Genomic DNA, 56,926 nt, shown 5'->3' on the forward strand with positions numbered 1-56,926 from the left:
CGCGGGGTGGAGCAGCCCGGTAGCTCGTCAGGCTCATAACCTGAAGGTCACAGGTTCAAATCCTGTCCCCGCAACCAAAACAGATCAAGAAAACCCTGCTATCTCAACAGGATAGTGGGGTTTTTATTTGCCTCCCTTACGACGTTGCTGGAACGGGCAGCGGAATGTCCCGTGAAAACAACGATTTGACTTTACAGGTTCAAATCGTGTCTGCAGACCACGCCAACCAATATCACTTGCAAATAATTCAGTCACTTACCCCGCATGGTATCGTTGGGCGCTGACCGCTTACTAAACAAAATATTGAAAGCGGCCGAGCGTTCATGGTGGTTCAAAGCAGTCGGTCCGCTTGCGGGCAAGCCACCGCGGTAAGCTGCCACTCGTTCAGGAGAGGACAGGGGCCTTCAACGTCGGTCGATAGTGAAACCTGCCCGTTCGCTTTGGAGTGACGATCGCGAAAAAGCGGTTGTTCGTTCAGGCGGCGGAGCCGCCTTCTTATGCGGAACGGGGATCGTGAGGTGTGTTGGTCGCCTGTCGTCAGCGGTTCCGCCTCGAACAGACGACGGAGCGGCCGTCGGTGGCGCGCATGTCAATCGATAGCCTCTGCTAGTGCCGCGGAGCCACGCCCATCGCGGGGTGACCGCTGCATACGTAATCAGCAACTCGACACATCACCACGGCTCGGCCGTCGTCGCAGCCGGTTCGTCCGGGTGCCTGAGGGGGGGATGCAGATCCTCGGGAAGTGACGGACGTGTATGCGTCAGACGAGGTGCTCGCTCGTCCTCTCCCGCCTCCCCTCACCACCGCCATCGGCGGCCGGCGTCAGTTCCCTCTCGTCTCGGCGGGTTGGGGCTCTGGCGGCCGGGTCCGCCCCATGATCTGCCGTATGGCCATACGTACGTCGGCCGGCATCTCCGCTGCGATCTCTAGGACCTCGTTTTCCGCGCTGACTAGCATTGCGCCCGCCCGTCGGGCCACCACCGAGTGTCCCGCGTACTCGCTGATAGCTCCATCCCACAGTCCGCCGACCACGATGGTCGCGGCCGCGAGGACCAGGTTGCGGGCGGAGAGGATGCCCCGCCGCGCCGCCTTGCCGCCGAGGAAGCCGCCGCGTTCCCCGGCGTCGAGCAGTGCTCGCAGCAGGTCGGCGTCGCGGCCGTCCAGCAGCTCCGTGGCGGCGGCAGCCGCGAAGGCAGCCCGCGAGGCCTGCGTGGACGACTGGACGACTAGGAATCTGCCCGCCTCGTCGTCGAGCTCGCGGACCGTGGGGAAGCGCCGCAGCCAGGGTGCCAAGCTGGACAGGACGTCCTGCAGCGGCCGGGCGGCCGACGGCTCCAGCGGGTCGACCGTCGACCGGGGGTCGCGCCGGGCGGCTGCATCCATTTCGGCGAAGGAACCGAGCTCGAGTGCGGCGCCGTACAGCGAGCCGAGTACGTCAGGCATCTCCGCTCCCGGACGGTCGAGGAGCTGCGCAAGCCTGCGGCATAGCGGGGCGAGATCCTGCCAGCCGGGCTGATTGCCGAGCCGCGCCGCGATCTGTGACAGCGTCTCGAGCTTGCGCGTCACGTCGTTCTGCAGCTGAATGGATAGGCTGCTCAATCCGACCTCCCGATCCGACTGATCGCCCGCCGCCGGGTCGATGGAGAGGCGCTCGCCATCGCCGCTGAACATCTCGCCGGACGGAGCTTGCGGAGTGCGTGCCAGAGTCACGGCGACGTCGCCGCCGGCGAGCGCGGCCTCGATGTCGTCGGGCGGCCAACCGGGTATCACGGCGCCCACGCTCAGCCCCAGTCCCTTCAGCGCGCCCTTGATCTCGTTCAGCCGCTTGCGACCCATCTCGGGGATCCTGAGGATCTCCGCTTCCGACATCTGGATCAGATCGCCGACGAACATGATGTTCTGCTGCCAGATGACCCGCTTAGTCGCCTTCGAAAGGTCGAGTTCGGCGATCCTGTGCAGCAGCTTCGGATTGAGCATGGTCGTGCCGTCGCCGACGTGCACCAGCGCTCCCCTACGGATCGCGTCGCTCTCGACGTCGTCCGTGCGCCATGCGGACGCTCCTACCGCGACGCGCCGGGCGATCGCGCGGAGGCGGGGGTCCGATCCGTCGCCATGCCATCCCGTAAGGTCGACATGCTGGAGGACGTGTCGCGGGACCTCGGGCGGATGGCCGTGAGACAGCAGCACGACGAACGTTTCCGGCGGGGCGGCGTCCACGACCCGGCGCCAGTCGGCGTGGCCGGGCGTAGGGTCGTCGCCGCCCGCCGCCACGATCAGCCAGTCGGGTGGCCCGAGATCTTCCATCGGGTATGGCCGGATTACATCGATGGCGATGAATGCCGGCGGGGGCCCCTCGCTCAACGAGGTGATGGCAGCCTTCACTGCGTCCATCGGCGATCGCTCGGCAGGCAATGCGTCGTGCATGGCGATGATCTGCTGCTTCCGGCTCATCGTCACGACGCTACTGCGCTGTCGCGCACGGTGGAAGAGGGCTGCTCCGCAGCTTTACCAACGTGGCGCCAGAAGCGCAGTGACATGCCGTGCTGGCGCGGTTCAAAGTCCTGGTCGGCTTGGGCGCGATGCTGACGCATATCGAAGGACGTGACCGAATGACGCCATTTCAGTGAGCGGCGTGCGCAACGCCCCATGGCTTCGGCCGCGGTCAGCCTGCCGGCTCGGTTCCGATGTTCGCTTCGAGGGCGAGCGGGACGTTGTCCAGCGCGATCGCGCCCGGCGCGGTGGCACTCCGTCGATACGCGTCCTGGAAGTGTTCCAGGGTTTCGGCGTCGCCTACGGGGAAGGCGAAGGCATCGAGCAGCACGGGGCCCCCGTATTCGATCGTCCAGGTCCTGCCCTCGCGATGCTGATGGATGATCGGGAAGCGCTGAACCGCCGCGAAGATCCAGCCTCCTACGGGAAGGATGCCGAAACCTACGCCGGTGGACGCGTCGGGGACGATCGCGTCATCGGGCATCTCGACGGTCATCCGCATCCCGGCCGACCGTACGAAGTCATGGAAGGGGATCAGATGCTCCGCCCCGTCGATCTGAGCGATGGTCACCATCGGCATCTTCGTCCTGAGGTGCCGTGACAAGCGCACGAGCGTCCCGGTGAGCACCGCAAGATCGGCGAATGCCTGTCGGTCCTTGATGGGGTTGATCTGCGCGGTCGCACCTAGGATCGGCTCGTCGCGCACGTCGATCCGCACGTCGATCGGTCCCTGGCCCGCCCAGCTCATCAGGAGAAGAGCCTTCTCGATCGCGTTCGGCGTATCCAGTTTCTGGAAGTCCAGATGCCCGTTGATCGTTGCCTCGCCGACGGACGACCAGACGATGTCGAGATTCGGAGCTCGGAAACGGTACCTGACGCTCTCCTCCGGCAGCCCGATATCCGGCGGCGCGATGACGTCTCCCACCATCTCCAGCACTATGCCGTCGGGGCCGCGCAGCCGGATGTCGCACCTGTCGGCGGGATGCGACTGCAGCGACGCGTACGCGATGTCGCCGGTCGGCATCGGTAGCGGGATATCGACGCCGAAACGGCGCTGCCCGATCGTGATGTCCGACATCGGGATGTGCTTCGTTAGGCCGAGCATGTGATCGACGAGCTCGCCGATCGAGCCGAGCGGGCCGATCTTGATTTCGCCGACGATGACGGGCGGCGGCGATAATGCGGTCTTGGCGATGGAGTAGTCGGGGCCGACCGCCCGGACGGTATGCTCGATCCACGGAAGCAGGTCGCGCTCGTCGCGCCTATCCTCGGCAGTCATGGTGAAGCTGAAGGTCCTCGTGTGGAACGCATCGTCCGGCAGGCCATCCCGGCTCTCCTCGCGTACCCGTTTCATGATACGCTCGAGCAGCGACCCCCAGACGTGTACCGCATGCCATGTCGGGGTGACGCTGTCTGGCGCGAGCGACATCAGCACGACGAAGCAGGGATCCGGGCTGCGGGCGAGGTTCACCGCGTTGCTCAGCTTCATCGATATGGAGAGGGCATCGGATTCGTGGCTCTTCGTCTGGACGAAGATCGGTGGCACGCGATACTGCATGTCCATCGACACACCTGGGACGGGCTCGTGCCGCAGCTCGACGATATGGTCCCATCCACGCTCATCCTCGACGGACTCGTTGCACGTGATGCCGAGATCCGAGCAGAGCGTGCTGAAGCGTTTCTCGGCTGATCGTCCGGTGAAGCGGGCCATGGCGGCACCCTAGCCTGAAGCCGCGAACGTGGCGACAGCCGTCACGGCCCTTGGCGATGTCACCCAACGAGAACGAGTGGTGATTCGGTTCTGAGATGCGATCAACGAGGTATCTGCCATCGGGCCGTCGGCCTTATCGGCCCCGCTCGGGTCGCCGGCGGATTGATTGACGAGCTCGCACCGGCGATTGCGCCTGCGCAGCAGTGGGTTTTCGCCGCCTCGTTCGCGGGACGACCGATCCTGGTCCGCACGCTGACGCTTGGTCAACCTCCCTCCGCGAGCGCCGCGGTGAGCGCATTTCGCGGGGGAGGGACGCGACTTCTAAGCTCCTGCATATGGCCGCGGGGCCGGCCGAGGACTGGCTAATCCCCAGGCACTGATATGCCCCAGTCCGCGGCGACTTGACCGGCTATGGCTTCGTCGACGACTGATCGGTGATGGAGGACCAGGAGATCGACGGCCTCATCGAGGACCTGCGGGCGATGATGGCCCGCAACGGCTTCGGCTGGGCCGCGGACGAGGCGGAGGCCGGGCTCTACGCGACGGCGGGGCGCAGGGCGCTGGCGCGCGCGCTCATCGACGCGGCCGAGGGCGTCACCGTCGATCTCGCCGAAGTTGAGATTCGCACGCTGGACCGGCTCGGGGCCGACGAGGTGCTGTTCAAGCCCGACCCGGACGCGGGCGACGGTGAGTGGCCATCAGGTCCCTTGGAAGAGGACGGCGACTTCGCGCTCGGCGACCGCGACCGGTTGCGCGGGCAGCGCAGGAGGGCGGCCCTCGCTCAGCTCGCGTCGCGGCGCGCGATGTTCGAGGAGCTGAGGAGGCGGCTCGATGGCGGCGAGTGACCTCCTGAAGGCGATCGAGGGAGCCCTCGGCGTGGCGCTCGACCTCGGCTACGCCGCCAAGGCCGAGCAGCACGACCTCTTCGAGGCTTACGTGCTCACCCTTCTGCTAGAGGCGGCAAAGGGCATGGGGTGGAGCCTATCTCTCCGAGACGGCACCGGTGCGACGGTGACCGCGCCCGTCTTCCGGCGTGGCCCCGGCCGCCTGCCGTCGCCCGGGTTTACGTTCGCGCGCATGACTAAGCCCGGCAAGCAGGACCCGGAGGCTCACCTGGGAGTGAAGGTCGCGGGCAGGACCGCGGTCGGCGTTTCGGCCGCCACCATGTCGGGCAGCCTAATTCACGAGTTCGATCTCCTGGTTCTGCCGGCGGTCGACGCGGCCGCGTGCCGCGCCGCGAACGCGGACCCGCATCATGGCGTGGTCGTCGTGCATGGTGAGATGAAGTATTTCAGCGGCAACCTGTCGCTGCCGATCCGCCGCGCCTCCGTCGGCATGGCCGCCGAATGCGTCCTCGGGGGAAAGTCGGTGCTGGTCACCAACCGGATGGGCCTGACGGTCCAGGATCTCGTCGAGCACCACGACGTGGCATTCCGCTACCGCGTCACGCCGAAGAGCCCGACAGCGGAGAGGCACGTCAGGTCGTGGTTCCAGTCGGTGCTCCGTTTGGCACCATAGTACGGCGCCGAGGCTCCCAACGTGATCCGCCTCGGGTTTCGTCGAGCGGCCTGGCCGGCACCCGGCACCTGGCTTCGAGAGGCTCACTGGTAGCGGGCGGTATTCTCGAACCCCGTGTTCGCCTTGGCCATCTTGATCAACTTGCGGATGTAGGATCGCACCTCCCGTTCGAATCGGCGGTCGTCGTGAACGCCGACTCGGCGATACTCTTCCTTGCCGAGCAGATCCTTCAGCAGCTCCCCGAAACGCAGCTGACTATTGGTGGCCTCGCTGCTCTTCGCGACGCGGCAGACCCATTCCTCGGCAGCGGCCCTGTCGTAGTCGTCCTCGTAGCCGAAGCCGTGCCGGTCCGCCCTGTCCTGATCGGCCATGGAGGCCGAGAAGCGGCTCTCCAGCCACTTGCGGACCAACTCGCCATCCCACGGTTTCACGTCACTGGTCATAGGGTCCTCTGCATTGAAAATTAGCGTCGGCTTCCGGGTGGTGACGTGAACAGGATTGCCCTCCGTGTCACCAACCGATCCATGCTGGAGCTGCCGCTCGGCGTATATTGCACGATGCAACAAGCGAGGGCGTTCAACGGATCGGCCGCCCTGTGAGTCTCACGTCGTGGCCGTCCCGGAAAAGTGTCGCGGAGATCGACCAGCCGGTTCGCGGCCGTCCGCCGAGGATGACCAATATGGGTGACGGGCAGCGGTAGGCTTCGTCGCTGGCGACCTTCTGCATCGCTCGGATGTCGGGGCCGCTCGGGACCGGCGCTCCACCTGGATGGAAGTGCCACTCGCCGAGGTAGTGGAAGCCCGCGGCCCAGCGGGCCTCCAGGAGCTCTGCGAGGCCGGAGCTGGACCGCTGGAACCAAAACCAGCCTGATCGCGAGCCCTTCGGCTTGGGCGTCGCCTCCACAATGTCCGCGCTCCAAGGCTCGGGCCCGTAGCGTCCGATGAGGATCCCGCCGGTCTCCCGGCGGCCGGCCTCCGTTGCAGCCTGCATCATGGCGGCGGCTGCGCGCGGCGAGAGCCAGATCGACGCTCCGGCTGCTCCACCCTCGGTGAACTCGATCGGATCAGGCGTCTGTCCGGTCAACGCATCCATCCTCCCGCTGCAGGTAGAGGGACGCGGTCTTGCCCCTCTCGACGATGGCGCGCCGCACTATCTTCGACCCTATCGCGGCCCACAGGTTCACGTCGTCGGCGGTCGCGGGGAACACCGGGTGCCAGCAGCCGATGCCCTCCATCTGACCGACGAGTTCCCCTTCCGGCGGTGGCGACGCGGCCGCGAACCGCTCCATTGCGTCGATCGCCGGAAAGCCGGTCTCCGATGCGGTGTAGGCGAACAGACCCTTCCCCCGCCAGGTCATCGCCAGGCTGACGAAGACCCGTTCCGTTCCCCAGGCGAAATCCGCCATGTCGCGCAGGACGGCATCCGACGCGGTGCAGTCCACCACCACCTCCCAGTCCTCCAGGCTGGCGACCTCGACGGGCTTCGTAGGCGGAAAGCTGAGGGGCAGGGCGACGACGTCCGCGTCGGGCGCCGCCATGTTCAGGCGGCGGGCGAGGCGTTCGGCCTTGCCGCGGCCGGCGTCCGCCATGGTGAGCACGTGCCGGCTCAGGTTCCCCACGTGGAAGACGTCGGCGTCGAGGAGCGCCATGTGGGTTACGCCCATGCGGAGCAGGTTCTCGGCCACGGCGGCTCCCAGCGTTCCGCATCCGATGACCAGGATGGACTTGGCACGGACCTCCTCCTCCGCCTCGCCGCGCTTGCGAAGCTGGTCCGGTGCCCAATTGGCGGTGCGTTGCCACTCCAACGGCCGGTTCGACCTTGCGAGCTCGACGTCCCAAGCGCGCCGGGCCGCCGCCGTGCCGGAGTGGCCGCGGGGAACGTCGTCGCGGGTGCACAGCCGCAGGTTGCGGACGGCGATCCAGTGGAACCGCTTAGGCTCGCCCCCGAATGTCTCTTCCAACGGGAAGCCGATGAGCAGGAGCACGAGCGACGCGTGCTTGGGACGCTGGATGTGGCGCAGTCTGGCGCCGGCGTCTGCCAGGATTGCGGGAAGGTCGATCGAGACGCCTGCGCACATGGCGGTGAGTTCGTGCCAGGTCGTCGCGGCCCGCCAGGGCTCGAACACCGCGAACGTGGGCAGGACGAGCCAGACCGCATCAACGCGTTTCTCGTCGACCGGGATGGCGGTGCTCCAGGGAATGCGCCGGATGCTGCGCCTATGGGGATCCATGAAGTCGGAGATGACGCCGGTGGCACGCGCGCCCGGTATCTCGGACACGGTGGCAAACCCCCAGTGCTGGTCGGGCGCGACCCACCAGTCGAGATCCTCGGCAGTCTCCCGGAAGCCCAGCACGCTGTTTACGTCGACAGCCGGGTAGATCGGCAATTCGAGATGGTCGCCTTCGACTAGCAGCCGGTTCTCCGCGGCGGCGTCAATCCAGGCTAGGAGGCGCCCGATCCGCCAGACGAGCCGTTCGGCCACGTCGTGCGGCTCGCCGGCCCAGCCCTCACGTTGGAAGACGGCGGCGGGTCGCTCCAAGCATGGCTTGCCGACCCGCCATGGCCGGTCACCTTCCGGCGGACCGTTGAAGTCCTGGTGCGGGAACGTCGCGACAATCCCGTCGGTCGCGTCTGGATAGATGCGGACGTCGCGGTCGGTGGCGTCGCCCGAGGCGACCAAGTGCCAACCGCTCCATTCCGGCATGTGCTCGCTCGGCTCGACAGAGAGACGGGCGCGGAACTGGAAGGAGTAGATCCCACCCGTCCAGTCCTTCCATCCCCCGACCAGCTCGAACCGTGGATCCTCCGGCAGCGGCGAGAGCGCCGCCACCAGATCTGCTGGAATCGCCATCGCCTAGGCGAAGCGATCCGACTGGCGAGGCGTCGCGGCCGCGGCCGGCGCCGCGAAGCCGCGGGCGCGGTCACCGCCGCCAGGGCCCGGAAGCGGGAAGCACTTGCCGAGGAGTTCCTGCCAAAGCGCGCCGCTCGCGTCCTTGTCCGCCTCGTCATAGGCCCTGCGTGCTAGGTCCGCCGCCTTGGCGACCTCGGCATGGAAGGCCGTGAAGTCGGCCGGCGTCAGCCGCTTCAGCACGTCGTGGGTGGGAACACCGTGATCGGGCAGCGTCGGGACGATCCCGGCGGCGGCATGGAGCTTGAACTTGTCGCGGATGCCCTCAAGCGCCTGCACCACGCCCTCCGCGATGCAGGTGGTGCCGTCCGGCAGGACATGGCCGATCAGGTGTTCGAGCGGATACCCCTTGGGATATTTCGGCAGCTCGTCGGCGTGCTCGTGACGCCACCACTTGATGGCCCGGACGACGTTCACGTAATGGCCGTTGCAGCGCCGGTTCTTGTCGGCCGCCCACTGGATCTGCGCCAGCGGGTGCGTGGGTCCCCACTGCTTGATCGGCCGGTCCGGGAGCATCAGGGGATCGTCGCGCCAGTTGGAGGCGGTGTCCTCCGTCAGCACGCTCGCCGTCTCGAGGTGGCGCTGCGGATCCCAGCTCTTGTTGACGACCCAGTCGCTCGCCTCCTCTATCGAGGCGTCGGTCTCGACGGCGCGGCTACGGTAGACCGCCGCGAGCGCCGCCCGGGCGTCCGGCTCGGTGGGGAGCGCCGTTACGACTAGGTCGAGGTCGACGTACGACATCTCGATGCCGAACGACCGGTCTTGCTGCACCCACTTGCCCGCGTAGTGCCGGTTGAGGAACGGTTCAAAGCGCTTCATCGCCGCCGCTGGCGTCTCGACGTTGTGGTCGATGGTGGTGACGATCACCACGTCCACGTCCGATCGCTTTCCGCCCGTGGGTCGCACGGCGGTTGAGCGGCGGACGCTTCCTTGGAGGAAGGTCGTGGTGGTGATCGGCGCCAGGTCCGGGTCGGCGAGCAGGCGGGCGCGCAGCGTGTTCGATCCGCGCTTCCACTCCTCCTTGTTCCGCTCGCTGGGACGGATGTCGCGCAGGAAGGTATCGAACTGGGGACTGAGCTCCATTGGATCCTCTAGATGCTGAAGGTGGGTCTGTAGCTGCCGTCGACGCGACCGCTGAAGTCGAACTCGTAGGGTATGCAGCGCCCCATCGATTCCGCCTGCTGCCCAAGCAGGAAGGAGAAGGCGTTCGGTCCGGAGACGAAGACGTGGACCGTCGCGCCGGGCTTGCGGATGCCGGCAATGACTGCGGCAATCGCCGAGGCGACGGTCACCGCGTGCGCTCCACCCCTGATCGCATCCTGGCCGACCCCGCCGTCGGGGACGAAGCGCAGGATCGAACCGACGCTCGGCAGTTCGGCGGCGACGTAATCCCGCACCTGCTGGATCGGATCGCGCGCAAGGCCGACCGACAGGGCGATGTCCTTGCCATCTCCCGCCGGTTCGATGTCGATCGAGGCAGCCGGGCCGTCCCCGCCGTCCTTGGCGTTCCATACCTGGCCGGGGTTGTTCATGCCCTTCTGTACGATCTCGACGTCAGCGCCGGTCTTGAAGCCGAGCGTAGCACCGGCGAGGAACGCGACGGAGGCGTGCGCATCCATGAAGAGGCGCATGTCTGCGCGCTCCGCAAGCATGCGCCGGAGGAAGTCGGCGACAGGGCGCTGGAGATCTGCCCAGGCCGTCCCCTCTCGCAACTGTCGCCCGTCGAAGTGCTCGGTTAGGTCGATCGTCCGTTCCGGTGGCGCCTCCAGCATGTGGGCTGGCGTCGCGCCGGGCGCGAAGGTGCGGATAGCCACGCTGCCCCGGCTCGCGGGGCGCTTCGGCAGGAACCACTTCTCCGTCCGGCACCACTCCTCGAAACCGGCCCGGTCGAAGCGGTTCAGCTTCTTTATCTTCAGCTGCCGCGCGGCCTCGTCGTAGTGGAAGGCGGTCGCATCCTCGTTGCCGACCAGTCCCACGAGCCTGAAGTTCAGGCTCACCTGCTTGCGGAGGTATTCGAGATCGTAGTGGCTGTCCTTGATGTGCAGCCCTTCCAGCACGGCGTAGAGCTGTTCGTCGTCGGCGAGTCCCAGGTGCTCGCGCCAGCACTTGCGGACCTTCCCCATCCGGCTCGCGTCGGTCTTGCCCTCCTTGAGCTTGTGGAGGCGCAGCGAGCCGTCGATGGGCGAGAGCAGCTCGCCCAGCTGGTCGCCATCGGTCAACTTGTCGGTGGTGATTAGGTGAAAGGCAGCATCGTCGGGGGCGTCCTGCTTCGCCTGCATCAGGCGCTCCAGAATCGAGACGCTCGTGGCACCGATGAAGGCGGGATCGGTCAGGTCCGCGAAGCCGAAGCGGCCGCTGCGGTCCACATGCCACTTGATCTGGTGATAGTCGACCGTGACGCGGCCAGGCCCTGAAGCGCTGGGGCGGCCCGGATCGTAGCGCACTACGACATCATCGAAGGCCTTGGGGCCGTCCGCCTCGAACGTGACCTCAACGATTTCGGGGCGCTCGGCGTCAAGCAGGGATGCCGCGTGAATCCAGAAGAAACGCGACTGGTAGTTGTCCCCGTGCCAACGCGGCTCGACGGCGTTCGACATTTCAGAATGGGCCCCTTCTCTCGCTCGCCCATGTCCTCGCCTGGGCATTACTTGTAATGTGGTTACTGCATCGTAACTTTTCAAAGAGCGGCGCGTTCTTTTTTCGTTCGTGTCGTCATCGCCCCCGGGGCGGGCGGTGCCTGCACCTGGCGGGAGGTCGGGCACACGGCACCGCGCCTGCAAGCGTTGCCGAGCAGAGTTCCGGATCCCCGTTCCCGCGGGTTGCGATATGAAAAATCAGCGCAGGCTTGCCGCTGAAGGACAAAGCGAGCAGATCCCAAGACGACTTGAACCTGCGGCTCAGCAAGCGGCACCCAATGCCGGCGCAGTCAGTGGTATCTCCGTGTCGGCCTCACGCGCTTACGTATCGAAGCGGACAGTCAACCGACGCCCAGTTTTAGGCGTCAAGTGGCACCTGAATTAACGACCGCTTCCGAGAAGCGCTTCGGCCGCCGTGAATGACCGGGATGGGTCCTGACGGCAGCAATAGGCATCGCAGCGCCCGCAGCTGCCTGAATATCGTCCGTCAAAGACACGCGCCTAAACCGGCTTCGTCCAGTCACCACTCTCGAGCGCCTTCCGAATTGGCCGGAACGCAAGCTCATCATAGTCCATGTATCGGTCTTCTCGCGGGCGCTTCCCGGCCAGGATGTTCGGGTTAAACGCCTTGACTGGTCTGGCCGGGAGCTTTGCATCCACGCCATTGATCACGATAGCATTCATCAGCGTCGTATGACGCTGCTTCGCTTCGTAAACGCGATGGATGCCGTCGATGAGCACTAGGCGCCCGTCCAGGTCCCGTTCGACGATCGGCGGAAAGAAGGCCCACGGCGTGCCGACGACGCTGAGCGGGGCAGTTGCACAGCGCTCCATCATGATCCGAACAGTCGAGGCCACGCGCCGCAGCTTCAGGATCTCTACGTCGCTTGTAAGGAAGTGAAGTGTGTCGATATCGACTTCATCAATCTCGATTGAGGCGGAGCGATACGCAGGAACCCCGTCGCGGAGAGCAGCCGCAACCTGTCCGAAGGGGATTTCGCGCAGTTCTGGGGACGCAGCTTGGCGCTTCGAACCGTTGGCCCATGCCTGGTCAAAGGCGCGCAGGAACGCACCGAGTACTGCTTTATCGTGAGGTGCGGAAAATAACTGCGCATGGCGTGCAGGCTCGGACTCAAGCACCAGAAGCTGCTTGGCCTCGTCACCGCGCATCGTCATTGTGGATCGCAATCCGAGATCGTCGGCCATGTCACAGACCTCGATGCCGATGGCTGCGAGGCAAGCATATTGTGCTGCATCGAGCGGCTTCTGAGCGACCATGCGTATGGGATGATTATGCAAGCGCGCCTCGAGCAGCCCAACGAATAGGTCGCTGAGCCAACTGGCGTCGCCGGAAAACATCCGGACCTCGCCCTTGGCCGACGCGATCATCTCGAGTGTTGTCGCGAGAATGCCGTCGCGCTGGCGCGCGGCGACCGCATCATCAAGATCCGGTACGATTGGATCGACAAGAAAGGCGTGCTGTCCTTGGAACGTGACGTTTAAGTCGCTGATCTCTTTGCGCAGATCGGCCGGGAAGTGCTCGACCCTGACGCCACTTTCGATCAGAAAGTTGACCCCTCTGCCGATGATTTGCGGGTTGGGGTCCAACGTGCCGATATAGACGGTGCCGATCTTGCTGCGCGCGACGCGCACCGCGCAAGGAAGCTTATCCGGCGATCTGCGTGAGCAGGGCTCGAGAGTCACAAAGAGCGTTTTGTCGGCTAGGGCGATCCCCGCCTCTTCGGCCTTTTGAAGCAGAGTATATTCCGCATGACCACCACCACCGCCCTGACCACGGCAGGCGGTAAGCAGTTCGGTTCCCTGCTCGTCGGCTAGCACGGCGCCGACCTTCGGATGGAGGCGATCATCCTCCGCCTCCGACTGCCTCGCGACCTCAATCGCGCGTTCCATCAATGCCCTAATTCTCGTCTGATCCATCTGCCGGTCCACGCTCTGCAGGGCGCCGGAGCGCGAAAGCGGTAGCCTTAGCTGCAGATCCGGCACGCATAAAGCGCCGTCCAATGCGGCTGATCCGGCTCGACGGACACCGCCGTAGTTAGACATGAACGAACGCCCGGATCTGGCGAGATAGGGAGATCGTCTAAGTGGCCGCTATCGGGCCGTTCGATGCGCTCCATTTCTCCCCTGGCTGAAGAGAGGAACGCTCAATTTCTTGCCCAACAGTCTTAGATGACGAAATCATATTTTGCTCATCCAGCGACGCCGAGAATGTCCGCGAGGCGATGAAAGCCTCGACCCACCGCCGCCTCTCTGTTGGCATGAGCGAAGTCATCCGAGTGTCGCCATAGGAGCGCAACGGCCGGATGCCGCGCCTTATTTTGTCCGAACCACTGCAGCGCGCAAGCAATCGGGCCACCAAGGAGGAAATTGGTAAGCCACGTAACGTGCGGACCGTATTGCGCATCCCGAGGGATGTTGGTTACCACAATTTCACAATGCTCCAGGATCGCGAGCAGCCTGATGGATGGCCGATAGATCCGAGCTTGAACTTCGACAATATAATTGGGGCGGTGGCGCAGGATCGCGGCACGTGCCGCGCCGATACGATGTGCACCACCATCGTTGTCGAACCAATATTCATGTATGTTGGAAAGGGCAGACACCGCAACACGGCCTTGGGGGAAAGCCTTCGCAAAACCTTTCGTGAGCAGGCTAACGCCCGCTGATAATGTACCGGGCACTGGACCGGAATCGACGTTCCAAAGATTTGTTTGTTGGTCTGATCGATTGCTCAGGGAGCGTATGTCAGCCAGCGAGACGCTCCGTGTCTCGTTACTCGTCAGCCAAACCGGGCCGTCAGCGGGAACTAAGGTGTCTCTCAAAAGGTGGCGCAGGACTGGCTTGAACGTGTCGATAAGATTTTCGGTGCCTAAGCGCAGATACATGCCGCTGAAATGGGGGCTGGTCGGATCTAAGGCGGGGGGCAGCATGGTCTATCCTATCCAGAGGCGGCGTAGATCTATCCGCTAGAGCATATGCCTGATGCAGGCGCGCGCCCTTATATAACTCCGGCAAAGGCCGCTGTTACGCACGTATAAGGTGAGACATCACGGCGCCTGAGGTTGCGTCGCATCCGCAGAGTAGCCGCAGTCAGTTGCCGCCTCATGCGAAAGCGACCAGGGCACCGACATGAACAAATGGCCGGATTTGGGAAGCGGAAGGGCGTTCTGGATGACCGCTTTTGGGTCGTGTCGCCGGGCTTCTGACGACGGGTTTCGACCAAAATTCGTCGTTCGCCGGTCGCGCTTCCACCGACAGCTTCTGCCAACTCACGTCGTTCCGGTGTGGCGCTGAGACCGTCAGCTTACGGTTGCTCGGCGTTGAAGGAGCATGGACACTGGTCTTCTGGGAGCCAGCCCCAGGGGCTCGGGTCGATGGTGATCCTGCCGAGCGGGCGCGACATGAGCATTCTCATCGCCGAACGCGCGGCCATGGCTGATCTGCCTGACGACTATGCGATGGGATTGGTCTATGCGGTCATCCCTATGCGGCAATCCTGCCTCGGGCCGATCCCGCTGCAGCATCGCGTTTCCGGCCAAGGAAGCACCGATCTGGATCGGCTCGCCGGCTTGCGCGCGAGCGCTGCAAGTGCGCGCGGCGTGAACTTCCCGGTCTAGGCGTCGTGTTCAGCTGTCGAGATGCTCGCGCACATAATCGGCGTGGTCACGCAGCGGCTCGACGCACAGGCGATACAGGAACCAGCAGGCGTAGCGGATGTCGTGCCCGGCATAGGCCCATGGACTATACAACCCATGGGCAATGCGATGGCGAAGGGCAGGACCTTCGGCGCGGTCGAACAGATTCTCGATCTCGAAGACCGCCGCTTCGCCGAGCATCGCCTCGAGCGTTTCGCGGTAGGGCCCATCGGACTTGAGGAGCAGGCTCAACGTGGCGCTCGACTGGGTCTGATCGGGCTTGAAGCGCGTGATATCGACATCGGCGCTGACCAGCAGGTGGCGCAGCAGCGGTTCGAGCTGAAGCACCAGCAGATGCGCGGCCTCGACGAAATCGGCATTGAAGAAATGCGCGAACCCTCGGCCGAAGAAAGAGGCATGGCCGTGTGGCACATGCGGACTGAGCGCCGCCAGGCGGGTCAGCACGCGTTCGTCGGGCTGGTGGTCGAGCACGATCTGAATTCGCGCGGGCTCGATCTGCCCGCCCGCGACGAGGATGCGGCGCAGCTCTTCATGCTGAAGGATCTGGTGGCGCAGATTGCCCTCGTCAGGAGACTGCCCGAAATCGATCGCCGGCAGGCGCGAGGCGAGCTTGAACTTGGGATCGAAGATCCGCGGTGCGAACAGTCCGGCAAAGGGCGTGCGCGCCAGCGATTCCGCGGCCGCGGCACGCAGACCAGTAATGTCGGGCGATCGGCTTTGCTCGGCGAAGAGCAGCAGCGAGGCCGTGCGATCGAGCCCGGCCAAGCTCTCCCGGGTCAGATCGGCGAGATCGTGGACGTCAATCCGCTCGCGCGGCGGTGCCATGAATTCGCCGATCCGGCCTTGCGCGCGCACTAGCCGGGCCTGCAGCTCGGCGCGTCGCTCGTTGGTCCCCTTGAAGCGACGCAGCACCGCGATCGCCTCCTCAAGCCAATGGGCCTCGTGCATCGGACTCTTGGCGAACCGATCCGCGGTGCGGACATGGCATTCGGCAAGGGCGGCCACGGCCCGGTCCGCATCGCCCTTGCGCTCGGCGATGCTGTAGGCGCGTGCGGCAGTTTCCCAGACCTGAGTTTGCGCATGGTCCGGGCGATGCAGCCCGCTCGTCGCGGCAAACTTCTCGGCTGCCTTGGCGAGGGCGCTGGGCGACGCCAACCGAAAGTCGAGCGCAAGTTCAACGGCGGCTGCGAAGCCGGATGCGTCGCCATGACGGCGCGCCTGCTCGCGCACCTTGCGCGCGGTCGCGATCAATAGGGTGGTATCGTCCTGCACCCAGCCGAGCTGGCGCTGGATCACGCAGGCGCGACGCAGCAGGTCGAGCGCGGCCGCGCTGCGCGCACCGCCACGGCCGCCGCGCATGCCCAGGAGGCTTTGCAGGCAGTCGAGATAGCCGCGAATGGCCAGCCTCCCAGCGTCCGGCCGTTTGGCGAGATACCATCCGAGATCGGCGAGCCGAGCGCGCAACGCCGGATGCGCGACGGTCGGCGCGAACGCGGCGAAAATCTCCGCCTGCGCACCCCGATAGGCATCGGGTCCGGCGCTTGAGCCGAAGGTCATCTGCAGCAGCGGCGCGAAGGCCCGCAGCGGCTCGCTGGCGCACAGGATCATCGAGCTGGCGCCAGCAAGCGCGTCATAGGCAGCAGCGCGATCGACATCCCCGGCTTCGATCGCCGCATCGCGCGCCTTGGCAAAGCTGTTCCAAAGATCGCCGCAGTCGACCGAGCGAATGGCCGCGACCAGCGCGTCGGCACCGGACTCTTGCAGCGCTTGGAGCGAAACGACGGGCGATGGTTCGGTCATCTGCGGCAGGGCCTAGAGCGCGGCGATCGCCGGCATATAGCGCAGCTCAAGGAAATTCCTGGCGAACTCGAGCCCAAGGCCCGCGAACTCGCCGACCAATTGGGGGTGGAGCGCTTTCTTCGCGGGATCGGCATATTCGGCGAGGTTGGTCGACATGAAATGGGCGGCCGCACCGAAGCCGAGCGCGCGAGCGGCGGCCAGCGTCTCGAAACAGCCTTCCAGAACCAGACAGTCCTTGAAGGATTGCTTGCCGGTGGCCGCTGGGGCGGTCGCGGTGATTACGCGTTGGCTGGCCTTCTGGATCGCCTGATCGGTCGTGTCGGCGGTGATCGCCGCCGAAAGATACCGCGCGACGAGATTGTCCGCGAGCGTTTCATATGCCGACGGCGCGGGAAGGGCAGGTACGGGCGCGACAGCGCCGAACGCGAGCATGATCTCGTGCATCTGCTGGACCTTGGCGTTGAGCGCCGCGATCGAGGCCGTACCGCTCTTCTGAACCTCGGCGAAATTGTCCGTCAGTTCGTTGGTGATCTGCTCGGGCAGGACCAGCGTCAGGCTTTTTGCCTCAACCAACTCGACAAGCTTGACCGCTGCACGCGCATGGTCGCGGCCGAACGCATCGCGATGCCCGCGCACGATATCGAGCAGCGCGCAGGTATCGAGATAGAGGAGCGGGACGCCCGCGCTCGCGATCCCGGTCGCCACTTCGGCAACCAAGGTCATCGGCTCTCGTCGTAACGCTCGAGTAATTCGATGCCGTTGCCGAAATCGGCGGTCAGATCCGCTGCGATGGTTTCTGGCCAGTGGAGCTCGTCGACCAGCCATTTCTGCAGGACTTCCTGCGGCAGGCGCGCGCCCTCCTGATGCACGGCGATGATGAAGTCGAGCCAGCGCCGGCGATCGAGCGGATGCGATGCGCCGCTCCCCTTGTTCGCCAGATTGGAGAAGCTCTGGAGCTGGCGCGTTGCGGCGGCGCTGATCCAGTCGGTCAGGTCGCGCTGGTCGGCGGTGAGGTTCAGTTGCAGGCCGAGCGCTTGCGCCGCGGGCGCTAGCCGCTGTCGGTGAAAGTCGACCAGCAATGCATTATACTCGGGCATGGTGAGCTGCCCGAGATGCTCGGGCACGATGTTGCCGATGCTGGCTTGGCCATCGTACCAGGCCACCGAAAGGTCGGCGTTCGGCAAGTCGCCATTGCGATAGGCAAACAAGACCGACGTTCCGCCCGGTGAGAAATCGAGTTCCCGATCGCGCAGGAATGTCCAGCTATCCGTGCTGGCCGCGAGCAGCGCCTCGCGCAATTCCAGGAACTGGTCGCGATCCAGCGCGATCTTAGCTTCGCGATATTGTTCGATCATCTGTGGTTGCTTTCGGCGCAGTAGGTCGGAGGCCAATCACCCTATGACGTGAATCGCGATTTGGTCGAGCCCGGCCTGATCGCGATCCAGCATTATTTCGAATTTGAAACTTATGTGTCTGACTTTGATGCGGTGGCTGTTCAGAGCTCACGATCGGCTTAGGAGGGGCCCATCTCACGCACCCCAATGGAGGGCGCGTTTTTGACGCTGGCTTGATCAGCGGGAACGGCAGGTTGTCGCCATCCGGGTGTCGGAAGCGGACAGTCCGGATCGTCCGCAACCTTGGTCATTAATGGGCCTTCACTGCCAGGCGTACGCCCGGTTTTGGCGTAGCCGGACATTCGTAGTTGCGACGCTGTACGGCAAAAATGTCCCACTTCTTGCTCTTCCGCGGTCGCACGCCGGGGCATAGCGCCGACGTGAATGGATGACCGAAGTTGGGGAGCGCGAAACGGAGGCGGAATGGCCATAACTGGGTCATGCGAGCCGATCATTTGGCGGCATCGTCATTCGTTGTTGCTTGTGTAGCGGCAAGGATAACTCGGATGGTTTCTGCGGGCATGTCCCACATGGGAAAGTGGCCGCTTGACTCAAACCAGTGCAGTTGCGCGGAGGGAAACGCCGCCATTGCCCGCGCCGCCTGCCTTGGCAGGCAGAGCCTGTCATGCTTGCCCCACCCGATCACGATATGGCCGGTGCTATCGGCCGCGGGTCCGATCTGCTCGGGACCTGACGCAAGGCTATCGACCAGCGCATCGAACGTCGGGGTCAGGCTAAGACCCTTCAGCTCAGTTCCCACAATCTCCGGATCGAGCGCCCACGGATGCGCGGACAGCTGGGCCAGCAGTGCGGTGCGTGACGCAGCATTCTGGCTGAGCATCGGCAGACCGGGCCGGATCGCCCGCAACAAGCGGCCCGAAAGGCCTATGGTGATTTTGAAGAAGGCACGCTCCCAGCCGCGCCAGAACCCGCCCGGATCGAGCGCGACGACGTTTCCGACGACACCGCGCCGAGCGAGTTCGAGCACCAATCGCGCGCCCATCGAACTGCCGACGACATCGATCCCCGTCAGCTCGTTGCTCTCAATGTAACGCTGCACGCTGCTGACCAAGCCGTCAAAGGTACCGCTATCGTGCTCGACCGGCGTCGCGCCATGCCCGGGGAGGTCGACCGCGATTACTGTGCGGCTGACGCTGAGCCCATCCAGAACGGTGCTCCACGATTGCCAGCTACCTCCCAAGCCGTGGATCAGTAACAGCTTGCGACCGGTGCCGCGCTGGATATGGTTCATCTCGGATCACCTGTCTTATTGAAACAGCTCAACGATCACGGCCGGTGCGTGGGGCCAGCGGCCATCACGAAACTGCTGACTCAAGGGAGAAGTTTTCGCAGCGGCGAGATCGGCCCTTTGAAATGTCCAATTACAAGCGTTCACTGCTCGAAGGCGCTGGAGGTGACCTGGACGTCGCCTCTGGATTTCTTTGGCCTGATAAATCGAGTTAGATGCCGTGTGGAAATCTCGACTACGGCAGATGTGCCGCTTCGATCGGACCGGTCAGCCTTTGTCGCGGCAACGTTGCGGTGTGCTGAAGCGTCTTGAGGGTCCATGCCAATCGATCCGACCCTCAATCGTCTGCTGACCGCCCTCGAGGTGGCGCCGCATGCCTTTTCAGTGTGCCGGATCCAGTCCGGTTGGCGAATGAGCTTTCCGGTGTTCAAGGCGGTCACGGTCCATTTCGTGCTGCGCGGATCGGGACATGTCCAGGCTGGCGAGAGGGCGCCGGTTCCATTTGCTCCATCGAGTGTTCTGGTCGTGCCGGCGTTGCAGCCACACTGGGTCGGGGACGCTGATGTAACCGCCGCGACCGGCGCTGCGGCCGACAAGTGCGAGCTGATCGGTGACGGCCTTGTCGAGTTCACCGCGGGCAACGGCGCCGACGACACACTGCTGCTGTGCGCCGCGCTGTCCGCGCCGGACCAGGCGGCGCTCGGTCTGTTCGACCTGATGCGCTGGCCGGTGGCCGACGACCGCGCGGCAAGCGGCGTGCCGGCTGCGATCATCGATGCCATGCGCCACGAGGTCACCAACGCCGGGCTGGGGACTCAGGCGATGTGTCAGGCGCTGATGAAGCAGGCGCTCATCACGCTTCTGCGCCGGCACTGGTCGCAGGCGGACAGGTCCAGCGTCCTCGATGCGCTCCATCACCCCCGGCTTGCCCGCGCGATCGCCGCCATCATCGAGCAACCCGGGGCAAACCACAGTGTGGGCAGCCTTGCCGATCTCGCCGGCATGAGCCGGGCGTCGTTCTCCGATCATTTCTCGCGCACCTTCGGCCAGGGCCCGATCGACTTCGTGCAAAAGGCGCGGTTGCGGGTGGCGGCGCGGTTGCTCAGGGTTACCGACCTTCCGATCAAGGCCATTGCTCAAAGCGTAGGCTATGGCGGATCGCGGCCGTTCTCTCGCGCGTTCGAAGCGACCTATGCCATGTTGCCATCGGCGTACCGGCTGGCACCGCTCCCGTCGCCGATACATCCAGACGACGCAGATCAATCGTCTGCAAGTCACCGATCGTCCAGATTGACCGCCTCGCTGTCCAATCCTTGAGCGACTAGGGAACGGGTCAATCGACGAGCCGTCCTGCCAGAGACCCTCGCGCATGTGTGCCTTTGGTCACCATGAGAGGATTGCCCATGATTACCGATCGCCGCACCATTCTGACCGGGGCCGCCGCTGCCCTAGTCGCCGCTCCCGTCATGGCGATGGCGCAGCAGCGCCGAGTGGAAACGGACCCGGCCATGATGCCGATGCCTGATGTCTCCGGCACGCGCACGCACACTCAATTCGAAATGGGCGTGTTCGGCCCCGCAATGCTGTCACTGGCGACCAGCCAGATCGCAGTTGACCGGGCGCGGAAGGCCGACGCGCGCGAGTTTGCCGGTTTCGAGCTGACCGAGGCGGTCGCCGTCACGACCGTGCTGAAGCAGCTAGGCAATACGCCGCCGCCGTTGGACGCCAAGGCGCAGGCGACGCTGGACAAGATTCGCTCGGCGGCACCCGGTGCGGCGTTCGACCGCGCGTACATCGACGCCCAGTACGAAAACCACGTGTTTCTGCGCGATCTCGCCACCGCCTACCTGGCCAGCGCGGCGAATACGAGCGACATGATGGAGATGCACGGACGCCATCTCGCGACGCTCGCGCTGGCGACGTTCAAGGAGCATACGATGATCACGCAGCGTATCGCGCACGAACTCCGCGTCTGACGAGAAGACCGGTCTCCTCTTCGCCGGAGCAGACCTCCCCCATCAGCTCCGTTTTAAAATTGGAGATTCCGCCATGCCTGACGACATCAAACGCGCGCCTGTTCCATTTACCCCCAATGTCGAAGTCCGCGCTGAAGACGAGGCCGAGACGATCCAGGGGTTGAACGAGCAGATCCGCCTTATCCAGGAAACGACCGCCAAGGATTATGGCACCGCGGTTCGCGGCGTTCATGCCAAGGGCCACGCAATCGTAAAAGGCAAGCTTGAGGTGCTGCCAGGAATTGCGCCGGAACTTGCCCAGGGGCTGTTCTCGACGCCCGGCAGCTACGACGCCCTGCTGCGCTTCTCGACTTTGCCCGGCGACCTCCTCGACGACAGCGTCAGCGTGCCGCGGGGTCTTGCCATCAAGCTGTTCGATGTACCCGGCGAGCGGCTGCCTGGATCGGAGAACGACACCACCCAGGATTTCATCCTGGTCAACGGCCCGGCATTCGCGTCGCCGACGCCCAAGGCGTTCCTCGCCAACCTCAAGATGCTCGCTAAGACCACTGATGTTGGCGAGGGCCTGAAGAAGGGGCTGTCGGCGACGATGCAGACGCTTGATGCGGCATTGGAGACGGTTGGCATCCAGAGCCCGACGATCCAGACGCTGGGCGGCGCACCTAACACCCATCCGCTCGGCGAGACCTACTACACACAGGTGCCGTTGCGGCATGGTGGCTACATCGCCAAGCTGTCGGTCGCGCCCATCTCGATCAACCTGACCGAGCTCGCCGGCAGCAAGGTCGATACTTCCGGCCGTCCCGATGCCCTGCGCGAGGACATGGGAGAGGTGCTGATCGAGCAGGACAGCGTCTGGGAGGTGCGCGTCCAGCTCTGCACTGATCTAGAGAAGATGCCGGTCGAGGATACCTCGGTGGTCTGGGACGAGAAGGTGAGCCCTTACGTGGCCGTCGCACGGCTCACTGTGTTGGCGCAGCTCGGCTGGGAGCGGGGCCTTAGCGAGCATCAGGAGCAGGCGGTCGCATATAGCCCGTGGCACGGCCTGACGGCTCATCAGCCGATCGGCGGTGTCAACCGTGCTCGCAAGCTGACCTACGAGCGGTCAGTGCAATTCAGGGGCGAGCGAAACGGCTGTCCGGTTCACGAGCTTCGGACGATTGGCGATTTGCCAGCTCAGGGCATGACGATCGATTGAGCGCAGACCTGAGGCGCTGGATCATGATCCGGCGCCTCAAACCCATATGCGGTGGAGATCGCGCACGTGATCCGAGATGATCCGAACCTGCGTCCGATCACTGGCAACTGGATCGTGATCATCCAAGCTACCTATGGCCGATCGCCTTGGTGAACGAATGTCCGGAGCAGGGAGCGGGTCGCAGGTCATTAAGTGACCGGATCTGGGTCGGCTCAGACCTCAGTGCGTTCGGCCAGTTCCAAAGCGTCCTCCACGTCAACGCCCAAGTAGCGGACCGTGCTGTCGATCTTGGCATGGCCGAGAAGGATCTGAACGGCTCGGAGATTGCCAGTCGCCTTGTAGATGATCGATGCTTTCGTACGCCGAAGCGAGTGCGTCCCGTAATCCTGAGCCGGAAGGCCGATGCCGACCACCCACTCGTGCACGAGGCGGGCATATTGCCGCGTGCTCATGTGAGCCATGTAGTCGTTTCGGCTCGGGAAGACGAAGTCGTTCAGTGTCCCGCCGCGCCGCTCCAACCACGCCCGCATCGTCTTTCGTGCCGTGTCCATCAGCTCGAACTGGACCGGTCGTTTGGTCTTCTGCTGAACCACGACGGCGCGGTCGCGGACGCGCCCGCCGGAAACGACATCGCCGATCCGCACCCTGACCACATCACAGCCGCGCAGCTTGCTGTCGATGGCGAAGTCGAACAGCGCTCGGTCGCGCAATCGTCTATGCTGGTCAAGCCAGAAGCGAATGGCCCAGACCTGTTGCTGTTTCAGCGCCCGCTTCGCACCGATAAGCCGGCCCTCGTTCCAGGGTCGAAGTTCGTGAAAGGCGGGGTCCATCGACGAGTGGCCCATCGATCATCTCCATCGGGACGGACCGGCCAATCGAGCGTACGCAGGCGCGGTAAACCGACGGTTCGGAAATTTGGTTGATCGGCCGTCGGTGATGCTGAACAAGCGGCCGGTTTCGGGCGGCGCCTCTTAGGCTCTGAGCGGCCGGATGTGGGTCGCAACAGACAGAGACCTACCGAAAGCGCCGACACGGCTGCAGCGGCTGCTGGCGGTGCTTCGAAATAAGCGATTGCGGCGATCGAAGACGGTGCCGAACTGCGAGAACGCGCGGCCGTACACGGCGTCAGGCGTGACGCATTTTGGCCGATAGTCTAACCGAACCCTGGAAGGTTTCACGAGAGGTCCTCGAAGATCGAACGACGAGCGCCCGGACGCCTGGGTTCGTCACGATGAGCGTCGTCCATAAACCGCCTGGAGGCGGAGTCGGCCAAGGCGTCTTCGTTCAGCATTTTCTCGATCCGCTCCAGCATGCGGCCCGCGGCATCCTGTATGGCCTGGTCGTCGGGGAAGAGGTACGATATCGACGTAGTTGGTCCTCGAGCAGGCCCAGGTGTGGAAATGCGAAGGAAAGAGTGAACGCTGCTTGGCGAACGCCTTGTCGAAGCGTCTTCTAGGGTCGCGTCGAGCTTCATCCAGCATCAGCGCCCTTTCGCCAGCAGTCAGCACGGCGTCAAATGCGGATTCTCCGATGAAGCTGACGTCGGTGTGTTCGCGCAGGACGCGCTGCAGATCGTCGATAAGGCCCGCCAGCCGATCATGTGTAGCGCGATATCCTTCCTGGGTCCCTGCAAGGTCATGGAGCGATCATCGGATCGTCACCGCATGGCAGTCAATCTATGGCGTGAGCGTCGCTAGCCGACTGGCTCGAGTGCAAACAGTCGTTTCGCTATCGTTCCAAAGCTGGCAAGGGCGCCGGCCCTCTGTTGGAGCGTGAATGTCCCGCGTCGTCCTCTATGCCCGTTACTCGTCCGATCGGCAGCGTACGGCTTCGATCGAGGATCAGCTGCGACTGTGCCGTGACCACGCGATGGCCCGAGGATGGAAGATCGTCGGCAGCTACAGCGACGAGGCAATGTCGGGTGCCAGCCTGAACGGGCGGCCTGGTATTCTCGCCATGCTCGATGCCGCTAGGGAAGGGAGCTTCGAGATCGTCAGCGCCGAGGCGCTGGATCGCCTGTCACGGGACCAGGAGGATGTCGCCCGGCTGTTCAAGGCGCTCCGCTTCGCTGGAGCGAAGGTATCGACGGTCACGGAGGGGGACATCGACGAACTGCATGTCGGTTTGAAGGGTACGATGAACGCATTGTTCCTCACCGACCTTGCGAACAAAACCAGGCGCGGGCTCAGGGGACGGATCGAGAAGGGGCGTTCGGGCGGCGGTCTCTGTTATGGCTACGATGTGCGGGTCGATCCGGGAGGGGACGCCGGCGGCCGGATCGTCAATGAAGTGCAGGCCGTCATCGTCCGGCGGGTGTTGACCGACTATGCTGACGGGGCGACTCCCCACGCGATTGCCGACTGCCTCAACAGAGAGGGCGTACCGGGGGCTGGCTGCCGGCCCTGGAACGCATCGATGATCCGCGGCCATCGCGCGCGGGGCAGTGGCATGGTCAACAACGAGCTCTACGTAGGCGAGTTGGTGTGGAACCGGCAGCGATTCGTCAGGCATCCTGAAACCGGACGGCGCGTATCGAGGATCAACCCCGAGAACGAATGGGTGAGGCGGAGCGTGCCGGCACTGCGGATCGTCAGCGACCGGTTATGGCAGGCGGTAAGATCGCGGCAGGCAGCGATCAAGCAACGCAGCACGGCCATCAGCGACGGCGTCCGCCAATCCCGCGAGGCTGCCACGATTGACCCAACGAGGGCGCCGGCACCGTTGCGGCGGCTGCTCATCTGCGGAGAATGTGGTGGCGGTGTCGGTCTGCTCGATCGTGGACGCTATGGCTGTATCGATCGTGTGCGGCGCCCGGGATGCGGCAACGCTGTATCGATCCATCGCTGCGATATCGACATGCGGGTGGCCGAAATACTGTTGGAGGAGTTAAAGCGGCTCGATCAGGACCTAGAAACGTGCAATGACCACGATGATCCACTGCTTTGGGAAAAACAGCTGTCGCTGGTTGCCGATCGCAATGACCTCGCCGAAGTCGAGCGCGGTCTCGCTGGCTTTCTTGCGGCGATCGAAGACGGTCTCTACGTGCCCGCCATGAAAGCGCGGATGGAGCGTCTCAATTTCGAGGGGATTAAGCTGCGCGGCCGGATTTTGGTCGCATCGACGATAGCGGACGCGGAGCAGGCGGCGGCGCTGCGGCGTCGTGCGGCATTGGGCCAGATGGTCCACCGGGCCGCTGCTGGCAGGGCAGGGGACGATGATGCCAGCCGTCTACGCGATATGTTCGGTCCGCTCGCGCTGCTGCCGACAGGCCAGCGCGGCGAGTGCCGGCTGGTCCATGTTGGCAAGCCGATCAGCCGTTGATTGACGAGCCTCGCTCGACGTTTTGGTCGCTTGGCGTTTATCTGCCTGGCCGCCGATTTGCCCAGGGCCGGATGAAAGAATAAGATCCCGCAATGAGCGAGAGATCAGGGAAAAGTGATACCGCCATCGATGGAAACGAAGGCTTGGCACCTTCGTCGCAAGCGAAGTGGGAGGCAGCGCGTACTGGTCGATGCACGGCGGAACAAGCTGATGAGCTTGGCTGCCTGCTCGGGCGAATGACGTCGGAAAACTTCCCGGAGGCAGTCGAATATGGTTGCCCGAGAGGGCAAGAGGTTTGGTAGGATTACTGGCGACGTGCACGTTTCTTCCGTCACCGTGCCAAGCATGCTTTGCGAGTCAGTGTCGGTCGGCTATACGATAAATCAATGACTTAGGGTCAAATGCAGGTACTTATCGATTGTCGGTAACGGTCAAATCCCGTCCCCGCAACCAAATCTCACGATAGCCCCGGCGGATAAGCCGGGGCTTTCTGCGTTTCGGGCACATCACGGTGGTCATCTCCGCCCATGGGCTCGTACGGCGCTCGCGCCAAACAGACGCAGCGGGACTGCTTCTCCCATCGCACGATAGCCCGCCTCGTTGGGATGAAGGTGATCGCCGCTGTTTCACTGTCGGGAACCAAAGGTGCGGTCAGCATTGCCACAGCTCATCTGCGTCGGCGTTCATCAAGGCCGGCAACGCCAAGCCGAAACGTATCGGTAGCAATGACGATACCGCTGCAGTTGTTCAGTGCCCAGTGACATCGAGTCCGAGATGCTGGTCCGGGCGATGCAGTGCAGCATCACTTATTTCGGTGGCCTCGATACGCGGGGTTTTAATCAGAATAGCGTCGATTTGTCATCGAAGCGATCAATCATGACTGCAAATATACTCGATGATGGTCGGTACAAAATAACCGGCAACAGCGTGCAACGTAATGCAAGTGAATACAATACGGTGATGCGCCTAGTTCTGCACAAATATTATCAGCCGATGATGGGTGGCCTTATACATCGAAAGAACGCCTGGATATCAGCGGCTAGCAATTCGGGCTTTTCCAAAGCGGCGAAATGTCCGCCGGTGGGGAGGGGGGTGTAGGTCTGGACATGAAAAACGCGGTCGAGCCAGGAGCGGGGAGGCATCGCGATTTCGTGTGGAAACACCGCGACGGCGAGCGGAGGACGGATCCGCTCGGTCGGGGCAAAGACCAGCGGGCGGCGCCGGTTTTCCTTGTAGAGACGGAGCGACCCGTTGAGATCGTTGCCGAACCAGTAGAGGCAAATGTCGGTGAGAAGATCGTCGAGCGATATGACGCTTTCGAGATCGCCGTTGCAGTCGCTCCACGATCTGAACTTCTCCGTCACCCAGGCGGCCAGTCCGATGGGGGAGTCGGTGAGGGAGAAGGCCAGGGTCTGCGGCTTCGTGCCATGCAGAGCGGCGTAAGCGCCCTCGTCCGCCGACCATGCCGCGACATGATCCAGATACGCTTGCTCGTCGGGCGTGATGGGGGGGGCGTCGTCGCCCAAGGGCGGACGGTAGCTGCCCGGGACGAAGTTGAGATGGATGCCGTGCACGCTGTCCGGGAACAGCCGGGCGAGCCAGGTCGATACGCCGGCGCCGATGTCACCCCCCTGTGCCCCAAACCGATCGTAACCAAGCCGAAGCATGAGCTTTTGCCATAGCATTGCGATCTCCCGCGAACTCACACCCGGTCGCGTGGGCGCAGGCGAAAAGCCGTAACCCGGCAGCGAGGGGACGACGACGTCGAAGGCGTCCGCAGGATCGCCGCCATGCGCGCCGGGATCCGCCAGAAGGGAAATCAGGCGTTCCATCTCGACGAACGACCCCGGCCAGCCATGAGTTACGATGATCGGTAGCGGCGCCGGCCCGACGCCCCGCCGATGAACGAAATGGATCTCTTGATCGTCAATCGTCGTCTTGAACTGCGGCAATTGGTTGAGCCGTCTTTCCTGTGCCCGCCAATCGAACCGGTTCAGCCAGTAATCGGCCAGGCGTCGCATGAACGCCAAGCTTGCGCCGTCGTCCCAACCGTCGGCATCGAACGAGCTGGGCCAGCGCACCGTGCGAAGCCGCTGTGCCAGATCTTCGAGCTCGGCTTCGGGCACGGCAATCGTGAATGGAACGACGGGCATGATGGGCTCCCAAGTAGCGACGACGTTATCGTGTTCGATGCCGCGCGCGACGACGCCGGCGACGCCGCGCATCGCGACGCGACGCCGGTCGTCCGCCTCGACCTATGCGCGACCGCCATTGGCGATGAACGCATCGACCCGCGTTTCGAGCACCTTGAGCGGTAGCGCCCCGGCGAGCAGGATGGCGTCGTGGAAGCGGCCGATCGAAAAGCCCGCGCCGAGGGCAGCCTTCGCCTTCTCGCGCAGACGCAGGATGGTGACCTTGCCGACCATATAGCTGCTCGCCTGGCCGGGGGAGACCGCATAGCGTTCGATCTCCTGCGTCGACAGCGAGATGGGGTCGCCGTCGATGCCGCTGAGCGTCGCGATCGCTTTCTCGCGGCTCCAGCGCTTGGCGTGGATGCCGGTGTCGACGACGAGCCGGCCGGAGCGGAGCAGCGCGTCGTGGATATAGCCGAGCTCCCAGGCCGGCTGGTCCTTGTAGAAGTTCATCTCGTCGGCGAGCTGTTCGGCGTAGAGCGCCCAACCCTCGATATAGGCGCCGAAGAACAGGATCTTGCGGTACAATGGCAGCGCCGATTCACGCTGCAGCGTGAGCTGGAGATGATGGCCGGGGACGCCTTCGTGGAAGGTGGTCGTCGGCATGTCCCAGAACGGCGCCTCCGCCGTGTCGCGCAGGTTGAGCCAGTAGATGCCGGGGCGCGTGCCGTCGAGGCTTCCTTCCGTATAATGGGTCGAGGAAGCCGCCTCGGTCGCCGCGGGGATGCGGCGGATCTCGAGCGGCGTCTTGGGCAGCGTCGCGAAATAGGACGGCAGCCGCCGTTGCATCGCCTGCACCAGCGTATTGAGGTCGGCGATCTCCTTGGCCTTGCCGGCGTCGGTGTTGGGATAGAGGTAGCGCGGGTCCTTGAAGAGGCCGGCGTAGCGCTCCGCGACGGTGCCCTTGGTCATGCCGAGCTTGCCGAACAGCGTGTCGGCGCGCGCGCTGAGTTCCCGCGTGACGTCGAGCCCCATCTGATGGACCGCATCGGGCGACAGATCGCTCGTCGTCGCGGCGCGCAGCGATGCGGCATAATAAGCGTCGCCATCGGGCAGCCGCCAGACCCCCGCATCGTGCACCGCCTTCGCGCGCAGCGTCGTGAGCAGCGCCATCTGCCGGTCGAGCGCGGGGACGACGCTTTTGTCGTAGATCGCACTGGCGCGGGCCTGCCAGTCGCCGGCGATCCCCTTCGCCTGCGCGCGGGTCGCGAGCGAGGTGACGAGCGTCGAGGATGCGGCGGGCTGGCGCAGCACCTTCATCTGCGCCAGCGCACCATCGATCGCGAAATCGGGCGGGACGACGCCAAGCCCGGCATCGTGGCGGACGCGCTCGATCTCCTGATCCATGACGACGGCGAAGGCGTCGAGGCGGGACAGATAGGCCTCGCAGTCCGCCGCGGTCGCGATCGTATGCTGGCTGTCGAGGAAGTCGGGCGTACCCGAATATGCGCCGCTCAATTGCGACAGGACATAAGGGCTGCCGGCACCGGTGCCGCCATAAGCGAAGCGGCGATCCGCGGCGTCGGTCGCTTCGGTGTCGTAGAGGACGGCATCGTAGTTGATCGCCGCCGGGGCGCTCAATTGCGTGCGATCGATGCGGCGGAGCTGGCCGAGCTGCTCCGTCACCACGCGCTTGCGCCGCGCGAGGGCGGCCGGCGACGCGTCGTCGAGCCGGCGCTTCGCCGCCGCCCGCGTGCCGGTATCGACGCCGAGCGACGTCGCCAGCGTCGGACTTTCGTCGAGCGCGGTCTGGTAGAATTGGTCGAGCAGGTGCGTCAATGCCGCATCGGCTGGACCGGCCGCTGTGGTCGCCGCAGCGGAGGCACCGCGCGACAAGGCCAGCGTCGCAGCGGAGCCCAGACAGAACAGACGGCGATCGATCATCCGTGTTTTCCTTTTCGGCGCAACAGCTTCGGCCAGACTGCCGGGCGCATTGCCGGTGCCGCTATATCGAGCGGATCCGGGATGCGACAGCCACGCGACACCATGCCGTCAGTGCGGCAATGCGGGTTGGCATCGGCTCGGCCGGCCGCGCGTCACCTGTTCAGCGCGGAGCGGATACCCGCCACACGACATTGCCGGCGTCGTCGGCGACGAGCACGGCCCCAGTGCGGTCGACGGTCACGCCGACCGGGCGGCCGCGCACCTTGCTGCCGTCCGCGGTCAGGAAGCCGGACAGAAAGTCCTGCGGTTTGGCGGAGGGACGGGCGTTCGTGAACGGGACGAAGATCACCTTATAGCCGTTAAGCTCGTCGCGGTCCCAACTGCCGTGTTCGCCGATCAATGCGCCGCCGCGATATTTCGCGGGCAGGCTGCTGCCGGTGTAGAAGGTGAGGCCGAGCGCGGCGACATGGCTGCTTAAGGCGTAATCGGGCGGGATCGCGCGCGCGACGAGATCGGGACGCTGCGGCATGACGCGGGGATCGACGTGCTGGCCATAGTAACTATACGGCCAGCCGTAGAAGCCGCCTTCGCGCACCGAGGTCAGATAGTCGGGGACGAGGTTCGGCCCCAGTTCGTCCCGCTCGTTGGCGACGACCCACAAGGTGTTGGTGCCGGGATAGAAATTGGGGCTGTTCGGATTGCGCAATCCGGATGCGAACACCCGCGACCGGCCGGTCGCACGATCGATCTCCCAGACCGCGGCGCGGTTCTTCTCCGCCTCCATGCCGTTTTCGGTAATGTTGCTGTTCGACCCCACCGTTGCGTACAGCAGCGTGCCGTCGGGGCTGAGCGTCAGGCTCTTCGTCCAATGATGGTCGATCGGGCCGCCCGGCAATTCGGTCAGGCGCACCGGCGCCGCGGTGATCCGCGTCTGGCCGAGCGCATAGGAATAGCGCAGCACCGCGTCGGTCGCCGCGACGTACAGATAGCCGTCGGCGAAGACGACGCCGAACGGCGAGTTGAGATGACCGAGCAGGACGGTGCGCAATTCGGGGACGCCGTCACCGTCGGCATCGCGGAGCAGGGTGATCTGGTTGGTCGCGCCCTTGGGCTTGGCGCCGCTCTGGCCGGTGGCGCGCTTCTGCACCCAGGATACGATCGGGTTCTTCGGACGGGTGATCGGATCGAGATTGGGTCCCTGCGATTCGACGACGAGCACGTCGCCATTGGGCAGCGCGAGCATGTTACGCGGGTGGTTGAGATCGCGCGCCAATGCCTGCACGCGCAGGCCGGCCGGCGCGGTGGGCGTCTCGTTCGCGCCCCAGCCGACGACTTCGGCGACATGGATCGGCGGTACCAGATATTGCTGCGGCGCGGGCAGGACCGGATCGGGACCGATCTGGCTGTTGCGATCGAACTTGGCGCCGCCGTCGTTACAGCCGGCGAGCGCCAGCACCAGCGCGGAGGCGGGGCCGGCGAGGATCGTACGGGCGGCGGTCACGACCGGACCCCGACGCGATGCTTGTAGACGAGCGACCCGCCGAGCCAGGCGCTGATGCCGAGCAACAGCACCGAGATCACCGACAGCGTCAGTCCGGTCGGCACCACGCTGGTCCAGCCGTCGCGGCTGTGGACGAAGGCGTTGACGATCTCGATCACCAAGACGCTGAGATTGATGATCATATGCGGGGTCGCCGGGCGTGCCGCACGGACGCGGCGATCGCCGGCGTAATCGGTGATCCCGGTCAGCGCGGCGAGGCCGCCCATCACCAGTCCGGCGGTGATCAGCCAGATCGAGAAATTGCTCCACTGGACGTTGGCCGAACCGAGATAGGCGAGATCGGTGATCAACGCGCCGATGAAGCAGACGATCGGGAACGGCACCAGCATGGGATGCAGGGGGTGACCGAACAGCTTCGCCGTCGATCGCGGATTGCCCTCGTCGCGCGCGGCGCGATCTGACGGTGTATTGGCGCTCATCAGGCTACAGCGCAACGCACGACGATCCGTTCCCGGCCGGCAAAGATATGGGCAAGCTATTCTGCCGTATAAACGTCGATCAAGATTGTCCGGGGCAGGGGGCGACTGGCCGGATTATTTGCCGGTGACGCAACGGACCCCGATCCTGCCAGTTACCAGCCGATGATGAGACCGATTTTCCGAAGAGCAAGCCGCTGTGCCTGGATCGTTTGCGCCGGGCTGACGAGTGCAGCCGCGAGCGCGCAATCGGTGCCGACGATCGATACCGAAGATGCCACGTTGGGCAGCGCCGACGTGGGCGACGGCTGGATCCACCCGATGTTTTCCGTCGATGCGCGCAACGGCGATTTCGCGCGCGGCAATTACGATGACGATCGCGCCGATCTCGCCCGTCTGCCCGTCCATGCGCAGGTCGGCGCGGCGATCGATCTGTCGCGCGGCGCCGACGGCAAGACGACGAGTTGGCTGGTGCTGCGTTCCTCCAACGGCTTTCACGCGCCGAACCGAAGCGAGACGCGCACGCCGCGCGCCTGGTATGAGAGCAACAACCTCGCCGCTGTGGTCTTCGCACCGCTGAAGGGGCTGCGGACTGCCGCGGTCTATACGATCAAGACCAGCCCCAACCACGTATCGGGCACGACGCACGAGGCCAGTGTCTCGCTGGCCTATGCCGGCAAGGACGGCTTCGGCAGCATCTCGCCGACCTTCGTCGTCACGACGCGGACCAAGGGGGATGGCGGCGTCTATGCGCAGGCGGCGATCGAACCCGGCGTCGATCTCGGCAAAAGCGAACGCGCGCCGCGGTTCAGTGTGCCGCTCGCGGTCGGGACGGGCTGGCGCGGCTTCTACGGTGCGCAGAGCGGCGACCGCCTGTTCGGCAGCGCCGGGGCGGCGCTGGAGGCGCCGTTCCTGCTCGGCACGACGCACGGCACGATGCGCTGGGAGGCGCTGGCGCTGGTCCGCGACGATCGCCTCGCCGCGCTCAGCGCGCCGGACGGCGAGACCGGGACGGTGATCCCGCTGGTGACCTGGTCGCTGTCGGTGGCCTATTGATCGCGCGGGCGCGGCGACGAAGGCGCATGACGGTCCGGGCAGGATCGTGCATGATCGATGCGGGGCCCGCGCCGGGAAGGATGCTGCTGCAAACGTTATGAATGCGACCGATCAGACATTGCGCGAGCTCGGCTGGGACGATCATTTCGCCGGCCAGCTCTCGGCCGCGGAGGCGACGCAGACCCATGCGGTGCGGGTGATGGCGGTGCATCGCGGTCAGGTCGAAGTCGTCGGCGCGGGCGTCGACAGGCTCGTCTCTCCCTACGTGCAGGGCGCCAGACCGACCGACGATCATCCGACCGTCGGCGACTGGCTGCTGATCGCCGACGACACGCTGCTGCCCGTCCGCGTGCTCGCGCGCAAGAATCTGTTCAAGCGGCGCGCGCCGGGCGATGGCCGCAAGGAGCAGATGATCGCGGCCAACGTCGACACCGTCTTCATCGTCGCCTCGTGCAACCAGGATTTCAGCGTCGCGCGGCTGGAGCGCTATCTCGTCCTCGCCCGCGACGTCGGGGTGGAGGCGGTCGTGGTGCTCACCAAGATCGACCTGACCGAGACGGTGGCCGATTTCGTCCAGGCGATCCGCGCGATCGAACCCGATCTGGCGATCGAGACGGTCGACGGACGCGTGCCGGCGCAGGTCGCGCGGCTGGCGGCGTGGTGCGGGATCGGCCGGACGGTGGCGTTCCTCGGCTCGTCGGGCGTCGGCAAGTCGACCCTGGTCAACAGCCTGCGCGGGTCGGACAGCATCGCCACTCAGGCGGTCCGTGCGCATGACGACACCGGCCGCCACACGACGACGGTGCGGCGGATGCACCGGCTCGACCATGGCGGCTGGCTGCTCGACCTGCCCGGCATGCGCGAGCTGCAATTGTCGGAGGCGGCGGAGGGCATCGCCGAGGTGTTCGACGATTTCGCGCTGGCCGCGGCGGATTGCCGCTTCTCCAATTGCGCGCACGGCAACGAGCCGGGATGCGCGGTGCGGGCGGCGATCGCGGCGGGCACGCTGACCCGTGAGCGGTTCGACCGCTGGCGCCTGCTCGCCGCCGCCGAGAGCGCCAATGCGGCGCCGGTCTACAAGCGACGGCGCTGACGCGCGAGCCTGCGCCGACGGCGTTGCGGTGGCGGGCGGGCGCCTTTAGCTTGGGGCGCGATTGGGGAATGGGTCGATGGAAACGATTGGACGCGATCTCAACGAGATGCAGCGCATTCCGTTGGAGCCGGGCCATGTCCGCGCGATCCGCGCGACCGGCACCGAGCGTCGCTACCGCAAGGGTGAGCTGCTCGCCACGATCGGCGATCCGGCGGACCGGTTCGTCTATGTCGAGGCGGGCGAGATCGAGGTGGTCGATCCGTTCACCGGCGACCGGCTGGTGCCCTCGACGCTGGGGCCGACGCAGTTCATGGCGGAGATCTCGCTGCTGTCGGGGGGCAGCTGGTCGATGACGATGCGCGCGGCCGCCGATACCCGCGTCGTCGAGGTGCCGCGCGAGGACATGCTGCGGCTGATGGCCGAGATCCCCGAAATGTCCGACATCGTCATCACCGTGCTGGCGGCGCGGCGCCGGCGGCAGCTCGACGGGGGGACGGGCATGCTCGTGCTGGTCGGCGAGGAGGTCGATCGCGACGTCAGGCGGGTGGCGGAGTTCGCCGCGCGCAACCGCATGCCCTACCGCTCCTATCCGCTCGGCAGCGCGGATGCCGCGCGGGTGGCGGTGAGCTGCGGGACGCCCGCCGACACGCCGGTGGTGCTCTACGGGCGCGACCTGATCGTCACCGAGCCGACGCCGGAGAAGGTCGCGCGGCTGCTCGGGCTGGACCGCGACCTGCCCGAGCATGAGGCGTTCGACCTGCTGATCGTCGGCGCCGGCCCGGCCGGCGTCGCGGCGGCGGTCTATGCCGGTGCGGAAGGGCTGCGCGCGCTCGTCGTCGACGAATGCGCGATCGGCGGGCAGGCGGGCACGTCGAGCCGGATCGAGAATTACATGGGGTTCCCAACCGGGATCTCCGGCGCCGATCTGGTCTGGCGCGGCGAGGTGCAGGCGATGAAGTTCGGCACGCGCTTCGTGATGCCGCGGCGGGTCGCGACGCTGGAAGCGTTGCCCGACGCGCAGTTCTGCGCGACCTTCGCCAATGGCGAGCGGGTGCGCGCCATGGCGGTGGTGGTCGCGACCGGGGTGCAATACCGCCGGCTGCCGCTCGACCGGCTCGCCGACCTCGAGGGCGCCGGCGTCTATTATGCCGCGACCGAGACCGAGGCACGCTACTGCCGCGAGGCGGAGGTGGTGGTGATCGGCGGCGGCAATTCGGCCGGGCAGGCGGCGATGTTCCTCAGCCGCAGCGCGCGGCATGTGCGGCTGCTGGTGCGCGGCGACAGTCTCGCGACGTCGATGTCGGACTATCTGTCGAGCCGGCTGCAGGCCGATCCGGCGATTACGATCGAATATGGCGCGCATGTCGCCGCCTTGCACGGCGACGACCGGCTGGAGGCGGTGACGATCCGCGACAAGGCCGGCGACCGGCGGCTGGAGACCTGCGCGATGTTCGTGATGGTCGGCGCGGCGCCCAACACCGGCTGGCTGGCGGAGCTGGTCGCGCTCGACGACAAGGGCTTCGTGCTGACCGGCGCGGACGCCGGCGCCGCCTCGCCCTACGCCACGTCGCGCCACGGCATCTACGCCGTCGGCGACGTGCGCGCAGGATCGGTCAAGCGGGTCGCCTCGTCGGTCGGCGAAGGCTCGGTCGTCATCTCCAAGGTATGGGACTACGTCCGTCGCTGATCCGCTGCGGGGGAGGGCTATCGCATATGGCGGCGGTAGTGAGGCTCGATCGGTTCCCTCCTCAGGCCCGTCACCCCGGACTGGTTCCGGGGTCCACCGGGCCGCAAGAGAACGGCACCATCTCAAGCCTGTCTCCTCGCCGCGGAGTGGACCCCGGAACTAGTCCGGGGTGACGGGGTGAGCTTGGAATGCGGGGGACCAATATGAACGTCGATATCCATATTTCCGCTCGCCGGTGGCGGGTCAGAATTCTGTGGCGCGCTCCGGGTGGAGGCGGTTGATGACGCTGTAGTTGATCGCCGTCCAATATTCCGAGCCTTCGCCGAGCAGATCGGCCTCCGCCGCGGCGATCGTCGCGCCATCCTTGCTCGCCAGAAAATCCTCGACATCGTTCATCGAGGCGAAGGCGAAGATCGACACCGCATCGATCTTGCTGCCCTCCGGGTCCTTCTGCGTCGAGCCGATGTTATGGAGCTGCGCATAGCGGCGGACGAATTCGCCCGTCGCCGGCTGCGCCATCACCAGCCGCGCATGCTCGCGCAGCAGCCGCTCCTGGAACGCCTCGCGCGACAGATCGGGGCGGCGCATGTGGATCTTGACCAGGCTGACCGCGTCGCGATGCCGTTCGCTGGGGATCAGGATATATTCGCGGGTGATCTCGCGCGTCACCATGCGGAAGGCGGTCTGTTCGTCGGCGATGATCCGCTTGGCGAATTTGTCCTGATCGAGCGTGCGCGCGATGTCGGCTTCCTCGGCATAAGCGATATAGGCGAGGCCGTCCCAGCGCGGGCGGACGAAGGCAGGCACCCGCTGCCAGGGATCGGCGGGCAGCAGACCGTGCTCGTCGATCATCGCGCGATAGGGCGGCGGGAAGGCGGAGGAGGGGCCGCTCGCGACGCGGTGGATCTGGTCGTAGCGCACGACGCGCTCCGACGAACTGCCCGGCTCGTCCCAGGCGAATTTCGGGCCGTGGACCTTGCGCCAATATTCGTCCCAATGTTCGAACGCGAGATTGGGGTCGCTCTCCAGCGCCAGCGCATGCGGGCGCCAATTGGGCACATGCACCTCATGCCCGTGCCGGCTCTTCGCCGAGCCCGAATCCTGCGGACGGTCGCCGCGGGCGGTATCGTCGACGCGGCTGACGAAGGTCGGGGTGACGATCAGCGGCTTGCCGGTCGGCGCATGCGTCTGGCCCAGGGGTGGGCGGTGCAGCCCGTCGCTACGGTCGAAATCGATGGACATGAACGTCTCCGGATCGGGATCGGGTGAAGGCGGCGGCGTCAGGACAGTCCGGCGCCGCGGCGCACCGCCAGCCCGGCAGCGGCCCAGTCGACGTCCTCGCCTTCGGTGGCGATCGCGCTGCGCAGATGGTCGCGGACGATGCCGAGCAGCGGCATCGGCACGCGCGACGCGGTCGCCGCGGCATCGACCAGCCCCATGTCCTTGAGGCCGAGCGGCGCGGTGAAGCCGGCGGGGCGGAAGCGATCCTCGACGAGGAAGTCGCCATAGGTCTTGTAGATCGGCGCATCGAACAGCGTGCCGGTCAGCACGTCGAGCAGGGTGCGGCGATCGACGCCGCCCTTGTCGGCCAGCGTCATCGCCTCCGCCATCGCCTCGACCGCGGCCATGATCATGAAGTTGCCGGAGAGTTTGACGAGATTGGCAGCAGATGGCGTATCGCCGACGCGAAAGGTGCGCTGGCCGATCACCTCGAACAAGGGCGCGCAGCGGTCGAGATGCGCCGTCGCGCCGGCCGCGACGACGAACAAGTGCGCGGCCTCGGCGGCGGCGGGGCGGCCGAAGACGGGCGCCGAGACGAAGCCGCCGGCGCCCGGCTCCGCGGCGAGCCGCTCGGCCATCGCGACGCCGATCGTACTGTGCGAGACGTGCAGCGCCGGGCCGCCGGCGATGCCGTCGGGACCGAAGGTCACCGCCGCCAGCGCATGGTCGTCGGCGAGCATCGACATCACGACCTCGCCCTGCGCCGCCTCGACCGGGCTGGCGGCCAGCCTCGCGCCCGCGGCGACCAGCGGCCCGGCCTTGTCGGGGGAGCGGTTCCACACCGTGACCTGATGCCCGGCGGTGACGAGATTCTGCGCCATGGCGGCGCCCATCCGGCCCAGTCCGATGAAACCGACCTTCATCGTCCGTCCTCCATATAGGCCGCGAAGGCCGCGGCATGATCGGGGTGCCAGCGCGACAGCGCCGGGCGGTTCTCGATCAGGTCACCCGCCGCCCAGGCGATCCGGCGCCGGTCCTGTTCGGGCGTCGTCTCATTGTCCGGGCAGATTAGGTAGAAATCGCCGGCGGCGATGCCGGCCATCATGAAGTCCACCACCTGATCGGGCGACCAGGCGCCGGGCGGCTGGTCGCCGCGGCCGCGCGCGGTCATGCCGGTCCAGGTGAAGCCGGGCACGAGCAGATGCGCGGCGACGCGGTCGCCCGTCTGCGTGCGCAACGTATGCGCGAGGCCTTCGGTCAGCGCCTTCACCGCCGCTTTGCTGACGTTGTAGGCGGTGTCGCCCGGCGGCTGGGTGATGCCCTGTTTCGAGCCGGTGTTGATCACCAGCGCCGGCCCGCCGTGTGCGATCATCGCCGGGACGAATGCCTGCACGCCGTTGAGCACGCCGAACAGATTGACGCCGAGCAGCCGGTCCCAGCCGCCGCGGTCGGATAGCGCATCGCCGCCGCCGCCGACCCCGGCATTGTTCATCAGCACCGACACCGCGCCGAACCGCGCGGCGACGTCCGCCGCCAGTGCCTCGACCGCCTGCCGATCGGATACGTCGCAGGCGATGCCGACCGTATCGCCGGGGATGGTCGCCACCGCCGCGTCGAGCGCACCCCGTTCGCGATCGACGAGGCATGTCCGCATGCCCTCGCGGGCGAAGCGCCGCGCGGCGGCGAGGCCGATCCCGCCCGCCGCGCCGGTAACCACCGCGACCGTTCCGGGTGCGAAGGCGTCTGCCGCGGCGCTCATCGGCCGAGCGACGCCATCTGCGGCGCGGCATAGCGCGTGCCGGTCGCCGCGCCCGGCGGCAGGATGCGGTCGATCCGCGCGCGGTCGTCGTCGGTCAGCGTCACGTCGAGCGCGCCGATGTTGTCTTCCAGATAGCGGCGGCGCTTGGTGCCGGGGATCGGCACGATATCGTCGCCCTGCGCCAGCACCCATGCGAGCGCGAGCTGCGCGGCGGTGCAGCCCTTCTCCTGCGCCATCGTCTCGATCTCCGTCACCAGCGCGAGGTTGCTGGCGAAGGCGTCGCCCTGAAAGCGGGGATTGTCGCGGCGGTAGTCGTCGGCGGGGATATCCTCGGGGCGGCGGAACTGGCCGGTCAGGAAGCCGCGGCCGAGCGGGCTGTACGGGACGAAGCCGATGCCGAGCTCGCGCACCGTCGGCAGGATCGCCTCCTCGGGATCGCGCGTCCACAGCGAATATTCGGTCTGCAAGGCGGTGATCGGATGCACCGCATGCGCGCGGCGGATCGTCTCGGGCGCGGCCTCCGACAGGCCGAGATACTTGACCTTGCCCACGCTCACCAGTTCGGCCATCGCGCCGACCGTCTCCTCGATCGGCACGTCGGGATCGACGCGGTGCTGGTAATAGAGGTCGATCACGTCCAGCCCGGTGCGCTGCAGGCTCGCGTCGCACGCCTGACGAACATAATCGGGGCGGCCGCTGATTCCCTGGAAGCTGCCGTCGGCGCCGCGGACGTTGCCGAATTTGGTCGCGACCACGACCCATTCGCGCCGTTCGCGGACGACCCGGCCGACCAGTTCCTCGTTGCGGCCGACGCCGTACATGTCGGCGGTGTCGAGGAAGGTGAGGCCGAGGTCGATCGCGCGGTGGATCGTCGCCGCCGATTCCTCGTCGTCGCGACCGGCGTAGAATTCGGACATGCCCATGCAGCCGAGGCCGAGGGCGGAGACTTCGAGCCCTTGCGAGCCGAGCTTGCGCATTTCCATTGCCGAACATCCTAACCGGGGGAGCCCCCACAGCGGATGAGGCGCGGCCATGTTCCCCGCGTCATGCGATCGGGCGCACGCGCCGTCGCAACGCGCGACCGCCGGGTCAGCCGCCGAGCGCGGAGGCGGTCAGCGCCGACAGGCTGGCGGCCAGTTCGGCGTTGCGGAACGGCTTGGTCAGGCGGGGAATGGCGGCATCGATCCCGTCCTCCTCGGCATAGCCCGAGACGATCAGTACCGGCAGGCCGGGATGGCTGTGCCTGAGCGCGCGCGCGAGCTGCGCGCCGCTCATCCCCGACATCAGATGATCGGTGACGACGATGTCGGGCGTCAGGCCGGCATCGAGCAACTGCAACGCCTCCTCGGCGGAGGCGGCTTCGACCACCACATAGCTCATGTCGGCGAGCATGTCGGCGGTACTCAGCCGGACCAGCTCCTCGTCGTCGATCAGCAGCGCGGTTCCCAGGCCCTGGGCGGCGGGAAGGAACTCAGCGGACGCATCCTCCCGGTTGACCGCGATCGCGCTGATCGGCAGCCACAGGCTCATCGTCGTGCCCTGACCCGGCGCGCTTTCGATGGTCAGCCCGCCGCCGAGCTGCGCGGCGAGGCCGTGGACCATCGACAGCCCAAGGCCGGTGCCCTTGCCGACGCCCTTGGTCGAGAAGAACGGCTCGATCGCGCGCCGCTGCGTCTCGGCATCCATGCCGACGCCGGTATCGCGGACGCTGAGCCGCACGTAATGGCCGCGCGCCAGCCCGCGCACGTCGCGCTCGCGCACGCTTTCCCGCCGCGCGGAAATGGTCAGTGCGCCGCCGTCGGGCATCGCATCGCGCGCATTCACCGCAAGGTTGAGCAGGGCCATTTCGAGCTGGTTCAGATCGGCCTTGGCCGGCGGCAGATCGGCGAGATCGACGCGCACCTCGATCATCGGGCCGAGCGTCGAGCCGATCAGCCCGGTCATGCTGTCGACCACGCGCGCGACGTCGACCGCGGTCGGCTGCAACGGCTGGCGGCGTGCGAAGGCGAGCAGGCGCTGGACCAGCGTCTTGGCGCGTTCGGCGGATTGCAGCGCGCCGCCGATCAGCCGCTGCTCGCGATCGCTGCCGATGCCCTTGCGGACCAGCATGTCGAGCGACCCGACGATCGGGGTGAGCAGATTGTTGAAATCATGGGCGACGCCGCCGGTCAGGCTGCCCATCGCCTCCATCTTCTGGCTCTGCCGCAGCGCCTCGCGCGCGACCTCGAGATCCGCCTCGCGCGCCTTGCTGTCGCTGAGATCGCGGCCGACGGCGACGAAATTGACCCCGTCCGCCTCGGGCGCGACGGTCCATTCGATGTCCTTCCAGCCGCCGTCGCGTGTCGCGATGCGGTTCTCGAAGCGGGTCGGTCGCCGCGTCTCGGCCATCCGGCCGATCGCCGCCAGCGTATGCGCCTGATCGTCGGGATGCATGAAGCTGGCATAGCCGCGGGCGAGCAGCTCCGCCTCGGTCCAGCCGAGCAGGCGCGACCAGGCCGGGCTGACCGCCGACATCATCCCGGCGTAATCGGCGCGCGCCAGCATGTCCTGCGACAGGGTCCACAACCGGTCGCGCTCCGCCGAGCGCAGCGCGATCTGCTCCTCGAGCGTCTCGTTGAGGCGGCGCAGGCCTTCCTCGGCGCGGGCGCGCTCGACCGCGGTCTTGACCCGCTCGCCGACCTCCTGGACGAGGCTTTCCTCGGCCGCCGTCCAGACCCGCGGCGTCGCCGACTGGACGGCGAGCAGCCCGACCCGGCCGGTCCCCTCGAACAGGATGACGTCGATGAAGGCGCCGACCTGCCGCTCGGTCAGGCCGGTGCGCGCCTCGACGCCCAGCCGGTGGTCGCTGCCGACGTCGCGCACCACGACCGGCGTGCCGATCCGATAGGCGCCGAGCAGATCGGGACCGAAGGCCTCGAGCGAATGATCGCCGACGATCGAGGCGACGCCGCGCGCATGGTCGCAGGCAACCGTCATCCGGCCGTCGACGATCTCGGCATAGAAGACGCGGCTGGCGTCGAGCCGCTCGCCGAGCCGTTCGGCGGCGAGGCGGGTGATGGCATCGGGTGTGTCGAGCGGACGCAGCGCGTCGGCGAGCGCCAGCAGGAAGGCGGTGCGCCGCTCGCTCGCGACGCGCTCGGTGGTTTCGGCGAGGATGCAGATGACGCCGCCGGGCGTGCCGCTCTCGTCGAGCACCGGCGAATAATCGAGGTCCATCCAGACCTGCTCGGGCCGGCCGTGGCGGTACAGCGTCAGCTCCTGGTCGTGATAGTGGAGCGTGCCGCCGGCGAGCCCGACCTTCATGACGTTGTCGTTGAAGTCGGCGACCTCTGGCCAGCCCAGCCGCACCTCCGAGCCGAGCAGCGCGGGATGGCGGCCGCCGGCGAACGCCGAATAGGCGTCGTTGTAGAGCATGACGCCGGCCTCGCCCCACAGCATCACGATCGGCACCGGCGAGCGCAGCAGGATGGCGGTCGCGGTGCGCAGGCTCTGCGGCCACCGCGCGATCGGTCCGAGCGGCGTCGCCGACCAATCGCGCTCCCCGATCAGCCTGGCGCAGGCGCCGCCGCCGGTCAGGAAGTCGTGCGCGGCGTCGGGGGTGCGGTGCATCGCGGGTAAGGCCGACATCGGGGCGGTAGGATCCTGCAGACTCTCGTGATCGGCCAGACCTTTACCTGCACCCCCGCACGATGGAAGAGACAATGTGGCGCGGGTTCACCCCGCATAGGCCTTGACCAGATCGTACAGATAGTCGCGCCCGCTATAGACCGCCTTGACGATCGCGCGTTCGTTGAGCCCGTGCGCGCCATTGCCGTCGGGATCGCCATAGAGGCCCGGCGGGCCGTAGGAGGGAATGCCGATCGCGCCGAGATAGATGCCGTCGGTCGCGCCGGTCGACATCATCGGCGCGAGCGGCACGCCGGGATAATAACGCGCGAGCAGCCGTTCGGCGGGCTGGACGATCCTGGGATCGAGCGGCGGCGGCACCGCGGCGGGGCCGCGATCGTCGACCTGCTTCACCGTCATCTTCGGGTCGGCGACGACCTTTTCGAGCGCGACGCGGACGCTCTCCGCCGACACGCCGGGGAAGATGCGGCAGTTGACGTTGGCGCCGGCACGCTGCGGCAGCGCGTTATTGGCATGGCCGCCGTCGAGCAGCGTCGCGACGCAGGTCGTGCGCAGCATCGAATGATAGCTTTTGTCGGTATCGACGATCGCGAGCGCCGCTTTGTCGGTCGAGTCGGCGGCGACCCGCGTCATCGCCGCGCCCATCGCGTCGCCGCGCGCCTTGCCGGCGATGCGGAAATAGGCGCGGGTGGTGTCGGTCATCTGCACCGGAAAGTCGTAGTCGCGCACCTTGCCGATCGCATCGGCCAGCTCGTAGATCGCATTGTCGCGCACCGGCGCCGAGCTGTGCCCGCCCGGATTGGTCGCCTCGATCCGGTAATTGACCGCCGCCTTCTCGCCGACGTGGATGTTGGCGATGACCAGATTGCCCTTGCCGTCGGAGCGGCCACCGCCGCCCTCATTGAGCGCGAATTCCGCCGCGATCAGGTCGGGCTTGTTCTGCGCCAGCCATTTGGCGCCGTTGAACGCCCAGCTCGTCTCCTCGCCGCATGTCAGCGCCAGCTTGATCGTGCGCTTGGGGCGATAGCCGTCCTGCTTGAAGCGGATCAGCGTATCGATCCATATCGCGTCCATCGCCTTCATGTCCGACGTGCCGCGGCCGTAGAAATAGCCGTTCTCCTCGACCATCTTATACGGGTCGCGCGTCCAATCCTCGGCCTTGGCGACGACCACGTCGATGTGGCCGAGCAGCAGCATCGGCTTCGCGGTGCGCGACGAACCCGGCAGCACCACGACTAGGCCACCCTCCTTGGGGTGATCCGGCATGGCGAAGCGGGTGATCGCGCTGTCCGTATAGCCTGCGGCCTTCAGCCGCGTCTCGATCTTGTCGGCGAGCGCGGTGCAGCTGCCGGTGGTGATGCTCGTGTCGGTCTCGACGAGTTCCTGATAGAGCGCGCGGAAGCGCTGCTGGTCGGGGCGCAGGGCCGGGGCGGCGGCGGTCTGCGCCGCCGCGGCGATCGGGACGCTCAGCGCGGCGATGGTGAGCACGATCCGGTTGCGCAGCGTCATGACGATCCCCCTGTGTCGATGGCGCCCACTATGCACGATCCCGTTCGCGCTGGAACAGGCAAAGCGATCCCCCGTCCACCTTGCCGGCGCTATTGATTCGCATTAACTGATCCCGATCTAAAAGGGGGAAAGCGATGATCGGTATCGGTGGTCGGCGGAGCAGCCATATCGCGGCAATCGTGGTCGCATTCGCGGCGTGGCCGGATGCCGCCGCGGCGCGGCCTGCGGCGGCGGCGGTGCAGGCGGACTATGGCGACCAGGCCCGCGATCATGCCGCGATCCTGGCGATGGCCGGGACCTTCAAGGTGACGTTCGACATGCGCGAGACGACGCCGCTCGTCGCCGGCTACACGCCCTATCCCGCCAAGATCAGCGGCGGACACGAACTGGTCCGTGCGATCGTCGATACGCCGGATCACGTCGTGCTCCAGCATCTGCTGGTCGTCGCGGACGGCAACGGCAAGACGATGGTGATCAAGCATTGGCGGCAGGACTGGACGTTCCAGCCGGCGCACGTGCTGACCTATGTCGCGCCCGGTCGCTGGACGCTGCGCCCAATGCCCGAGGCGGAACGGCGCGGCGCCTGGTCGCAGACGGTGTGGCAGACCGACGACAGCCCCCGCTATGGCGGCATCGGTCGCTGGCGCTACGACGATGGCGTGACCCGCTGGACCAGCGACGAGACCCGCCGTCCGCTCGCCCGCCGCGATGCGACGCGCGGCGTACCCTACGACCATTATCTCGGCACCAATCGCCATGTCCTGACGCCGAACGGCTGGGTGCACGAGCAGGACAACGCCAAGATCGGCAGCAAGGACGGTCGACCCGCGACCTTCGTCCACGAATATGTCGTCAACAGCTATGTCCCCGCGCGCGATTTCCCCGTCGCGGCGGCGGAGGACTATTGGGCCAAGACCCACGATTATTGGACGATCGTCCGCGCCGAATGGGATGCGGCGATCGCGCGCGACGGCGGGCTGGCGCTCGGCGAGGTCGCCGACAGCGGATCGGTGACGGGTCACCAGCTCATGCTGCTCGCCGACGATATCGTGCACGACGACGCCACCACCGCCGCTGCCAGCGAGGAGGCGCGCGAGCTGATCCGCGGCGCGACGCGGCGCTGATGGTTCATGCCGGAGAAACCGCGACGGCCGCAAAGCGGCGGCGGCAAGAAATCGCCTGCCGACCGGCGTTACGAGCGGGACCAATATAGATCAGGGTCGTTATGTCCGTTATGACGAGGTCGGTGATGACGGGGATGAGGATAGACGCGGTGTCGCGGCGTGATCGACGCGCGGCTTCCGGTCGCGACGGGGTCGCATGGCGATGATGTCGCAGCCGCTGAACAGTGCCGCGCATGTCATCCAGCTCGCCCTCACGCCGATCTTCCTGCTCACCGCGGTCGGATCGTTGCTCAACGTGTTCGCGACGCGGCTCGGGCGGGTGCTCGACCGTATCCACGCGCTGAAGGCGAAGGGGGAGGGCGCGCCGGCCGAACTCGCACGGCTGCGGCTGCGCTCGCAGGTGCTCGACGCGGCGGTGCTCAGCGCGGCGCTGGCGGGTGGCCTCACCTGTTGCGCGGCGGCGACGATCTTCTTCGGCGTGCTGCGCGACACCGGCACCGCGACGGTCTTGTTCGGCCTGTTCGGTGCGGCGCTGGTCGCCGCGATCGCTGCGCTCGCCTGTTTCGCCACCGAGGTCTTTCTGTCGGGGCGGGCGGTGCGCGAGCATATCGACGAGGCCGCAGCCGACGTGGCACGGACGGCGGACCGGCCATGAGCGAAGAGGAATGGGAGGTGCGCGGCGCGCACGAAGATGCGGTCGAGGAACGTGCGCATCACGAACCGCTCGGCCAGAAGATCGCACTGTTCTCGGCGATCCTCGCGACGCTCGGCGCGATCATCAGCTTCCTCGGCGGCCACGAACAGAATGACGCGCTCTATTACAAGAACGAGGCGGTGCTGATGAAGGCGCGCGCGTCCGACAATTGGGCCTATTATCAGGCCGAGGATCTCAAGCGCCATCTCGCCGAGACCAGCGCCGTGCTGGTACCGGCCGCAACGCACGATTATGCCGCGGACGCCGCCCGCTACGCGAGGCGCGGCAAAGCGCTGCGTGCGGCGGCGGAAGCGTATGACCGTCGGTCGGAAGAGGCGGATGCCGAATCCCGGCGCGCGCTGCGCCCGCATACCAAGCTGGCGATCGCGATGACCTTCCTGCAGGTCGGCATCGCGCTCGCCTCGATCAGCGCGCTGACCCGGCGGCGCTGGCTGCTCGGCGGGGCGGGGCTGTTCGCGGCGATCGGCGTCGCGCTCAGCATCTCCGCGTGGTTCTGACACCCGCTACGATCGTAACGAAGGATTGAGACGTTGGGATGCACGCAGATTCTATGACGACTCCCGATATCGCGCCGGCGGATCACACCATCCAGGCGTCGATCGCGCCCGCCCCGGCGCTGCGCCCCGAAGAGCCTTATGCACGCGACGAACTGCTGCACGAACTGTTCGACGCGACCGGCCGGCGCAGCGGCGGCGCGGTTGCGCTGGAGCTGATCGGCGCCAGCGAGGAATATGGCCGCAGCACCAGCTGGAGCTATGACATGCTGGCGCGGCGCAGCCTCGCGCTGGCACAGCGGCTGCGCGCGATGGGCATCGGCCGCGGCGACCGGGTGGTGCTCTGCCTGCCGCGCGGGCTCGACCAATATATGGCGATCCTCGGCGTGCTGCGCGCGGGCGCCGCCTATGTGCCGGTCGACTGGGGATATCCGCAGGACCGGATCGACTATATCATCGAAGACAGCGGTGCCGCGCTGACGCTCACCGTCACCAGCCGCGCCGAGACGATCGCCGGCGCGACGCTGGCGATCGACGCAGAGCTCGGCGACCTCGCCGCCGAGCCGATCGGTCCGCTCGGCCGCGACCAGACCGGCAGCGTGCCGGACGACCTCGCCTATATCATCTATACCTCGGGCACGACCGGGCGGCCGAAGGGGGTGATGATCACCCATGCCAACGCCTGCCATCTCGTCCGCTCGGAAAGTGCGATCCTCGCGCTCGACCCCGCCGACGTCGTGTTCGGCGGGTTCAGCCTCGCCTTCGACATGTCGGTGGAGACGATGTGGAGCGCCTTCTTCGTCGGCGCGCGGCTGCTCGTCGCGACCGAGGCGTTGGCGACCAGCGGCCCCGACGTCGCGATCGCGCTGGCCGAGGCGGGGGCGACGATCTGGCACGTCGTGCCGTCGCTGATCGCTTTGGTCGAGCATCCGGTGCCGACGCTGCGCCTGATCAACATGGGCGGCGAGGCCTGTCCGCCCGACCTGCCGCGGCGGCTCGCCCGGCCGGGGCTGCGGCTGCTCAACACCTACGGCCCGACCGAGACCTCGGTCACCGCGACCTGGACCGAGGTGCAGCCCGGCCAACGCATCACGATCGGCAAGCCGCTGCCCGGCTATACCGCGTGGATCGTCGACGAGGCGTTGCAGCCGGTGCCGGCGGGGCAGGAGGGCGAGCTGGTCATCGGCGGCCCCGGCGTCGGCGTCGGCTACGTCAACCGGCCCGACCTCACCGCCGAGAAGTTCACGATGACGCCGTTCGACACGGTGTCGGGCGGCCCCGAGCGGATCTACCGGTCGGGCGACCTCGTGCGGCTCGACGCAGCGGGCGACATCGACTTCGTCGGCCGCATCGACACGCAGGTGAAGATCCGCGGCTTCCGCGTCGAACTCGCCGAGATCGAGGCGGTGATCGGCGAATGGCCGGGCGTCGCGCAGGTCGTCGTGCACTTGTTCAACGATGACGACGGCGCCGAATTCCTCGCCGCCTTCCTCGTCGCGCGCGCGAACGAGACGATCGATCTCGCCGGGCTGCGCACGCTCGTCGCCGAACGTCTGCCCAATTACATGCGCCCCGCCGCCTATCAGACGCTCGCCGCGCTGCCGACCCTGCCCGCCTCGGGCAAGGTCGACCGCAAGGCGCTGGTCAAGCCGGCGATCACCGTCACCACCGATCGCGCGATCGTCGCAGCCGCGACGCCGATGGAGGAGACGTTGCACCGCGTCTGGGCGGAGGCGTTCGCGCCGCAGCCCGTCTCGGTGCTCGACGATCTGTTCGAGGATCTCGGCGGCCATTCGCTCAAGGCCGCGCGGCTGGTCTCCGCCGCGCGCAAGGTGCCGGGGTTGCAGGGCCTGTCGCTCGAGGACGTCTATGCCGCGCCGACGATCCGCGCGCTGGCGCTGCGCGTCGGCGGCAGCGCGGCGGTCGCGGTGCAGCAGGCGGACAGCTTCCACCATATCGCGGCGTGGAAGCGGCGGCTGTGCGTCGCGGCGCAGACGGTGGCGCTGCTGCCGATCTACACGCTCGCCGGGCTGCAATGGTTCTCGCCCTATATCGCCTATACGCATCTCGCCGGGCGGGTCGACCGGATCAGCGCGCTCGTGCTGAGCGCCCTGTTCTTCACGATCGTGCCGATCGCGTCGATGTTCCTGTCGATCGCGCTCAAATGGCTGATCGTCGGCCGCTTCAAGGCGGGCGATTACCCTTTGTGGGGCTTCCATTATTTCCGCTGGTGGCTGATCCGGCGGATCATCGGCGTCACCGCCACGCCCTATCTGGCGGGCACGCCGATGATCCGCGGCTATTACCGGCTGCTCGGCGCCAGGATCGGCGCGCGCGTCCATATCGGCACCGGAATCATCGATACCGCCGACCTGCTCGACGTCGGCGACGATGCCATCATCAGCGACCAGGCGGTGCTCGCCACCAGTTCGGTCGAGCGCGGGCTGCTGCGCCTCGGCACGGTGACGCTGGCGCCGGGATCGTTCGTCGGGTCGCAGGCGGTGGTCGGGCGCAACGCCACGCTCGGCGAGGATGCGGTGCTTGACGACATGTCGGCGTTGCCGACCGATGCGGTCATCCCGGCGCGGCAGCGCTGGACCGGATCGCCCGCGGCCTTCGCCGGCGACGTCCCGGCGCGGCCGCAGCGGGAAGGGCGCGAACCGCTCGGGCCGCTGCTCGGGCTGCTGCTCGGCGCGTTCATGCTGCCGATCATCGCCATCCTGCCGATCGCGCCGGGCCTCATCGCGCTGATCGAGCTCGACTGGGCAACCACCGGCTACGCCTATGTGCTCGTCTCGCCATTCCTCGCGACGACCTATGTCGTGATGATGTGCGTGCTGACCGTCGCGGCGAAGCGGCTGATCCTCGGCAAGGTCGCGCCCGCCACCTATGCGCTCGATAGCTGGTTCTACGTGCGTTATTGGCTGGTCAAGCAGATCAACGATCTGGCGTTGCGGCTGCTGCACCCGATCTTCGCGACGCTCTACGTCATCCCCTGGTATCGCGCCTTGGGCGTCAAGGTCGGGCGGCGGGCGGAGATCTCCACCGCCAGCGCGATCGTCCCCGACCTCGTTGAGATCGGCGCGGAGAGCTTCATCGCCGATTCCGTCATCTTCGGCGCGGCGCGGATCGGCCACGGCACGATCGAGCTGGCGCACACCCGCATCGGCCGGCGCAGCTTCATCGGCAATTCGGCGTTGCTGCCGAGCGGCGCGCAGATCGGCGACGAGGTGCTGATCGGCGTGCTCTCCAAGCCGCCCGAGGACCCGGCGCTGGTGATGGAGAGCGGCAGCACCTGGTTCGGCTCGCCCGCGTTCAAGCTGCCGGTGCGACAGGTCGCGACGATGTTCGACGAGGGCGCGCGCTTCAACCCGTCGCGCGGCCTGATCGCGACGCGCCTGTCGATCGAGGCGGTGCGCACCACCTTGTCGCTCACCGCCTTCCTCGTCTTCTTCAGCCTGTTGCTGTCGGTGGTCGGCGATCTCGACGATCTCGAACGCGGCGGGCTGGTGATCGGCCTGGCCTTTCCGTTCCTCTACGTCGGCTTCTGCCTCGCCTGCGGCGGCTTCGTGCTGGCGCTGAAATGGCTGGTCGCCGGCCGCTACAAGGCGACCACCGCGCCGCTGTGGAGCACCTTCGTCTGGCGCAGCGAGCTGGTCACCGCGACCTACGAGAATCTCGCGGTCGCCAATCTGCTCGAACCGTTGCGCGGGACGCCGTGGATCGCCGTCTACCTGCGGCTGATGGGGGCGAAGATCGGCAAGCGCTGCTATATCGACACCACTGACCTCACCGAGCACGATCTGGTGACGATCGGCGACGACGTCGCGCTCAATGACTTCGCAGGGCTTCAGACGCATCTGTTCGAGGACCGGGTGATGAAGGTCGGCCCGATCCGCGTCGGCGACCGTGCGACGATCGGGTCGCTGGCGATCGTGCTGTACGATGCGGAGATCGGCGCCGACGCGCAATTGGGCGATCTTTCGGTGGTGATGAAGGGCGAGACCCTGCCCGACGGCACCAATTGGGAGGGCAGCCCCGCACGGATCGCGACCGGCGCATGACGCCGCACTGGCACGACGGGCCACTGGCGGCGCTGGACTGGGACGGGGCGGCGCCGGTGGTGTGGCGCGCCGCGGCGCAGGATGCGGCGGCGCGGCGGGACCTCATGCAGGCTCTGGTGGCGCGGCTGGCGCGGCGGCGCGTCGAGGAGGTGCGGCTGGCGCGCACCGCCGCGGGCGCGCCACGCGTGGCGAGCCCGGCGGGCTGGTACGTCGGCCTGTCGCATCGCGGCACGCACTGCCTGATCGGTGCCGCCACCCGGCCGATCGCGGTCGATCGCGAACTGGTCGATGATGCGCCGCCCCTGTGGGATATGCTGACCGAACGGGAAGGGCGCGCGCTGCGCCGGGTCGACCCGCTCGTGCAGCCGCGTGCCTGGCTGCGCCGCTGGACGATCAAGGAAGCGCACGCCAAGCTGGTCGGCGAACCGCGCCGCATCGCCCCGGAGACGATCGAGACCGAGGTGATCGACCCGGTGCACGCCACCGCCCGCTGCGAGGGCATGTCGCGCTGCTGGACGCGTGACGATGGCGAGGCGATCGAGACGGTCGCGCTGTGGCAGGCGGCGGCATGAGCCGGGTCGCGGTCCGCCGCTACGAGGCCGCGGATCGGGCGGCGGTGCTGGCGATCTTCGACTCCAACCTGCCCGAATATTTCGGGGCCGGCGATCGCGGCTGGCTGGAGGAGACGCTCGACGAGCCCGACGGTCCGGGGTTCGTCGTCACCGTCGACGGCGTCCCGGCGGCGTTCGGCGGCTATGAGATCTGGGACCATTACAACAAGGCGCTGCTCTATTGGGGCATGGCGGCGCGACGCTTCCACCGCTGCGGGCTCGGCCGGCTGCTGCTGTTCGAGCGACTGGCGCACGTCGCACGCTACGCCGAGCCGCCGACCCGCTACGTCACCGTCGATACCTCGCCGCTGGTCGCGCCGTTCTTCCGCCGCTGCGGCTTCGCGCTGACCGCGGTCTGGCCGGAGGGGTATCGTTCCGGTATGGAGATGCACGAGCTGCATTTCGATCTCGCCGCGACGACGATCGACGCGCTCGACGCGCAGCGTCGTGCCGCGCTGGCGGGGGTGGAGGCGGCAGTCGCGCGGCGCTAGCCGCGGTCCTCATGCGCAAGATGCAGCGCGACCAGTCGCGCGAGCAGCGTCGCCGGGAAGAGCTGGCCGATCACCGATTCTAGATTGGCGAGGCTGCGTGCCAATGGCGCCACCGGCACGATGTCGCCGAAGCCGGTGGTGGTGATCGTCGCCAGGCTGAAATAGGTGAAAGCGGCATTCGCGCTGGTGGCACTGTGCGGATCGAAGCCGCTACCGCCGAAGGCGTCCGGCGCATGCATCTGGATCGCGCCATAGGCGATCGCGAACAACGCCGAGACGTTGAGATAGAGCAGCACCGCGCCGCGGATGCGATGCGCGGTCACCCGCCCGGCGGCGAAGACGTGCGGCGCGACCACCGCAGTCACCGCGACATTGAACAGGAAGGCGACCAGCGCGATCGCCTCGTGCTGCTCGGTGGCGTCGAGCTGGAGCGAGGCGGACACCACCCGCCCGAACGCCGGCCATGCGGTCAGCAACGCGATCGACACGATCAGCAGCACCCGCCACAGCCGGTTCCGGGTGAAGACGGTGACGCAGATGAAGGCGAAGGCGAGGTGGCAGGCGTCGAGCAGGCTGCGGCCGGACGACCAGCCCTGCGCCATCGGCACGACCACGAACAATGTGACGCCTTGCAGGACGAGCAGCGCCGACAGGCTGTGATCGATCCGCCGGTCGCGATCCGCCGCCGCGCTCATCGTTGCGGCGTGCGTCGGCTTCGTCGGCATGGTCGCGCATCCTCGTCTCCGGCAGCACCGTCGCGCTAGGCGTGGCAGGCTGAACCGCGGGTTGATGATCGGGCGCCGCGGTTTGCCGTGCCCGATCATACGGGAATCGCACCGGAATGGCCGTGAGCGCTGATCGACAGCGCGCACACATTCGGGCACAAGCTGCGCCGATGAGCCACGCAGACAGTGTCCGAGAGCAAGAAGCCGGGGCAGCACAAGGGGTTAGCGCTGACGGTCCGGATATCGACCGCTATCGCTCGATCGTCTTCCCCAATGCCGTGCGCGAATTACGCAAGCAACAGGGCTTCGCCAGGCTGCTCGGATTGTCGGCCGTATTGCCGGACATCCCCTATGTCCGCCTCTCCAAGATCGAACGCGGCGAAGTCGTCGCCAAGGCCAGCGAATTGCGCAGCATCGCGATGGCGATGCGCGTCGCGCCCGAGGATCTGTTGCTCGATATCGACGATCCGGCGTTCGACATCGCCGCATGGGCGACCGAATTGCAGGACCTGACTGACGAGGAGATCGCCGAGGATCGCTTTGCGGTGCTGCTCGCTGCGGCGATCCGCGCGCGGCGCGATGCCGACCGGTCGCTGTCGATCGTCAACGTCGAACGCCGCTTCGGCATCGCGCCGGTGATCCTGTCGCGGCTGGAGAACGGCTACAAGCCGCTCGGGCGCTGGAACGCGCAGACCGTGCGTGCGGTCTGCCAGTTGCTCGACGTCACGGATGCGGAGAGCCTGCGCGCGCATGTCGCGCGGGCCGATGCCGATGGCACGCTGCGCGCCTATCTGCCCGCCGCGGCGAGCAGCGCGGCGCGGATCGAGAAGACGCGCGCCCGCGTCGCGCTGTTGCGCGAGGAATTGCACGATCCCGCCCAGCCGGCGGCGATTCGCGTCAAGGCCGCGCAACCGCCGCGCGTCGCGTCCGCCGCGACGTCGCCGGACGGGGTGGATGCCGCCGTTCTGGCCGCGATCGAACGGTCCGAGACCGCGACCGTGCGGCTGGTGCCGGTGTTCGGCGCGCCGCTCGCCGACGGGCTGGTCGAACGCGTGCCGGTCGGCCGCACCGTCGAGGCGCCGCGCCATGCCCAGCCCAATAGCTACGGCCTGCGCGTCTGCCGGGCGACGTTGGGGCCGGCGCTGCCCGCGCATGCGATCGTGGTGGTCGATCCGGACCGGTTCCCTTCCTCCGGCGGGCTCGCCGTCGTGCGCGAGGCGGGCGGGCTGCGCCTGCTGGTCGTCACTTTCGATCGCCAGGGCCGGATGATCGGCTACAGCGTCAATCCCGACCGCGAGATCGAGCTCGACACGCTCGACGCCGCCGATGTCGGTACCGTCGTCGCGGTGCTGCTCGACTGACGCCACCACGGTCCGGCACGGGATAGGACGGGCGAGCATCGGCGCGCGCTCAATAGCTCGAATTGATTGCGATCGGCATCGTCGGATCGAAGCGCGACAGATGACCTTGCGCACCATAGGTCGAGGTGGCGCGCCCGGCGAGCCGCTTCGCCTCGCTGGTGATCGCGCCGATCATTTCCACCGACAGATCGATCTGCCGCTCCAGCGCCGCGGCATTGGCGGCGGAGATCGGCTCCAGCCGCGCGAGCAGCTCCTCGAGCCGCGCGCGTTGCGCCTCGTCGAGCGACCGGTTCCAGTCGACCGTGCTGCGCCCGTAAGCGGCGGTCATCTGTTCGAGCTGGCCGACCAGCCGCACCTTGGTCGCCGCCAGCTCGGGCAGCGCCGCGCCGAACGGGCTTTCCTGCAGATGCCGCGTCTCCTCCTCCATCAGCATCAGCAGCGAGTCGAGCACGTCGGTCAGCCGGTCGATCATGCGCCGCCCTCCTGCAAGGCGATGATCTGGTTGAGCACCGCCGGCGCGAGGCCGAAGCCGCCGCGTCGTGCGATCGCGTCGCCCATCTTCTCGGCGAGCACGCCGCGGAACATCTCCTCGCCATGGCCGCCGCTGAACGGCCCGTCCGACGGCGCTGTGTCCATCATGATCCGCACCATCTGGCCGACGAACACCGCCTCGAACGATTGCGCGGTCGCCGCCGGATCGTTGGCCTTGCGGATCGGCTGCGGCGCCGGCGTCGCGGCGGGCAAAGCGGCGGAAAGACTGTTGTCCATCATTGTACCTCGATTTCCGCCTGGAGCGCGCCGGCGGTGCGCAGCGCCTGGAGCACGGTGATCAGATCGCGGGGGCTGACCCCGAAAGCGTTCAATCCGGCGACCAGCGACACCAGCGACGTCGCATTGTGCAGGACGCCGAGCCCGCGGCCGTTGCCGTCGCTCACCCCGATCTGGGTACGCGGCAGCACTTCGGTGGTGCCGTTGGAGAAGGGGCCGGGCTGCGACGCGACCGGCGTCTCGGCGATGCTGATCGTCAGCCCGCCCTGCGCGATCGCGACCGGGCTGATCCGCACGTCGGCGCCCATCACCACCGTCCCCGACGCCTCGTTGATGACGACGCGGGCGGGCAGGTCGACCTCGACCGGCAGCTCCTCGATCCCCGCGACCAGATCGATGACGTGATCCACCGAGCCTGGCGGCGGCGCGAGCTCGATCGTGCCGGGGTCGAGCACCCGCGCGACGCGGTCGAAGCGACGGTTGATCACCTCGGCGATGCGGAAGGCGGTGGTGAAATCGGGGTTCTTGAGCGCGAGCTTCAGCGTCGTCGCGGTGCGCAGCGAATAGGGCACTTCGCGTTCGACGATCGCCCCGCCGGCGATGCGCGCCGAGGTGGTCACGCCGCGGCTGATCGAGGCGGCGGCGCCCTGCGCGCGGAAGCCCGACACCGACAGCGGCCCCTGTGCGACCGCATAGATCTCCCCGTCAAGCCCGCGCAGCGAGGTGACGAGCAGCAGGCCGCCCTGCAGACTGGTGGCGTCGCCCATCGCGGCGATCTGCACGTCGATCGTACTGCCGGCGCGCGCGAAGGCGGGCAGGGTCGCGGTCACCGAGACGGCGGCGACGTTCTGCGTCCGCATCGTGTCGCCGCGGATATTGACCCCCATCCGTTCGAGCATCGACTGGATGCGGCTCATGCTCTCCGAATGGCCGAGGCAGATCACGCCGCCCGGCCGCATGCTGTCGTAAAGCGTCTCGACCGCCTCGCGCCGCGACACGTCGTCGAAATAGATCAGCATGTTGCGGCAGAAGATCACGTCGATGTCGCGGAACCGGCGCATCGCCATCGCGTCCGACACGTTGACGACGGTGAAGTCGATCGACTGGCGCAGCGCGTCGCAGATGCGGAAGCCCTCGGCGTGCGGCGTGAAATACTTGCCCTTGAGCTGCGCCGAGAGGCGATGGAGCGCGCGGTCGCTGTAGATGCCGGCGCGGGCATCGGCGATGACGCGGCTGTCGATGTCGGAGGCGAGGATCTGGATGTCATAGGCATCGGCCTGCGGCCAATGTTCCAGGATCTGCATCGCGATCGAATAGGGTTCCTCGCCGGTCGAACAGGGCAGCGACCAGATGCGGATCGGCTTGCCCGGTGCGCGGTTCCTGGCGATCTCGGGCAGGACGTGCTGGACCAGAGCGTCGAACTGATAGTCCTCGCGATAGAAATAGGTCTCGTTGACCGTCATCGCGTTGACGAGATGCTGCATCTCGACGCCCGACGTCTCGAAGCGCACCAGCGTGAAATATTCGCGGAACGTCGTCTTGCCCGTCGTCAGGATACGATCCTGCAGCCGGCGCTCGACGAAATAGGCCTTGGTGTCGCTGAACATCATGCCGGTCTTGCGATAGAAAAACTCGCAGAACTTGGCGTAATCCTGTGGCGTAATGGCCGGTGCGCCCGGTGGCGGCGCGGCGGCGGCGGCGGATCTGGAGGCGCTCAGCACCGGTTGATCCTCTGCGCGGCGACCTGCACCGCAAAGGCGATGAAGCTGTCGCCGGGGAAGCGGTCGGGCAGAGCGAGCAGCGCGGGCAGGGCGGTCTCGTCGCCGATCTCCGCCAGCCCGTCGATCGCCGCGGCGCAGACGTTGACGTGCGCGTCGGCCAGCGCAGCGACGAGCCACGCGGCGGCGCGCGGGTGCGGGAGCACGCTGAGCAGGTTCGCGGTGAAGATGCGCACGTCGTCGTCGGGATCGCGCAGCAGCTGTTCGACGTGCGGCGCGACCTCGTCGGGCATCGCCGCGAGACCTTCCAGCGCGGCATTGCGCTGCGGCGCGCCTTCGCTGCGCAGCAACGGCAGCAGCGCGGTCACCACCGCCGGCGAGCGGCGCCGGATCAGCGCCGCCATGATCGCCTCGCGCACGCTCGGCGCATGCTCCTCGGCGAGGCGGGCGCAGAGCGGGGCGACGCCGTCGGCATGCGCTTCCAGCCCGCGCACCGCGGCGCGGCGGTCCGCCCCGCTCGGCGAGGCGAGCAGATCGACCAGATCGACGAGCGTACAGGCCGCCGCGGACGATGGTTCGGCGGGGGTATCGATAGGGGCTTTGACCAGCGGCACGGTGCGTATCCTGTTGATTATGACGCGTGAGCGCGCCGGTTCGAGGCGAGCCAGGTGGCGATCTGTCCGGCGATGGCGTCGCTCGCCAGGACGAGGTTGGCGCCCGCGCGCCGGATGAGTTCGTGGGGCATGCCGAACACCGCGCTGCTGTCGGCGTCCTGCGCGATCGTGCGCATGCCGCGGCGGTGACAGCGCGCCATCGCCTCCGCGCCGTCGTCGCCCATGCCGGTGAGCTGGACGCCGATCAGCCGGTCGGCGGGCACCTGCTCGGCGGCGCTCTCGACCAGCCGGGTGACGCTGGGATGCCAGGCATGCTGTTCGCTCGCCGGCACCGACATCGCGGTGAGCACGCCGCCGC

The 56,926-nt window shown here is 66.7% G+C and carries 48 protein-coding genes, 1 tRNA gene and 1 pseudogene (1 of these 50 cut by a window edge); 18 read left to right on the forward strand and 32 right to left on the reverse strand.

The window, feature by feature from the left end:
* A tRNA-Met gene (locus AC07UH_RS19545) sits at positions 1-77 on the forward strand.
* 745 nt (positions 78-822) lie between these two features.
* On the opposite strand, the gene AC07UH_RS19550 is transcribed toward AC07UH_RS19545, so the two are convergent.
* Together AC07UH_RS19550 and AC07UH_RS19555 are read right to left on the reverse strand one after the other, a co-directional pair.
* The gene (locus AC07UH_RS19550) at positions 823-2,451 is read right to left on the reverse strand and encodes a DNA-directed RNA polymerase subunit alpha C-terminal domain-containing protein (RefSeq protein ID WP_495181857.1); all 1,629 of its coding nucleotides are present in this window, start codon (positions 2,449-2,451) and stop codon (positions 823-825) included.
* A 211-nt stretch (positions 2,452-2,662) separates the two neighbouring features.
* A complete protein-coding gene (locus AC07UH_RS19555) occupies positions 2,663-4,201 on the reverse strand; it encodes a hypothetical protein (protein WP_495181858.1) in 1,539 nt (512 codons plus the stop codon).
* 434 nt (positions 4,202-4,635) lie between these two features.
* Between AC07UH_RS19555 and AC07UH_RS19560 the strand changes: the two genes are divergently transcribed.
* Both AC07UH_RS19560 and AC07UH_RS19565 read left to right on the forward strand, forming a co-directional pair.
* A complete protein-coding gene (locus AC07UH_RS19560; RefSeq protein ID WP_495181859.1) occupies positions 4,636-5,046 on the forward strand; it encodes a hypothetical protein in 411 nt (136 codons plus the stop codon).
* Positions 5,033-5,719: a hypothetical protein gene (locus AC07UH_RS19565; RefSeq protein ID WP_495181860.1), complete on the forward strand. Its 687-nt coding sequence runs from the start codon at positions 5,033-5,035 to the stop codon at positions 5,717-5,719. The genes AC07UH_RS19560 and AC07UH_RS19565 overlap by 14 nt, the downstream gene beginning before the upstream one ends.
* Before the next feature lie 83 nt (positions 5,720-5,802).
* Here AC07UH_RS19565 and AC07UH_RS19570 read toward each other — a convergent pair whose 3' ends face one another.
* The 7 genes from AC07UH_RS19570 to AC07UH_RS19600 form a co-directional block, all read right to left on the reverse strand.
* Positions 5,803-6,162, reverse strand: a complete 360-nt coding sequence (locus AC07UH_RS19570) for a hypothetical protein (RefSeq protein WP_495181861.1) — start codon at positions 6,160-6,162, stop codon at positions 5,803-5,805.
* Between the two features lie 133 nt (positions 6,163-6,295).
* The gene (locus AC07UH_RS19575) at positions 6,296-6,802 is read right to left on the reverse strand and encodes a Mov34/MPN/PAD-1 family protein (RefSeq protein WP_495181862.1); all 507 of its coding nucleotides are present in this window, start codon (positions 6,800-6,802) and stop codon (positions 6,296-6,298) included.
* Complete coding sequence (locus AC07UH_RS19580) at positions 6,783-8,570, reverse strand: ThiF family adenylyltransferase (protein WP_495181863.1); 1,788 nt, start codon at positions 8,568-8,570, stop codon at positions 6,783-6,785. The genes AC07UH_RS19575 and AC07UH_RS19580 overlap by 20 nt, the downstream gene beginning before the upstream one ends.
* A gap of 3 nt (positions 8,571-8,573) precedes the next feature.
* The gene (locus AC07UH_RS19585; protein ID WP_495181864.1) at positions 8,574-9,710 is read right to left on the reverse strand and encodes an SMODS domain-containing nucleotidyltransferase; all 1,137 of its coding nucleotides are present in this window, start codon (positions 9,708-9,710) and stop codon (positions 8,574-8,576) included.
* 8 nt (positions 9,711-9,718) lie between these two features.
* Complete coding sequence (locus AC07UH_RS19590; RefSeq protein ID WP_495181865.1) at positions 9,719-11,224, reverse strand: SAVED domain-containing protein; 1,506 nt, start codon at positions 11,222-11,224, stop codon at positions 9,719-9,721.
* A 540-nt stretch (positions 11,225-11,764) separates the two neighbouring features.
* Entirely contained in the window at positions 11,765-13,174 is a 1,410-nt protein-coding gene (locus AC07UH_RS19595; RefSeq protein WP_495189950.1) for a cytidine/deoxycytidylate deaminase family protein, read from the reverse strand.
* Between the two features lie 299 nt (positions 13,175-13,473).
* Positions 13,474-14,214, reverse strand: coding sequence for a hypothetical protein (locus AC07UH_RS19600; RefSeq protein ID WP_495181867.1), 741 nt, complete (start codon positions 14,212-14,214; stop codon positions 13,474-13,476).
* Positions 14,215-14,658: 444 nt separating this feature from the next.
* Between AC07UH_RS19600 and AC07UH_RS19605 the strand changes: the two genes are divergently transcribed.
* Positions 14,659-14,901, forward strand: a complete 243-nt coding sequence (locus AC07UH_RS19605) for a hypothetical protein (protein ID WP_495181868.1) — start codon at positions 14,659-14,661, stop codon at positions 14,899-14,901.
* Between the two features lie 9 nt (positions 14,902-14,910).
* On the opposite strand, the gene AC07UH_RS19610 is transcribed toward AC07UH_RS19605, so the two are convergent.
* The 4 genes from AC07UH_RS19610 to AC07UH_RS19625 all read right to left on the reverse strand — a co-directional run bounded on the left by AC07UH_RS19610 (position 14,911) and on the right by AC07UH_RS19625 (position 19,386).
* Positions 14,911-16,740 (reverse strand): DUF7380 domain-containing protein, encoded by a 1,830-nt coding sequence (locus AC07UH_RS19610; RefSeq protein ID WP_495181869.1) that lies wholly within the window; start codon positions 16,738-16,740, stop codon positions 14,911-14,913.
* A 12-nt stretch (positions 16,741-16,752) separates the two neighbouring features.
* Positions 16,753-17,463 (reverse strand): PIN domain-containing protein, encoded by a 711-nt coding sequence (locus AC07UH_RS19615; RefSeq protein ID WP_495181870.1) that lies wholly within the window; start codon positions 17,461-17,463, stop codon positions 16,753-16,755.
* Positions 17,460-18,095 (reverse strand): hypothetical protein, encoded by a 636-nt coding sequence (locus AC07UH_RS19620; protein WP_495181871.1) that lies wholly within the window; start codon positions 18,093-18,095, stop codon positions 17,460-17,462. The genes AC07UH_RS19615 and AC07UH_RS19620 overlap by 4 nt, the downstream gene beginning before the upstream one ends.
* A 490-nt stretch (positions 18,096-18,585) precedes the next feature.
* Positions 18,586-19,386 (reverse strand): alpha/beta fold hydrolase, encoded by an 801-nt coding sequence (locus AC07UH_RS19625; protein WP_137897708.1) that lies wholly within the window; start codon positions 19,384-19,386, stop codon positions 18,586-18,588.
* 315 nt (positions 19,387-19,701) lie between these two features.
* On the opposite strand from AC07UH_RS19625, the gene AC07UH_RS19630 reads away from it, so the two are divergent.
* The 3 genes from AC07UH_RS19630 to AC07UH_RS19640 all read left to right on the forward strand — a co-directional run bounded on the left by AC07UH_RS19630 (position 19,702) and on the right by AC07UH_RS19640 (position 22,557).
* Positions 19,702-20,700, forward strand: coding sequence for an AraC family transcriptional regulator (locus AC07UH_RS19630; RefSeq protein WP_137897709.1), 999 nt, complete (start codon positions 19,702-19,704; stop codon positions 20,698-20,700).
* 86 nt (positions 20,701-20,786) lie between these two features.
* Complete coding sequence (locus AC07UH_RS19635; RefSeq protein WP_169742578.1) at positions 20,787-21,359, forward strand: DUF4142 domain-containing protein; 573 nt, start codon at positions 20,787-20,789, stop codon at positions 21,357-21,359.
* Positions 21,360-21,432: 73 nt separating this feature from the next.
* The gene (locus AC07UH_RS19640) at positions 21,433-22,557 is read left to right on the forward strand and encodes a catalase family protein (RefSeq protein ID WP_495181872.1); all 1,125 of its coding nucleotides are present in this window, start codon (positions 21,433-21,435) and stop codon (positions 22,555-22,557) included.
* Positions 22,558-22,769: 212 nt separating this feature from the next.
* On the opposite strand, the gene AC07UH_RS19645 is transcribed toward AC07UH_RS19640, so the two are convergent.
* Both AC07UH_RS19645 and AC07UH_RS19650 read right to left on the reverse strand, forming a co-directional pair.
* Positions 22,770-23,402: a tyrosine-type recombinase/integrase gene (locus AC07UH_RS19645; RefSeq protein WP_137897712.1), complete on the reverse strand. Its 633-nt coding sequence runs from the start codon at positions 23,400-23,402 to the stop codon at positions 22,770-22,772.
* A 329-nt stretch (positions 23,403-23,731) separates the two neighbouring features.
* Positions 23,732-23,869, reverse strand: a complete 138-nt coding sequence (locus AC07UH_RS19650) for a hypothetical protein (RefSeq protein WP_495181873.1) — start codon at positions 23,867-23,869, stop codon at positions 23,732-23,734.
* Between the two features lie 464 nt (positions 23,870-24,333).
* Here AC07UH_RS19650 and AC07UH_RS19655 point away from each other — a divergent pair, with 464 nt between their 5' ends.
* On the forward strand, positions 24,334-25,878 hold the full coding sequence (locus AC07UH_RS19655; RefSeq protein WP_495181874.1) for a recombinase family protein: 1,545 nt from the start codon (positions 24,334-24,336) through the stop codon (positions 25,876-25,878).
* Between the two features lie 986 nt (positions 25,879-26,864).
* Here the strand turns inward: AC07UH_RS19655 and AC07UH_RS19660 are convergent.
* From AC07UH_RS19660 to AC07UH_RS19675, 4 genes are all read right to left on the reverse strand, one after another.
* A complete protein-coding gene (locus tag AC07UH_RS19660; protein WP_495181875.1) occupies positions 26,865-28,103 on the reverse strand; it encodes an epoxide hydrolase family protein in 1,239 nt (412 codons plus the stop codon).
* Between the two features lie 30 nt (positions 28,104-28,133).
* Positions 28,134-29,954: a DUF885 domain-containing protein gene (locus tag AC07UH_RS19665; protein WP_495181876.1), complete on the reverse strand. Its 1,821-nt coding sequence runs from the start codon at positions 29,952-29,954 to the stop codon at positions 28,134-28,136.
* A gap of 160 nt (positions 29,955-30,114) precedes the next feature.
* Positions 30,115-31,455: a PQQ-dependent sugar dehydrogenase gene (locus AC07UH_RS19670; protein WP_495181877.1), complete on the reverse strand. Its 1,341-nt coding sequence runs from the start codon at positions 31,453-31,455 to the stop codon at positions 30,115-30,117.
* Positions 31,452-31,934 (reverse strand): DUF2231 domain-containing protein, encoded by a 483-nt coding sequence (locus tag AC07UH_RS19675; RefSeq protein WP_495181878.1) that lies wholly within the window; start codon positions 31,932-31,934, stop codon positions 31,452-31,454. Before AC07UH_RS19675 ends, AC07UH_RS19670 begins: the two co-directional genes overlap by 4 nt.
* A 249-nt stretch (positions 31,935-32,183) precedes the next feature.
* Here AC07UH_RS19675 and AC07UH_RS19680 point away from each other — a divergent pair, with 249 nt between their 5' ends.
* The 3 genes from AC07UH_RS19680 (at position 32,184) to AC07UH_RS19690 (ending at position 35,767) form a co-directional block, all read left to right on the forward strand.
* Positions 32,184-32,987, forward strand: a complete 804-nt coding sequence (locus AC07UH_RS19680) for a hypothetical protein (protein WP_495181879.1) — start codon at positions 32,184-32,186, stop codon at positions 32,985-32,987.
* 97 nt (positions 32,988-33,084) lie between these two features.
* Complete coding sequence (rsgA, locus tag AC07UH_RS19685; protein ID WP_495181880.1) at positions 33,085-34,080, forward strand: ribosome small subunit-dependent GTPase A; 996 nt, start codon at positions 33,085-33,087, stop codon at positions 34,078-34,080.
* Between the two features lie 76 nt (positions 34,081-34,156).
* Positions 34,157-35,767, forward strand: coding sequence for an FAD-dependent oxidoreductase (locus tag AC07UH_RS19690; protein ID WP_495181881.1), 1,611 nt, complete (start codon positions 34,157-34,159; stop codon positions 35,765-35,767).
* 243 nt (positions 35,768-36,010) lie between these two features.
* Here the strand turns inward: AC07UH_RS19690 and AC07UH_RS19695 are convergent, their stop codons facing one another.
* From AC07UH_RS19695 to AC07UH_RS19720, 6 genes are all read right to left on the reverse strand, one after another.
* Complete coding sequence (locus tag AC07UH_RS19695) at positions 36,011-37,009, reverse strand: EthD domain-containing protein (protein ID WP_495181882.1); 999 nt, start codon at positions 37,007-37,009, stop codon at positions 36,011-36,013.
* Positions 37,010-37,047: 38 nt separating this feature from the next.
* Positions 37,048-37,911, reverse strand: a complete 864-nt coding sequence (locus AC07UH_RS19700; protein ID WP_495181883.1) for an NAD(P)-dependent oxidoreductase — start codon at positions 37,909-37,911, stop codon at positions 37,048-37,050.
* On the reverse strand, positions 37,908-38,747 hold the full coding sequence (locus tag AC07UH_RS19705) for an SDR family NAD(P)-dependent oxidoreductase (RefSeq protein ID WP_495181884.1): 840 nt from the start codon (positions 38,745-38,747) through the stop codon (positions 37,908-37,910). Before AC07UH_RS19705 ends, AC07UH_RS19700 begins: the two co-directional genes overlap by 4 nt.
* Positions 38,744-39,730 carry an aldo/keto reductase gene (locus AC07UH_RS19710; protein ID WP_495181885.1) on the reverse strand — a complete coding sequence of 329 codons (987 nt, stop codon included), beginning with the start codon at positions 39,728-39,730 and terminating at the stop codon, positions 38,744-38,746. The genes AC07UH_RS19705 and AC07UH_RS19710 overlap by 4 nt, the downstream gene beginning before the upstream one ends.
* Positions 39,731-39,836: 106 nt before the next feature.
* Complete coding sequence (locus AC07UH_RS19715; protein WP_495181886.1) at positions 39,837-42,374, reverse strand: ATP-binding protein; 2,538 nt, start codon at positions 42,372-42,374, stop codon at positions 39,837-39,839.
* Between the two features lie 87 nt (positions 42,375-42,461).
* Complete coding sequence (locus tag AC07UH_RS19720; RefSeq protein ID WP_495181887.1) at positions 42,462-43,883, reverse strand: M20/M25/M40 family metallo-hydrolase; 1,422 nt, start codon at positions 43,881-43,883, stop codon at positions 42,462-42,464.
* A gap of 134 nt (positions 43,884-44,017) precedes the next feature.
* Between AC07UH_RS19720 and AC07UH_RS19725 the strand changes: the two genes are divergently transcribed.
* The 6 genes from AC07UH_RS19725 (at position 44,018) to AC07UH_RS19750 (ending at position 51,382) form a co-directional block, all read left to right on the forward strand.
* Positions 44,018-45,007, forward strand: a complete 990-nt coding sequence (locus tag AC07UH_RS19725; protein WP_495181888.1) for a DUF6607 family protein — start codon at positions 44,018-44,020, stop codon at positions 45,005-45,007.
* A 196-nt stretch (positions 45,008-45,203) separates the two neighbouring features.
* A complete protein-coding gene (locus tag AC07UH_RS19730; protein WP_495181889.1) occupies positions 45,204-45,662 on the forward strand; it encodes a DUF2721 domain-containing protein in 459 nt (152 codons plus the stop codon).
* Positions 45,659-46,219 (forward strand): DUF4337 domain-containing protein, encoded by a 561-nt coding sequence (locus AC07UH_RS19735; RefSeq protein ID WP_495181890.1) that lies wholly within the window; start codon positions 45,659-45,661, stop codon positions 46,217-46,219. The genes AC07UH_RS19730 and AC07UH_RS19735 overlap by 4 nt, the downstream gene beginning before the upstream one ends.
* Positions 46,220-46,272: 53 nt before the next feature.
* Positions 46,273-50,280 (forward strand): Pls/PosA family non-ribosomal peptide synthetase, encoded by a 4,008-nt coding sequence (locus tag AC07UH_RS19740; protein ID WP_495181891.1) that lies wholly within the window; start codon positions 46,273-46,275, stop codon positions 50,278-50,280.
* Complete coding sequence (locus tag AC07UH_RS19745; protein WP_495181892.1) at positions 50,277-50,852, forward strand: 4'-phosphopantetheinyl transferase family protein; 576 nt, start codon at positions 50,277-50,279, stop codon at positions 50,850-50,852. Before AC07UH_RS19740 ends, AC07UH_RS19745 begins: the two co-directional genes overlap by 4 nt.
* Entirely contained in the window at positions 50,849-51,382 is a 534-nt protein-coding gene (locus tag AC07UH_RS19750) for a GNAT family N-acetyltransferase (RefSeq protein WP_137898968.1), read from the forward strand. Before AC07UH_RS19745 ends, AC07UH_RS19750 begins: the two co-directional genes overlap by 4 nt.
* Here the strand turns inward: AC07UH_RS19750 and AC07UH_RS19755 are convergent.
* Entirely contained in the window at positions 51,379-52,107 is a 729-nt protein-coding gene (locus AC07UH_RS19755) for an ion channel (RefSeq protein WP_495181893.1), read from the reverse strand. The genes AC07UH_RS19750 and AC07UH_RS19755 overlap by 4 nt on opposite strands.
* A gap of 170 nt (positions 52,108-52,277) precedes the next feature.
* On the opposite strand from AC07UH_RS19755, the gene AC07UH_RS19760 reads away from it, so the two are divergent.
* Complete coding sequence (locus AC07UH_RS19760) at positions 52,278-53,468, forward strand: XRE family transcriptional regulator (protein ID WP_495189948.1); 1,191 nt, start codon at positions 52,278-52,280, stop codon at positions 53,466-53,468.
* 49 nt (positions 53,469-53,517) lie between these two features.
* Here the strand turns inward: AC07UH_RS19760 and AC07UH_RS19765 are convergent, their stop codons facing one another.
* From AC07UH_RS19765 to cheB, 6 genes and pseudogenes are all read right to left on the reverse strand, one after another.
* Positions 53,518-53,940: a flagellar export chaperone FlgN gene (locus tag AC07UH_RS19765; RefSeq protein WP_038661700.1), complete on the reverse strand. Its 423-nt coding sequence runs from the start codon at positions 53,938-53,940 to the stop codon at positions 53,518-53,520.
* On the reverse strand, positions 53,937-54,236 hold the full coding sequence (locus AC07UH_RS19770; RefSeq protein ID WP_495181906.1) for a rod-binding protein: 300 nt from the start codon (positions 54,234-54,236) through the stop codon (positions 53,937-53,939). The genes AC07UH_RS19765 and AC07UH_RS19770 overlap by 4 nt, the downstream gene beginning before the upstream one ends.
* Entirely contained in the window at positions 54,236-55,720 is a 1,485-nt protein-coding gene (gene flgI / locus AC07UH_RS19775) for a flagellar basal body P-ring protein FlgI (protein WP_495181907.1), read from the reverse strand. The genes AC07UH_RS19770 and flgI overlap by 1 nt, the downstream gene beginning before the upstream one ends.
* Positions 55,706-55,957, reverse strand: a pseudogene (locus AC07UH_RS19780) (hypothetical protein); the annotation flags it as partial. The pseudogene AC07UH_RS19780 and the gene flgI, both read right to left, overlap by 15 nt.
* Positions 55,951-56,568, reverse strand: coding sequence for a HEAT repeat domain-containing protein (locus tag AC07UH_RS19785; RefSeq protein ID WP_495181894.1), 618 nt, complete (start codon positions 56,566-56,568; stop codon positions 55,951-55,953). The pseudogene AC07UH_RS19780 and the gene AC07UH_RS19785, both read right to left, overlap by 7 nt.
* Before the next feature lie 17 nt (positions 56,569-56,585).
* Positions 56,586-56,926, reverse strand: the final stretch of a protein-coding gene (gene cheB, locus AC07UH_RS19790; RefSeq protein WP_495181895.1) for a chemotaxis-specific protein-glutamate methyltransferase CheB. The gene runs 733 nt beyond the window's last position; the window shows 341 of its 1,074 coding nt (coding positions 734-1,074); its start codon lies off the right edge, out of view; its stop codon occupies positions 56,586-56,588.

The organism is Sphingomonas sp. GW821-FHT04B01, assembly GCF_059420425.1.

What these genes read in the sequence shown, in the direction of transcription:
- AC07UH_RS19600 (WP_495181867.1), bottom strand. Translation starts at nt 14,214, where the DNA reads ATGCTGCCCCCCGCCTTAGATCCGACCAGCCCCCATTTCAGCGGCATG.
- AC07UH_RS19570 (WP_495181861.1), bottom strand. Translation starts at nt 6,162, where the DNA reads ATGACCAGTGACGTGAAACCGTGGGATGGCGAGTTGGTCCGCAAGTGG.
- AC07UH_RS19750 (WP_137898968.1), top strand. Translation starts at nt 50,849, where the DNA reads ATGAGCCGGGTCGCGGTCCGCCGCTACGAGGCCGCGGATCGGGCGGCG.
- AC07UH_RS19760 (WP_495189948.1), top strand. Translation starts at nt 52,278, where the DNA reads ATGAGCCACGCAGACAGTGTCCGAGAGCAAGAAGCCGGGGCAGCACAA.
- AC07UH_RS19675 (WP_495181878.1), bottom strand. Translation starts at nt 31,934, where the DNA reads ATGAGCGCCAATACACCGTCAGATCGCGCCGCGCGCGACGAGGGCAAT.
- AC07UH_RS19690 (WP_495181881.1), top strand. Translation starts at nt 34,157, where the DNA reads ATGGAAACGATTGGACGCGATCTCAACGAGATGCAGCGCATTCCGTTG.
- AC07UH_RS19590 (WP_495181865.1), bottom strand. Translation starts at nt 11,224, where the DNA reads ATGTCGAACGCCGTCGAGCCGCGTTGGCACGGGGACAACTACCAGTCG.
- AC07UH_RS19550 (WP_495181857.1), bottom strand. Translation starts at nt 2,451, where the DNA reads ATGAGCCGGAAGCAGCAGATCATCGCCATGCACGACGCATTGCCTGCC.
- AC07UH_RS19700 (WP_495181883.1), bottom strand. Translation starts at nt 37,911, where the DNA reads ATGAAGGTCGGTTTCATCGGACTGGGCCGGATGGGCGCCGCCATGGCG.
- flgI (WP_495181907.1), bottom strand. Translation starts at nt 55,720, where the DNA reads ATGCAGCATCTCGTCAACGCGATGACGGTCAACGAGACCTATTTCTAT.
- AC07UH_RS19740 (WP_495181891.1), top strand. Translation starts at nt 46,273, where the DNA reads ATGACGACTCCCGATATCGCGCCGGCGGATCACACCATCCAGGCGTCG.
- AC07UH_RS19585 (WP_495181864.1), bottom strand. Translation starts at nt 9,710, where the DNA reads ATGGAGCTCAGTCCCCAGTTCGATACCTTCCTGCGCGACATCCGTCCC.
- AC07UH_RS19580 (WP_495181863.1), bottom strand. Translation starts at nt 8,570, where the DNA reads ATGGCGATTCCAGCAGATCTGGTGGCGGCGCTCTCGCCGCTGCCGGAG.
- AC07UH_RS19595 (WP_495189950.1), bottom strand. Translation starts at nt 13,174, where the DNA reads ATGGAACGCGCGATTGAGGTCGCGAGGCAGTCGGAGGCGGAGGATGAT.
- AC07UH_RS19605 (WP_495181868.1), top strand. Translation starts at nt 14,659, where the DNA reads ATGGTGATCCTGCCGAGCGGGCGCGACATGAGCATTCTCATCGCCGAA.
- AC07UH_RS19635 (WP_169742578.1), top strand. Translation starts at nt 20,787, where the DNA reads ATGATTACCGATCGCCGCACCATTCTGACCGGGGCCGCCGCTGCCCTA.
- AC07UH_RS19655 (WP_495181874.1), top strand. Translation starts at nt 24,334, where the DNA reads ATGTCCCGCGTCGTCCTCTATGCCCGTTACTCGTCCGATCGGCAGCGT.
- AC07UH_RS19720 (WP_495181887.1), bottom strand. Translation starts at nt 43,883, where the DNA reads ATGACGCTGCGCAACCGGATCGTGCTCACCATCGCCGCGCTGAGCGTC.
- AC07UH_RS19770 (WP_495181906.1), bottom strand. Translation starts at nt 54,236, where the DNA reads ATGGACAACAGTCTTTCCGCCGCTTTGCCCGCCGCGACGCCGGCGCCG.
- AC07UH_RS19615 (WP_495181870.1), bottom strand. Translation starts at nt 17,463, where the DNA reads ATGACCTTGGTTGCCGAAGTGGCGACCGGGATCGCGAGCGCGGGCGTC.
- AC07UH_RS19630 (WP_137897709.1), top strand. Translation starts at nt 19,702, where the DNA reads ATGCCAATCGATCCGACCCTCAATCGTCTGCTGACCGCCCTCGAGGTG.
- AC07UH_RS19625 (WP_137897708.1), bottom strand. Translation starts at nt 19,386, where the DNA reads ATGAACCATATCCAGCGCGGCACCGGTCGCAAGCTGTTACTGATCCAC.
- AC07UH_RS19640 (WP_495181872.1), top strand. Translation starts at nt 21,433, where the DNA reads ATGCCTGACGACATCAAACGCGCGCCTGTTCCATTTACCCCCAATGTC.
- AC07UH_RS19665 (WP_495181876.1), bottom strand. Translation starts at nt 29,954, where the DNA reads ATGATCGATCGCCGTCTGTTCTGTCTGGGCTCCGCTGCGACGCTGGCC.
- AC07UH_RS19745 (WP_495181892.1), top strand. Translation starts at nt 50,277, where the DNA reads ATGACGCCGCACTGGCACGACGGGCCACTGGCGGCGCTGGACTGGGAC.
- AC07UH_RS19555 (WP_495181858.1), bottom strand. Translation starts at nt 4,201, where the DNA reads ATGGCCCGCTTCACCGGACGATCAGCCGAGAAACGCTTCAGCACGCTC.
- AC07UH_RS19735 (WP_495181890.1), top strand. Translation starts at nt 45,659, where the DNA reads ATGAGCGAAGAGGAATGGGAGGTGCGCGGCGCGCACGAAGATGCGGTC.
- AC07UH_RS19765 (WP_038661700.1), bottom strand. Translation starts at nt 53,940, where the DNA reads ATGATCGACCGGCTGACCGACGTGCTCGACTCGCTGCTGATGCTGATG.
- AC07UH_RS19725 (WP_495181888.1), top strand. Translation starts at nt 44,018, where the DNA reads ATGATCGGTATCGGTGGTCGGCGGAGCAGCCATATCGCGGCAATCGTG.
- AC07UH_RS19710 (WP_495181885.1), bottom strand. Translation starts at nt 39,730, where the DNA reads ATGGAAATGCGCAAGCTCGGCTCGCAAGGGCTCGAAGTCTCCGCCCTC.
- AC07UH_RS19650 (WP_495181873.1), bottom strand. Translation starts at nt 23,869, where the DNA reads ATGCTGGAGCGGATCGAGAAAATGCTGAACGAAGACGCCTTGGCCGAC.
- AC07UH_RS19695 (WP_495181882.1), bottom strand. Translation starts at nt 37,009, where the DNA reads ATGTCCATCGATTTCGACCGTAGCGACGGGCTGCACCGCCCACCCCTG.
- AC07UH_RS19610 (WP_495181869.1), bottom strand. Translation starts at nt 16,740, where the DNA reads ATGACCGAACCATCGCCCGTCGTTTCGCTCCAAGCGCTGCAAGAGTCC.
- AC07UH_RS19730 (WP_495181889.1), top strand. Translation starts at nt 45,204, where the DNA reads ATGGCGATGATGTCGCAGCCGCTGAACAGTGCCGCGCATGTCATCCAG.
- AC07UH_RS19565 (WP_495181860.1), top strand. Translation starts at nt 5,033, where the DNA reads ATGGCGGCGAGTGACCTCCTGAAGGCGATCGAGGGAGCCCTCGGCGTG.
- AC07UH_RS19715 (WP_495181886.1), bottom strand. Translation starts at nt 42,374, where the DNA reads ATGTCGGCCTTACCCGCGATGCACCGCACCCCCGACGCCGCGCACGAC.
- AC07UH_RS19620 (WP_495181871.1), bottom strand. Translation starts at nt 18,095, where the DNA reads ATGATCGAACAATATCGCGAAGCTAAGATCGCGCTGGATCGCGACCAG.
- AC07UH_RS19755 (WP_495181893.1), bottom strand. Translation starts at nt 52,107, where the DNA reads ATGCCGACGAAGCCGACGCACGCCGCAACGATGAGCGCGGCGGCGGAT.
- AC07UH_RS19645 (WP_137897712.1), bottom strand. Translation starts at nt 23,402, where the DNA reads ATGGGCCACTCGTCGATGGACCCCGCCTTTCACGAACTTCGACCCTGG.
- AC07UH_RS19705 (WP_495181884.1), bottom strand. Translation starts at nt 38,747, where the DNA reads ATGAGCGCCGCGGCAGACGCCTTCGCACCCGGAACGGTCGCGGTGGTT.
- rsgA (WP_495181880.1), top strand. Translation starts at nt 33,085, where the DNA reads ATGAATGCGACCGATCAGACATTGCGCGAGCTCGGCTGGGACGATCAT.
- AC07UH_RS19660 (WP_495181875.1), bottom strand. Translation starts at nt 28,103, where the DNA reads ATGCGCGGCGTCGCCGGCGTCGTCGCGCGCGGCATCGAACACGATAAC.